Consider the following 55,783-nt stretch of genomic DNA (forward strand, 5'->3'; position numbering starts at 1 on the left):
GAGGAAGATCAGCGACCAGAAGTGGATGATCGACAGGCGGTAGGAATAGACCGGCCGCCCGGCCTGCTTGGGCACGAAGTAGTACATCATCGCCAGGAAGCCGGCGGTGAGGAAGAACCCGACCGCGTTGTGGCCATACCACCACTGGGTCAGCGCATCCTGCACCCCGGCAAAGGCCGAGTAGCTCTTGCCGCCCAGCAGACTCACCGGCATCGCCAGATTGTTGACCACGTGCAGCATCGCGATGGTCACGATGAAGGCGAGGTAGAACCAGTTCGCCACATAGATGTGGGGTTCATGGCGGCGCAGCAGCGTGCCGACGAACACGGCGAGGTAGCACAGCCACACCACCGTCAGCCACAGATCGACATACCATTCCGGCTCGGCATATTCCTTGCCCTGGCTGATGCCGAGGAGGTAGCCGGTCGCCGCCAGCACGATGAACAGCTGGTAGCCCCAGAACACGAAGCGGGCCATGCCGGGGAAGGCCAGCGTGGTGCGGCAGGTGCGCTGCACGACGTAGAAACTCGTCGCCAGCAGCGCATTGCCGCCAAAGGCGAAGATGACGGCAGAAGTGTGCAGCGGGCGTACCCGGCCGAAGTTGAGATAGGGTTCGAAATTGAGCTGCGGGAAGGCGAGCTGGGCGGCGATGAATACGCCCGCCAGCAACCCTGCCAGCCCCCAGAACATCGTCGCGATCACGCCCCAGCGGATCACGTCATCGTCATAGCGCGAAGGGCCGGGAGGCATCTTGAAGATGCCCTGGGCCTTGGCCATCGGATCATAGCTGGTGGCCGTGACCGCGATCAGGATCACCGCGACCAGCGCCACGATCCCCATGTGAATGGCAAAACCGCTATCGGGCGTAAGCGCGATAGCAGCAATCGCTGCGAGCAGGACGAGCGCCCATACCCCCAGCCGCTTAACGACTGATTCCATGTTGATTTATCCCTTCCGTCGGCCCGGCTTATACCGGAACCCCGCAGTGCTTGTGTTTGACCGAAATCAAATTTGATGCGTTTTTGCCAAATCCTCAGTGGGGTGGCGCGATTGCCGCCCGGCGAGCCGGGCGAGTGCTGTCACATCGGACAGGCAGACTTTGGAACGACCCTCGGTTGCAACGAGGCCGGCCTCGCGCAGTTCAGTCAGCTGGCGGCTGACCGTCTCGATCGTAAGACCCAGACTGTCGCCGATATCGCGGCGGCTCATCGGCAAGGAAAAGGCGCAGGCGCCTGCTGTGCAGTCCGCCAAGCGTTCCGCCATGGATACGAGGAAGTCAGCGATCCGCGCCCCGGCGGATTTGTGCCCCATCTGCATCATGCGGGTGCGGCTGCGGTGCAGGGCTTGCAGGGAGCGTGTCAGCACGGACCGCAGCACCGCGGGATCGCCCTGGGCCACATCGAGGAAGCGGTCGGCAGGGAAGATCACCAGATCGCTGTCCGTCAGCGCTGCCAGCCGCAAATCGCCCCAGGATTCCTGCGCGCTCTGGCGGAGCACCGAAACGAGATCGCCCGCAAAGTGGAACGCCAGCACCTGCCCGCCCGGCGATCCTGCCACAGCTGGCGCAACCAGTTTGACCGCGCCAGTGGCAATCCACACCAGCCGGTCGTTGTTTGGATCGGGCCAGAGCTGGGCCCCGCGCGCCAGATGCGTCGCCTCACCCAGCGCGCAGAGCCGATCTGCGGTGACCGCGTCGCCCGTTCCCGCAGGCAGCGCAGCGCGGAATGCCGCCAGATAATGCGTAAGCCCGAGGTCGGGCGGTGAGGGGCTGATCGTCGCCATGATGGTGCGGCAATGGCGCACAACAAAGCAAAGGTCTTTGATCCGGATCAATGAGGGCCATGCGGTTCAGGTTCTATCCGGCCCCCACAGGCAGCAAACAACCTGGGCCACGGAGGGTGGCCACTGCTGCCGATGAGGACGCGTAAAATGAAGACTCTTCTTATGCTTGCCAATATTGCTTTGGGCGGCGCAGCGGCAATGTTGGCCGCGACGCCTGCAATGGCGCAGGATGATGACCGCGCTGGCGACATCCAGGTCAAGCTGCTCGCCACGGCGGTTCTGCCCGATGGCAAGATCACGGACATCAACGTCAACGTGCCCGGCCTGCCGGCGAGTTTGCAGACCAAGGCCAACGACAATGTGACGCCGACTATCGCGATCGAATACTTCGTGACCAATAACATCTCGATCGAGACAATCGCGGGCATGACCCAGCACGATGTCGATGCCACCGCCGGGCTTCCCGCCGGGGCCGAGCTGGTCTCGAACGCCAAGCTGATCCCGGCGACTGTGACGGCGAAGTACCACTTCGATCTGGGCGGGGTGAAGCCCTATGTGGGCGCTGGTCCGGCCTACTTTCTGTGGGTCGCCGATGATCCGGGCGCGGCAACCTTGCCGCTGGGCGTGACGGAGACCAACCTGTCGAACGAGCTCGGCCTCGCGCTGCAAGCGGGCTTCGATCTGCCGGTCAATGACAAGGGTCTGGGCATCAGCGTCGATGTGAAACGCTACTTCATCGACACCACCGCGCGCTGGTTCGTCGGCAACACGCTGGCGATCGAGACCGAGCACAAGCTCGATCCGTGGGTGATCAGCGCGGGGCTGTCCTACCGCTTCTGAGAACCTCGCGATCAAGACGAACCCCGCTGGCCGTTAGCGGCTGGCGGGGTTTCGTTTGGGCTTTGCCTTGATTGATCCGTTGCGAACAACCCAATCTGGCAATGTTTCACGTGAAACATTACCAGATTGGTAAATTCAATGCGGGCTAGAAATTGTAGCGGGTGGAGATCATCACCCGTCGCAGGTCGCCCGTTCGGCCATCCTCAAGCGTGCGTTCCGCGTAGAGCAGCTCGATCCCGACATCGAGCGGGTCGACCGGGTTCCAGATCAGGTTGGCGAATCCGTTCCAGCTTTCGTCTGTCACCTGCCGGGTCGTCAGCATCACCGGATTGTCCGCCTTGAAATAGGCCCCCGCGACGCTCGACCGCAGGCGGCCACCCCAATGGTGCTGGTAGGCGGCAAAGCCCGACCAGGTGAAGATCGGATCGAGCTTTCCGGCCGCATCCAGCGCCGCATCATTGACGATATTGAGCCCGATATAGCGCCCCAGCCCATCCCCCGCGGTCGCCATGAAGCGGATGTCGTCCTTCTCGCCCACCTTGATCTTGCCTGACAGGCTGAGGCCGTAAGCCATCGCGCTATCCGTGCCGGTGCCGAAATCATCGTCGGAAATCCGCAAGGTGCGCACAATCCCCGCCGCCGTCAGTGAACCCCACGGGCGGTTCAGATTGTAGCGGGCAACCACATCGGGAATCGTGTCGTCCCCCGCCATGATCCGCGCGCCGGTGGGGGTGGTGACGGTAGTTTCGGGCTGTTCCAGCGCAATCTGCCAGCCGTTCTTGCTGTAGCGGATCATCGGCTGGCGATCGAACACGGTGCCCGGCGTCACCCCGATGAAATCGAGACTGTCGGGCAGGGCAGCGATGTTCTGGAAGGTCGACCAGGCTTGGCCGAACAGCCAGTTGTCATAGGTGATGAAGGCCTGCCGCAGGCGCGGGACATAGGAGTTGGTGGTGCGTTCGTCCCCGCCATCGGTGACGTTGAAATCGAGCTCGATATGCGAATTGAGCGTATGCGCCGCGCCGACATCGGTCGCGGTCTTGAGGATAAAGCGCGTCTGGCGGGCGCTGTAATCGGTGTCATAGCCTGACGCTGTGCCGCCGACCGGGATCAGCGCCGGAATAAGGAAATCGCGCCCGATCGAATTGTCCGGCATCTGCCCGCCACTGGTGCGCTGCACCAGCGTATCGAGCTTCACATAGCCCGCATAGGCGACCGTGGTCTTGCCGACGCGGAAGCCTTTGTCCTCCTGCCCCTTGGGCACGGCGATCTGCTGGGCGAGTTCGGCCTGGCGGTCCTTCAGATCGCGGGTCGCGGCGAGCAGGGCGGCGCTCTGTTCGCGGATCTCCGCCTCTTCGACCTGGTGGGTTGTCGCTTCGGCATCCAGCCGCGCAATCAGGCCTTCGACCAGCCGCTCCAGCCGGTCGAGCCGCGCCTCTGTGCTCTGCTCCTGCGCCAGCACCGGCGCGGCGGTCAGCACGCTCGCTGTCAGCAGCACCGCCCGCAGGCTGCGGACCGCCATCGCATGAACCATTCGGACTCTCCCATCCCTTTTCGATCCCATGTCAGAATGGGCTGATCGGAAGGGCGCTGACAGCTAGCGGATGGTCGTAAGACCTTTGTCTCATGGGGCGGGACGTGTAGCCTGATGTAAAAGCAGGCGCAGATGAGGGAGAGTCGAGATGATCCACGCCGTTGAGCGGCCCCAGGCCCACACGCCGACCCATTGCACCGCTGAGCAATATGCCGAGATGTACCGCGCGTCGGTGGAAACGCCGGACGCGTTCTGGCTGGAACAGGCGCAGCGGCTGGATTGGGTCAAGGCGCCGACCAGGGGCGGGGAGTGGCCTTACGATCCGGTAGAGATTTCATGGTTTGCCGATGGGCAGCTCAACCTGTGCCACAATGCGGTGGACCGTCATCTGCCGCAGCACGCTGACCGCACGGCGCTGATCTTTGAACCGGATGATCCGGCCTCACCCGGCCGCAGCCTCACCTATGGCGAGCTCCACACCGAAGTGGTGCGGATGGCCAATGCGCTGAAAAAGCTGGGCGTGACACGCGGCGACCGGGTGACGCTCTACCTGCCGATGATCCTCGAAGGGGTGGTCGCGATGCTCGCCTGCGCAAGGCTGGGCGCGGTGCATTCGGTGGTGTTCGGTGGCTTCTCGCCCGAGGCGCTGGCGGGCCGGATCGAGGATTGCGGCAGCCGCTTCGTCATCACTGCCGATGAAGGCCTGCGCGGCGGCAAGCACGTGCCGCTGAAGGCGAACGTCGATGCGGCGCTGGCGCTCACCGCGCACGCCACGCCGGTCGATGGCGTGCTGGTGATCCGCCATACGGGCGGCGCAATCGACATGCAGGACGGCCGCGACCACTGGCTCGAAGACCTCGCCAGCGACGCGGATTGCCCCTGCGCGGTGATGGGGGCGGAAGACCCGCTGTTCATCCTCTACACCAGCGGTTCGACCGGCAAGCCCAAGGGCGTGCTCCACACCACCGGCGGGTACGGCGTGTGGACGGCAACGACCTTCCATTACATTTTCGACTATCAACCCGGCGAGGTGTTCTGGTGCACCGCCGATATCGGCTGGGTGACGGGTCATAGCTATGTGGTCTACGGGCCGTTGTTCAATGGTGCCACGGCCGTTGTGTTCGAAGGCGTGCCCAATTACCCCGATCACGGGCGCTTCTGGGACGTGGTCGACAAGCACGGCGTCAACATCATCTACACCGCCCCCACCGCGATCCGTGCGCTGATGCGCGAGGGTGACGCGCACGTCACCACCCGCTCGCGCGCCTCCCTGCGGTTGCTCGGCTCTGTCGGCGAACCGATCAATCCCGAGGCGTGGCGCTGGTATTTCGACGTGGTGGGCGAGGGTCGCTGCCCGATCATCGACACCTGGTGGCAGACCGAAACCGGCGGCTGCATGATCACCACGCTCCCCGGCGCACACGACATGAAACCGGGGAGTGCGGGCCTCCCGTTCTTCGGCATCCGCCCTGAGCTGGTCGACAGCGAGGGAGGCGTGCTGAACGGCGCGGCCGAGGGCAACCTGTGCATCACCCACTCATGGCCCGGTCAGGCGCGCACGATCTATGGCGATCATGAACGCTTCGGGCAGACCTATTTCAGCACCTACAAGGGCAAGTACTTCACCGGCGACGGGTGCAAGCGCGACGCGGACGGCTACTACTGGATCACCGGCCGGGTCGACGACGTGATCAACGTCTCGGGCCACCGCATGGGCACCGCCGAGGTCGAGAGCGCGCTGGTGCTCCACCCCAAGGTGGCCGAGGCTGCGGTGGTCGGATATCCGCATGATATCAAGGGGCAGGGCATCTATTGCTACGTCACCCTCAATGTCGGCGAGGAAGGCAGTGACGCGCTGCTGGCCGAGCTGAAAGCCCACGTCCGCAAGGAAATCGGGCCAATTGCGACGCCCGATATCATCCACTTTACCGATGGCCTGCCCAAGACCCGCTCCGGCAAGATCATGCGCCGCATCCTGCGCAAGATCGCCGAGAACGACTTTGGCGCTTTGGGTGATACCTCAACGCTCGCCGATCCCAGCCTCGTCGAGCGGTTGATCGAAGGGCGGCAGAACGGCTGAGGCGATGACCGCAAGGATCATCATTGCCGATGACCACCCGCTGTTCCGCAGCGCGCTGGCCCATGCGGTCAGCAAGGTGTGGCCCGAAGCGGCGATCATCGAGGCGAGCACCGCTGCCGAGGCGCGCGCTGCGCTGGCGGACGGTGCGGCGGAGGCCCTGTTGCTCGATCTCCACATGGCCGATTCCACCGGCCTGTCGGTGCTGATGGACCTCAGACAGGATTACCCCGCGCTGCCCATCGTGATCGTTTCGGCCTCCGAGGAACCGCGGGTCGCTGCGGCGGCGGCGCAACTGGGGGCAGCGGGGTTCATTCCCAAATCTTCCAGCCTTGATGCGATGCGCGAAGGGCTGTCAGCGGTGCGGGACGGGGACGGGTGGTTTCCCGAGGCGCACGCTGGAGCGGACGACGAACTTGCCCGCATTGCCAGCCTGACGCCCGCTCAGCGCCGTATCCTCGCCGCGATCCGGCAAGGCCTGCTCAACAAGCAGATCGCCTATGAACTCGCCATCAGCGAGGCAACCGTGAAGGCGCACATTACCGCGATCCTGCGCAAGCTCGGGGTGAACAGCCGAACGCAGGCGGTGCTGCTCGCCGCCAAGTTGGACGTCGATCAGCCGGTAGCGGATTCCGCGAGGGCCTGAACCTTTGTCTCGCGGCCCTGTGCCAGCGCCGTCGCGATCAGCGCGCGCAAGGCAGCAGGCGGCGCGGGTTTGAGCAAGCGGTTCGCCCCCATCCGCGCGGCGGCGGCTTCGGTTTCCTCGGAGCTTTCCGCCGTCAACAGGATTGCAGGCGGGCGCTGGCCCCAGACTTCGCACAGCATCGCATAGGTGGCATCGCCGCGCTCGTTCTCGTCGAGGCGGTAGTCCATGATCGCAATGTCGGGTGCCTGCGGCATGGCGGCCGCAGCCTGCGCGCCGTTGCCAGCGCAGGTCACGATCAGGCCCCACTTGCCGAGAAGGGCTGCCGTCGCGGCCAGCACGGCGGGATCATTGTCGACCACCAGCACCCGGCCTTCGCCGAGGCCTGCACTGGTGCGGACAGGAGCCGGGCGGGGCGCGGATGCCGCCTCGCGCCGCAGTACCGGCAAGGCCAACGCAAAGCGGCTCCCGCGGCCCAACGATGACGTTGTCTCAACCTCGACCCCCAGAAGCCGCGCTGCCCGCCGGACGATGGCGAGGCCCAAACCCAGCCCCTCACGGTCAGTCGAAGCGCCGCGTTCGAACTCGCCGAAGATCCGCTCAATGTCATCAGGCGCGATGCCGCGCCCGGTGTCGTGGATGCAGATCAGCACCTCCGGCCCGCGCCGCCGCACCCCGATCAGGACGCCGCCCTTGGCGGTATAGCGCACCGCGTTGCTCATCAGGTTGCGCAGCACCGCTGTCAGCAACGCCCTGTCAGCCATGACCCAGGCATCGGTCCGAACCCGCCGCAGCCTGAGCCCCTTGGCCTGTGCTTGCAGCAGGAATTCGCGCGCCACATCCTCGAACAACTGGTCGAGCGCAATGGGCTCTGGCGCTGGCACCACGCCGCCGCTGTCGAGCTTGGAAATCTCCAGCAGCACCCGGATCAGCCGATCCGCCGAGACAATCGAGCCATCCAGATCGGCCACCAGCCGTTCCAGCGCCGGGCGGCCCTGTACCTCCTCGCCGAGCGCCGAGGCGAACAGGCGCGCAGCGTTGAGCGGCTGGATCAGATCGTGGCTGGCGGCGGCGAGGAAACGGGTCTTGGACTTCGTGGCCTGCGCCAAGGCCTCGTTCGCAGCGCTGAGCTGGCGGGTGCGGACCGCGACCTTGTCCTCCAGCGCCTGTTCGGCCAGCCGGTCAGCGGTGATGTCGGTATAGGAGGTGGTGTAGCCGCCGCCGGGTGTGGGCGCGCCAACGATCCTGAGCACGCGGCCATCGTGCTGCACCCGCTCGATCCGGTGCTCGGTCCCGGCGCGCATATAAGCAAGGCGACGCTCAACCTGCTCGGCGATGGCGGCGTCGGACAGCGCGCCGCGCGTCAGGTTGAAGCGGATCAGATCGGCAATCGGCGTGCCGACGCTCACCAGCCCATCAGGCAGGTCGAAAATCTGCTGATAGCGGGTGTTCCACGCCACCAGCCTCATGTCGCCGTCCACCAGCGCGATGCCTTGGTCGATGGACTCGATTGCGGTCTGGAGCAGGTCGGCGGAGAAGGAGAGGCGGCGGCTCGTCTCGTCGAACATGGCGACCACTTCAGGGAGCGGGATGGGATCGCCGCCCGCCCATGACCCCACGAGCATCCGCGCGGATGACGTGCCGATCACGCCCGAAATCACCCGCTCGGCCAGTTCCAGCACACCTGCGCCCGCCGGGTCGCCATTGCGCAGGTGGAGCGGGGCGAGGGCGGCATCGGCGCGCTCACGCCCGACGAACTGGGCGAGCAGTGCGCGCACATCGCCGACGCGTTTGGCCGTGGCATGGCGCGGCGGTTCTCCGGGCATCGGCATCCCCACGAACGCCGCGGCCTGCGCCTGATCGAGCAGCGACGGCCGCACCAGCGCCGAGACCAGCCAGTAGAGCGCGGTATTGACCCCAAGGCTCAGGATCACGCCGGACACCAACGGATCGGGGTGGATGCTGAGGAAGGGCGCAGTGCCGCTGGCCGCGGGCACGATCAGCAGCACCAGCCAGAGAGCGAAGCCGCTTGCAAGGCCGGTCAGCATTCCCGCCCGGTTGCCGTGCTGGCTCAGCATCCCCAGCACCAGACCCGGCGCGAATTGCGCCGCCGCCGCAAAGGCGAGGGTGCCGAGGCCTGCCAGGTCGGTGATCCCGGCGAACCCGCGATAGAACACGTAAGCCGCCGCCAGCAGCGCCGCGATCACCATGCGGCGGATCAGCAGCAGCCTCCCCGGCACGCGGCTGCGGTCACCCCGCCCAGCCAGTGCGCGGCGCAGCAGCAGGGGGGCGATCAGGTCATTGGTGATCATGATCGACAGCGCCACGCTCGCCACCACGATCATGCCGGTCGCTGCCGAAAACCCGCCGATGAACACCAGCACGGCGAGCAGCGGCGTCCCGCTCGCCAGTGGCAGGGCGAGCACGATGGTGTCGGGATCGGTGCCTGCGGGCAGCACCGCCTGTCCTGCCAGCACGATTGGCACGATCACAGCCGCAGTGAGCGCGAGATAGGCCGGGAACACCCAGCGCATCGACCGGCTGGCGCGTTCGCCCGGCGCTTCGATGAAGCTCATGTGGAACTGGCGCGGCAGGCACAGGGCTGCGGCAGCGGCGATCAGCGTCAGCACCACAAAGCGTGCATCAATCGGGTCGGGGGCGAACAGGGCCGGGGTGGCAGGGATCGCTGGCCCGTCGCCGGTCACCAGCCACCACACACCCAGCGCGCCCACCACAAGGAGGGCGGCGAGCTTCACCAGCGCCTCCACCGCAATCGTCAGCACCAGTCCCGCATTCTCGCCCGCCCGGTCCGCGCGGCGTGATCCAAACAGGATCGCGAACAGCCCCATCAGGGCGGCAACGATCAGCACCAGCTCGTCCGCCGCGACTTGCGTGCGCAGCTCCGGGTCGAGCACCAGCAGCGTCGTGCCGACCGAGTCCAGCTGGAGCGCCATATAGGGCAGCGTCCCGCAGGTCGCGATCACCGTCACCAACGCGGCGAGGCTGGCGCTCTTGCCGTAACGAGCGGAGAGGAAGTCGGCGATCGAGGTCGAATGCTGGGCCTTGGCCTGCGCCAGAATCCGGCGCACCAGCCCGAAGCCCAGCGTGAAGACCAGGATCGGCCCGAGATAGATCGGCAGGTAATCAAGGCCCGCCGTCGCCGCCGTCCCGACCCCGCCGAAAAACGTCCAGCTGGTGCAGTAAACCGCAAGGCTGAGGCCATAGACGCTGCCGGAATGGCGCAGCAGCGCGGGCGCTGGCGTGCGATCTCGCCATGCTGCGAGCCAGAACAATGCGCCAAGGTAGATCATGGCGGCGACCAGCGCCGCGCCCAGCATCATGTCCCGCTCCCCTCTTTCCCGACGACTAAACTACGACAAGCGCGCCGCAAAGCAAAGGGGCGGCACCCTGCGGCACCGCCCCTCCTGCGCCCCGCTGGCTGGCGGGCCTAGTCGTCGATATTGCGGCGGAAGGTTTCGGGCAGGAACAGCAGCCCGATCACCACGGTGGCCGCGCAGATCGCCACTGGATACCATAGGCCGAAGTAGATATTCCCGGTCGCCGCCACCATCGCAAAGGCGGTGGTCGGCAGGAACCCGCCGAACCAGCCATTGCCGATGTGATAGGGCAGGCTCATCGCGGTGTAGCGGATTCGGGTGGGGAACAGCTCCACCAGCAGCGCGGCAATAGGCCCGTAAACCATCGTCACCAGCAGCACGAGATAGGTGAGGATCGCGATCACCACCGGGGTGTCGATGGCGGCCGGATCGGCCTTGGCCGGATAGCCGGCCGTGGCCAGGGCCGCCTTCAATTCATCCTGATAGGCGGTAATGGCAGCCTTGCGGTCGTCGCCTGCAAGCTTGGCCGGATCGGGCGCGATGAAGGCCTGCGCGCCGATGGTGATTTGCGCGATGGTGCCCGCTTCGGCTTCGACCTTGGTGTAGCTCACCCCGCTTTTGGCGAGGAACGACTTGGCGATGTCGCAGCTCTTGGCATCGAACTTGTTCTTGCCGATGGGGTCGAACTGCACCGAGCAATCCGCATCATTGACGATGACGCTCACCGGCGCCGTCGCCTGCGCCCGGGCCAGCGCCGGATTGGCCGCTTCGGTCAGCGCGTGGAAGGCCGGGAAGAACGTCACCGCCGCCAGCGCGCAGCCGGAAAGGATGATCGGCTTGCGCCCGACCTTGTCCGACAGCCAGCCGAAGAAGATGAAGAATGGTGTCCCGATGGCGAGCGCCACGGCGATCAGAATGTTGGTCGTCGCGCCGTCCACCATCAGGACTTTTTCAAGGAAGAACAGCGCGTAGAACTGCCCCGTGTACCACACCACCGCTTGCCCCGCGACCGCGCCCAGCAGCGCGATCAGCGCCCAGCGGCCGTTTGTCCAGTTGCCGAAGGCTTCGGAAATCGGCGCCTTGGAATTGGTGCCTTCGTCCTTCATCTTCTGGAACACTGGGCTTTCCTGCAATTGCAGCCGGATCCACAGCGACACGCCGAGCAGCAGCGAGGAAATCAGGAACGGCACGCGCCAGCCCCATTCCTTGAAGGCTTCCTCGCCGATCATGGTGCGGGTGCCGATCACCACCAGCAGGGCGGCAAACAGCCCCAAGGTTGCGGTGGTCTGGATGAAGCTGGTGTAGAGCCCGCGCTTGTTGTTCGGCGCGTGCTCGGCCACGTAGGTCGCCGCCCCGCCATATTCACCGCCCAGCGCGAGGCCCTGCACCAGCCGCAGCACCACCAGCATGATCGGGGCGGCCACCCCGATGCTGGCGTAATTGGGCAGCAGGCCGACCGTGAAGGTCGCAAAGCCCATCAGGCCCATCGTCACCAGGAAGGTATATTTGCGCCCGACCATGTCGCCCAGCCGCCCGAACACCAGTGCACCGAAGGGCCGCACCGCAAAGCCCGCCGCAAAGGCCGCCAGCGCGAAGATGAAGCCGGTGGTCTCGTTTACGCCCGAGAAAAACTGCGCCGAGATGATCGTGGCCAACAGGCCATAGAGGTAGAAATCATACCATTCGAACACCGTGCCCAGCGACGAGGCGAGGATGACGCGTTTTTCCGTCCCCGTGACCTTGTGATGCTTGGGCAGGGCGTCATCATATGTCGTCGCCATTGTCCGTCTCCCGCTTGTCCGCTCGATCCCCTGACCAGCAGGCAGGCCCTGCGCCTGCATCATGCCGGTCTTGCCGAGGAATGCAAAGTCGCGCGTTACGGGCAGCAGCGATAGCTAGACCATCGTCGTAGCCGGGGAGGGGTGGCGGGCGAGGGCTTACTCGGCAGCGGCGAAGGTCAGGCGCAGCTCGGGCGTTTCCAGCACAAGCTGGCGACCATCGAGCGTGGTGGTGTAGCGCTGGGCCTGTTCCAATGCGCCCGCCAGATCATTGCCGAAGCTGGGGGCGGGGCAGGCCATGCGAGTGCCCGCCACGGGGCCGAAGCTGATATTGCCTGCGCCGTTCGACGGCTGGCCCGCAGTCCAGGTTGACCGGCCACGGTTGCAATCGAGCTGAAGCTGCACCTCCCCGCCATCGATAAAGGCGAGGGTGTGGCGGCGCTGCAAGGTGGGGGTGAGCGAAGTGGTGCTGCCCGAGGTGTCGATCGCGGTCAGCTGCCATTCGGTCCCGGCAAGCGGGTGGCTGTCGGGAATGGTCATGCAGCCTCCCAAGGCAAGTGTGGCAACAGTGGCGGTAATGGCGGCGCGAAAAGACATCCCTGATGCTCCCAAGTCGTGACGCCCTTTCCATAGCGCAGGATCCTGAATGCAGCCAATCCGGGGCGCAAAGCAGGCACGAAAAAGCCGCCGGAGCGCTGGGCTCCGACGGCTTTTCGTAACTCAGGCCGAAGCGCTTACGCTTCGCGGGTGCCCGACAGCGGCATCGCGCCGAAGGCGCCCGCATTGACCGATCCGGTCAGCGTGTCGCCGTCGATGGTCGCTTCGCAATCGAGCGTCATCGGCATCGGCACGACCATGTTCATCTTCCACGAGATGGTGTTGCCGCTGACAGTGCCGCCCGCAATGTCCATCGAGCCGAGGCTGCCCACCAGCGAGCCGCTGAAGGTGTCGCCATCGGGAACCACGGTGAGGGTGCCGGTCTGGTCGCCCATCGGGCTCTTGACGACGGTCTTGTAGGTACCTGCAACAGACATATTCAACTCCTCCGGTGAACGTGCGGACCTTGGGCGACCCGGCACTTGTGGTCTCGTTATTTACACTGATGTCAGCGCGCTTCAACCGCTTTCCGGCTGAAGCGCGCTGCCGTCTGGCTTATTCCCCTTCCATCTCGCGCTGCTCGATCGGCAGGCCGAGCGGTTCGAGCTGTGCACGGACCACGCTGGCATCGCCGACCACCACCCAGACGAACTTGTCACCGTCAATGCTCGCGCGGGCGATGGCGTCGAGGGTTGCGGGGGTTTGCGCCGTGTAGATGCTGGCGAGGGTTTCCTGATAATTGTCCGGCCGCCCGAACAGCGCATTGCTCTGCATCGCGCCGAGCACCGCGGGCGAGGTTTCGAACCGGCCCGGCAGCGAGCCGACGTCCGAGGCGACATTGCGCTCCAGCTCTTCGGGGGTGACACCCTTGATGGTCAGGAATTCCTTGGTCTCACGCAGCATTTCAGCGAGCGAATCCCCGGTGCGATCCGCTTGGACCCCGCCCGAGATCGAATAGACCACTGCGTTCTCACGTGCCTGCGCGCCGCCGCGCACGCCATAGCTCCAGCCCTTGGTCTCCCGCAGGTTCATGTTCAGACGCGCGAGGAAATCGCCGCCGAGCGACTTGTTGGCGCTGCCAAAGGCGACAAATGCCGGATCGCCCGCATCGAGCGGCGTGATCTGCGCGCCGTAGATGAAGCTCTGCGGCGAATTGGGCCGGTTGACGAGGATGATGCGGTTGCCGTTGGCGCCCATTTTGGCGTCGAACCGCTTGGTGCCCTTGGGCGTGGCAGGCGGCGTCCAGTCACCGAAAGCGGCATTGAGCGCGGTCACGATCTCAGCCAGCGGCTTGTCGGAAATCACGAAAACCTCGCCATTATCCGGGCGAATCCAGGCGTCCTTGTGGGCGATCAGGTCATCGCGGGTGATGCTGCTGACGCTCGCCACCGTCGGCACACGGCCATAGGGGCTGTCGGCGCCGAACAGCTCCGGCGTCAGCGTCAGCTGAGCGATGCCCTGCGGCGACTTCATCGTCTGGCGAAGACCGGTGATGGTCTGATTGCGCACCCGCTCAAGGTCTTCAGGATTGAAGGCCGGTTCGCGCATGATCTGACGCATCAGATCCAGGCTGGGCGCGAGGTTGGCCGTGAGCGCCGAGAGCGTGAAGGTTGACCGGTCATCGCCCCCGCCAACCGAAACAGTCGCGCCGAGCCGCTCACCCGCCTCGGCGATCTGCTGCGCTGTCAGGTTCTTCGTGCCTTCGTCGAACAGCGAGAGGGTCAGTCCGTCGAGCCCGGTTTTGCCCACCGGATCGGCCGCGCCGCCCGCGTTGAAGGCCATCGACACATAGGTCGCCGGCACAGCCGTGCGGCGGGCATAGGTGACCTTCATCCCGTTTGTCAGGGTCGCACGCTCAATATCGGGGAAGTCGAGCTGGGCGATGGTGTCAATCGCGGGCTTGGGCCGCTCCACCGAGACGCTGATCGTTTCGGCAGCGCGGTCCCGCTCGGATGCGTTTGCCCCTTCGGCGGCGACCGATGCGGCCTCCTCATAAGTCGCATCGCGTGCGCCGGGCTCCAGCACCACGGTCATCGCCGGGCGGGTCATCCAGTTGCCAAGTGCCGCCTTGACGTCAGCCGGGGTGAGCTTGGCGAGCGCTTCAAACTCGCGCGCATAGAACTGCGGATCGCCCGCCAGAACTTCGCCTTCGGCCAGGGTCTGCGCCTTGCCGCTGAAGCCGCCGACCTGCTCCAGCCCGCGGATCGTGCGGGCGAGATTGCTGGTCACTGCGCGGCGCACTTCGTCTTCGGTCGGGCCTTCCGCGATCAGCTTGGCGACCACTTCGTCCATCCGCTTTTCCAGCACGGCAAGATCGACGCCCGCCTTGGCGGTCGCTTCGACCTGGAGGATGCCGATACGGTGGAAGGCGGAATTGCCGGCCGAGACGCTGACGGCGAGCTGTTCGTCGCGCACCAGCACATTGTCGAGGCGGCTGGAGGCAAGGCCGCCGAGGATCGAGGCGCCCACGTCAAGCGCGATGCGATCCTTGCCGGTGATCCCTTCGACCGGCCAGTAGCGGGTGACGCTGGTCGCGGCGACCTGATCCTTGAAGGTCTTGCGCACAGCTTCCTTGAGGGTCGGCACATCCGCCTGCGCCGGGTCATTGACCGGGCCGCGCGCGATGGTGCCGAAATACTTCTCGACCAGCGGCTTGGCTTCGGCAGCGGAAATGTCGCCCGCGATCACCAGCGTGGCGTTATTGGGGCCGTAATTCTCGGTGAACCATGCCTTCACATCTTCCATCGAGGCGGAATCGAGGTCGGCCATCGAACCGATTGCTTCGTGCTGATAGGGGTGGCCATCGGGGAACAAGGTCTTGAGCACGTCGTAGAACACGAGACCGCCCGGCTCATTATCGCCCTGACGCTTTTCGTTCTGCACGACGCCGCGCTGGTTATCGAGCTTGCCCTGCGTCACTGCGCCGAGCAGATAACCCATGCGGTCGCTTTCCAGCCACAGTGCGCGTTCCAGTGCGGGGCGGGGGACGGTCTGGAAGTAGTTGGTACGATCAAACCACGTCGTCCCGTTGTAATCGGTCGCGCCCATTTCCGCGAGGTACTTGAAGTAGTCATCCGGCGCGTTTTCCGAGCCGTTGAACATCAGGTGCTCAAACAGGTGGGCAAAGCCGGTCTTGCCTTCCGGCTCGTCCTTGGAGCCGACATTGTACCACACCGTCACGTTGACGATCGGGGCCTTGCGGTCTTCGTGCACCAGCACGGTGAGGCCATTGGCCAGCTCGAACTGCTGATAGGGGATCGTCACCTGGCTCACGAGCGCAGGCAAGTCGGCGGTCGCTTGCGGGGCGGCGCTGGCGGCGGGCGCGGTCTGGGCGAGCGCAGGGGCGAACGGCACGGCAAGCGCAAGGGCGAGCGCCGAAAGACTGGCGGCGGCGAAACGGTGGGTCATGGAAGAAAGCTCCGGTGAAACATCATGCGAGAGGAAAGCGCCAGTCAGCGCGCGTTGGTGACAGTGGTTGCCACGGCGCGCCGATTGCTGGCTTTCGCCAGCAAATCATCGCGCCAAAAGTGGACAGGCTTCAGCTTATGATCGACGAACAGCTGCATCTGGTCGGTGTAATGCGCGCTGGCAGGCCGGGTGGTGGCCGCGCCGAAGGGCTGGATCGAGCGTGAGCTAACCCGCTGACCGGGTTGCCATTCGATCCACATGATGAAGCTGTCCCCATGCTTGAGGCTGAGACGACCATCCTCGGCCACGTCCCAGGTGGTCGAAGCCCGCAGGGTGTCCGATCCGCCGTCGAGCGGCAGGTCCAGCTCGCCCTGTCGCAGCCGCAGCAGATCGCCCATCGGCGGATCGAGCCGGCCGAAATGGGTGGTGAGATGGTCTGCGGCGGCTTGCAGTTTCTCGGCCACGTCAGGGAAGGGCTTGTTGTTGTAATCGGCCGCCATAAAGTCGCGGATGATCAGCAGCGCGATGGCATCGGCAGCGCCCTTGTTGTCGGCGGTGAAATCCCAGCCGAGCAGCAAATCGCGGGCCTCAGCCAGTTGGCCCTCTGCCTTCAGCCCCTCCAGCGTGTCGAACAAGCGGTCGACATAGCCAAGGCGCTCATAGCCGGTATCATATTTGATCCGCTCCAGCGCCGCACGGTCGAGCACGCTTGCTTCCGACAGAAGCTTGTAGGCGCGCCATGAGCGGTTGGTCTGCTTGAGTTCGATACCCATCAGCGGCGCAAACGCTTGGGGATCAAGATCGCTCCCGGCTCCGGCCGCGGTGAAAGGGGTGTTGTTCGAATTGTAGAGCCACCCGCTGGCCGGGTTCACGATCCGGGGCAGGCTCGCGTAATCGACCGACCCTTCCCAGATCAGGTCTGAGCGGTTGCCCGGCAGGACATTGCGCCAGTCGGCCTTCACGCCTTCGGGTCGGCGGGGGATTGCGGCGTTATAGACATAGGCAATGGTGCCCGCCTCGTCGGCATAGATGAAATTGGTCGAGGGGATCGCGAGACGCGACAGCTGCGCTTCCCACTCGGCGAAATTGGTCGCCTTGTTGATGCGGTAATAGGCGTCGAGCTGGCCGAGCTGCCCAATCCCGCCATAGCGGATGGCGAAAGCGCCCTTGGCGTTCTTGATCACCGGGCCATGCACTGACCGCAGCACTTCCTTGCGGATCGGCAGCACCACGGGGCCAATCTTGACCGGCAGCGTCACCCACTTGCTCTCCAGATCACGCCATGCGCCGTCGAGCTTGTAGCGGGTGCCGGTCTCGTCGAGCTCCAGTTGGTAGACGTCGATCATGTCGGGCGTGTTGACCGTGTTGGTCCACCCCAGATGCTCGTTATGCCCGAGGAAGGGGAAGGGCGAGCCGGGGAAGTTCGCGCCGGCAAAATGCCAGCCTTCGCCGCTTTCGACCACGAGTTCGTACCACGCAACCCCGCCGCGCAGGGGCTGGTGCGAGTTCGAGATCAGGGTGGTCGGCCCGCCCGATTTCCTGGGCGCGACGGCAAAGGCGTTGGAGCCGAGGTGTTCGGCATCCTCGCCAAGCGGCAGCACCATCCGGCGCGCCTGATCGGTGGCAGGCGCTGTGGGCGCGGGTTCGGCGGGCTCGGCACCGGGCAGCGGCGGGCGCGGGAAGCCGGGGATATCGGGGCCATGCTCGCGGCGCAGATCCTCGCCTGCGACCAGCGGACCGATCACGCCGTCCAGCCCGAAGAAGAACGGCTGGCGCAGCGCGAAACCGGCAGCGACATCCATGCCGTTGACGGGGAACAGGTTGGCCAGCTTGACCTCGCCCGAATGCTCGGCGGCATATTGGTTGAGGCCTGCGGCATAGGCTTCGAACAGCGCGCGCGTATCGGCGGGCAGCTTGGGATATTCGCGCTCCGCGGTGCCGCGCGCGTCGATCAGGTGATAGACGTAATCGATCTGCGCGCCTTCCTCGCCCGCGATCGCGCCATAACGCCCCCGCGCCATCGCGACGACATCTTGCAGGGTGAAGAAATCGTCTTCGGCATGAGCGATGGCGACCCCGTAAGCCGTGTCGGCATCGGTCTTGCCGTAGATATGGGGCACGCCGAATTCGTCGCGAATGATCTCGGCCCGATAGGTGCGCCCGGGCGCGGGGTTGGCAGCGCTCGCGAAAAACGGCTCCCACGTGGCCAGCGCCACTACCGCCAGCAACAACACACCCACCAGCGCAAATGCGCCGCGCTTGACCCAGATCATGTCCGATTTTTCTCCCAAACCGTAGGAAAGCTCCATCGCGCGGGGCAGGGAAGAGGTCAAGGCAGGCGTCCTCTTGCCATAGGCAGGGAATGAACCCACCTAGTCCAGTAACACACCTGTGTGCGTGATTTTTGCCCCGGGGACTTGTGTGGCCAATGTGCAACACTATCTCGAGGTGGTAACCTTTGGAGGGGTTAGACGACATGAATCTCGAAAAGTTCACCGATCGGGCCAAGGGCTTCCTGCAAGCCGCGCAAACCGTCGCCATCCGCATGAACCACCAGCGCATCACCCCGCTGCACATTGCCAAGGCCTTGCTGGAGGATAGCGAAGGCATGGCCGCCGGGCTGATCCAGCGCGCGGGCGGGCAGGCGCCGCTGGCCGTCACCGCGATCGATGTGGGTCTTTCGAAGGTTCCGGCCGTGACCGGCAGCGGCGCGCAGGCGACGCCGGGGCTGGATAATGATGCCGTGCGGGTCCTCGATCAGGCCGAGCAGCTCGCTGACAAGGCCGGCGACAGCTACGTCACAGTCGAGCGGATGTTGACCGCGCTCGCCCTGTCGCCAGGTGCCGCAGGGGAGGGCTTGAAGGCCGCAGGCGTCACGCCGCAAGGCCTCAACACCGCCATCGAGCAGCTGCGCGGCGGCAAGCGCGCGGACAGCGCGAGCGCCGAGAACACCTATGACGCGATGCAGAAATTCGCCCGCGACCTGACGCAGGCGGCGCGTGACGGGAAGCTTGATCCGGTGATCGGCCGTGACGAGGAAATCCGCCGCACGATCCAGATTCTCGCCCGTCGCACCAAGAACAACCCGGCCCTGATCGGCGAACCCGGCACCGGCAAGACCGCGATTGCCGAAGGCCTCGCGCTGCGCATCGCCAATGGCGACGTGCCCGACAGCTTGAAGGGCCGCACCCTGATGAGCCTCGACATGGGCGCGCTGATCGCTGGCGCGAAGTACCGCGGCGAGTTTGAGGAGCGGCTGAAGTCCGTGCTCGACGAGGTGAAGAACGCCGATGGCCAGATCATCCTGTTCATCGATGAGATGCACACCCTGATCGGCGCTGGCGCGTCGGAAGGCTCGATGGATGCCTCGAACCTGCTGAAGCCCGCCCTGTCGCGCGGCGAACTTCACTGCATCGGTGCGACCACGCTCGACGAGTACCAGAAGTATGTCGAGAAAGACCCTGCGCTTCAGCGGCGGTTCCAGCCGGTGTTCATCGCCGAGCCGACCGTGGAGGACACGATCTCGATCCTGCGCGGGATCAAGGACAAGTACGAACTGCACCACGGCGTGCGCATCACTGACGGGGCGATTGTTGCGGCGGCGAAGCTGTCCGACCGCTACATCCAGAACCGCTTCCTCCCCGACAAGGCCATCGACCTGATGGACGAGGCGGCGAGCCGCATCCGCATGGAGGTGGAGTCCAAGCCCGAGGAGATCGAGGCGCTCGACCGGCGGATCATCCAGCTGAAGATCGAGGAATCGGCGCTCCAGAAGGAAACCGATCAGAATTCCAAGGACCGCCTCGTCGCGCTGCGCGAGGAACTGGCGAACCTTGAGCAGCAGTCGGCCGAACTCACCACGCGCTGGCAGAACGAGCGCGACAAGATCGAAGCCGAAGGCAAGATCAAGGAGCAGCTCGATCACGCCCGGCTTGAGCTGGAACAAGCCCAGCGTGAAGGCGACTTGGCCAAGGCAGGCGAGCTGTCCTACGGCACGATCCCCGCGCTCGAAAAGCAGCTGGCCGAAGCGCAAGGGCAGGCCGCCAATGCGATGCTGCGCGAGGAGGTGACCGAGGAGGACATCGCCGGTGTCGTCAGCCGCTGGACCGGCGTGCCGGTCGACAAGATGATGGCGGGCGAGCGCGAAAAGCTGCTGGCGATGGAGAGCATCCTCGGCAAGCGGGTGATCGGGCAGTCACAGGCGATCGCTGCTGTCTCCAAGGCGGTGCGCCGTGCGCGGGCGGGCCTGCAAGATCCCGGCCGCCCGCTCGGCAGCTTCCTGTTCCTCGGCCCCACGGGCGTCGGCAAGACCGAACTGACCAAGGCGCTCGCCGGGTTCCTGTTCGACGATGACAGCGCGATGGTGCGGATCGACATGAGCGAGTTCATGGAGAAGCACGCCGTCGCCCGCCTGATCGGCGCGCCTCCGGGCTATGTCGGTTACGAGGAAGGCGGGGTGCTGACCGAAGCCGTGCGCCGCCGCCCCTATCAGGTGGTGCTGTTCGACGAGGTCGAGAAAGCGCATTCCGATGTCTTCAACGTGCTGCTGCAAGTGCTCGACGATGGCCGCCTGACCGACGGGCAGGGCCGCGTGGTCGACTTTGCCAACACCCTGATCATCCTTACGTCGAACCTCGGTAGCCAATATCTCGCCAACCTGCCCGACGGCGCGGAGCCCGCGACGGTCGAGAAGGATGTGATGGACGTGGTGCGCGGGCATTTCCGGCCCGAGTTCCTCAACCGTCTTGATGAGATCATCCTGTTCCACCGTCTTGCGCAGGAACACATGGCGCCGATCGTCGAGATTCAGGTGGGCCGGGTGCAGAAGCTGCTCGCCGATCGCAAGATCACGCTCGACCTGACTGATGCCGCGCTGCGCTGGCTCGGGCGGGTGGGGTATGATCCGGTCTACGGCGCTCGGCCGCTGAAGCGTGCAGTCCAGCGCTACCTGCAAGACCCGCTCGCCGAGATGCTGCTCGAAGGAAAATTGCCCGATGGCGCGACGCTGGTGATCGATGAAGGGGATGGTCAACTCAGCATGACGATTCGCTGATCTGACGTCGAAAAATCCACTTTCGAGGATTTCAGGCCAATTCCGGCGACACGCAAGATTGTAAGCATGCTTCGTTCGATTTGATAAGCAAGGCGGTTTGTTGCGTGCAAGCCTGCCAAGCTTTTAATATTCGCAAAGCCACAATCGAACAATGTTGCGGCGGTTTCGCTGAGCGCCCCCTGAATGTGGGATTAACGCAACACCGCCCGGAAAAGTTCGGGGCGGCGAGCGGGCGCTTTGACATCATTCCTACGCCATTGCACAAAACGGTCACTGCGGGGACTGAATTGGACAACCTTTGAAGCGCAATCCCACCACATGGGGCAATTATGTGGTGGGAGCGCCGGGTTGTTGTGACGTCTCCGGTTCGGGCAACTGGAGTGATCATGAAGAAATTTCACAGCAATTCGATCAAGGCTCTGGCCTTTTCCGCATCAGCCATCGCGTTTGTGATCGCCGGCCCTGCTTATGCGCAGGCTGCCGATGAGCAGCCGGCCGAAGAAGAGGAGCAGGTCGATGTCACTGCGGGTGAAGCGGCCCAAGCAGAAGACAAGACCGGCAACATCACCGTCACCGGCTCGCGCATCGTTCGCGACACGTACACCTCGATTTCGCCGCTGCAGGTGCTCACCACCGAAAATCAGCAGGCGGTCGGTGCGTTCGACCCGTCACAGATCCTCCAGCGCTCGGAAGCGGCCGCCGGTCAGCAGATCGACGCGACCTTCAACGGCTTCGTGCTCAACAATGGCCCGGGTTCGCAAACGCTGAACCTGCGCGGCCTTGGTGCTGACCGTACCCTGATCCTCGTCAACGGCCGCCGTCTCGCGCCTGCTGGCGTGGAAGGCGCGCCGTCCAACCCGTCGATCAACCTGATCCCGGCTTCGCTTGTCGACCGTTACGACATTCTCACGGACGGTGCATCGTCGGTATATGGTTCGGACGCGGTCGCGGGCGTGGTGAACGTCATTCTGCGCAAGGACTTCGACGGACTGGAAATCCAGGCCAACGGCAACATCAACCCGCAGGGCGCGGGGGAAGACTACACGGTTTCCGCCGCGTGGGGCTTCAACACCGACCGAGCCGTGTTTGGTGTCGGTCTGGAATACCAGAAGCGCGATCTTGTGCGCTTCGGCGACCGTGACTTCCTCACGGGTTGCGACGCACACCGTGAAATCGATCAGGACGGCAACATTCGCACGCTCGGCATTCGTGACAGCGCGCTCGTTCGCCGCAACTCGGGTGGTCGGATCACCGTTCGCGACAGCGATTGTAAGGTCGGTTCGCTGTCGGGCCGTATCTTCATTGACGCGACCCGTGTGGGCTCGGTTTACTACAAGCCGGGCGCCGGTAACGTGATCGCCGACTTCTCGGAAAACACCGGCCTTGGTAACCGCGAAGTCGACTTCAATGGTGACGGCATCCGTGATGTCGACTTCCAGGATTACAACAACAACTCGAACAACAACCCCGAGACGCTCGATACGACCTTCATCTCGGGGCAGGAGCTGTTCAACGGCTTCGCCTATGGTGAATACACCTTCGAAGGCGAGGCCAACATTACGCCGTTCTTCGAAGCGCAGTTCACCCGTGCGGAAATTTCGGCCCCGAACCAGTTCCAGGCGCAGATTTTCCCGTTCGTGCCTGACCTTAACCCGTTCAACCCGTGCAACATCGACACCAACCCGAACGGCCAAGACTGCCGCGCGGCGGACAACGCCTTCCAGCGCCGTCTCAACCCGGCGGTGTTCAATGGTGCGACTCGTCCGCTTTCGACCGGCTTCTCGCTGCCCGTTTCGCCGATCATCTCGATCCGTGGGGACCGCAACAACAACGAAGTTACGCAGGAGCAATACCGCGGTGTGATCGGTGTGCGCGGTGACCTGCCCTTCATCGGTTCGAGCTGGAGCTTTGAAGTCGCCGGTACCTACTCGCGGTCGGTCGGCGTCTCGACCCGCAACGGTATTCGCGAAGACCGCCTCGCCCTTGCGCTCGGTCTTGACCCCACCGCCGACTATGACGGCGATGGCATCAGCGATAACAACGGCGACGGCGTTGCTGACGACTACAATGACGCAATTTCCATCTTCGGCGCCTTCGGCGATCCGCAGTGGATCGGCGTCTGCAACACGGCTGGCCTCGCCAACCCCGGTCAAGCCGCTTCCGACCTCACGGAAGGCTGTGTCCCGGTGAACCTGTTCGCCCCCAGCCTGCTCAACACCTTCGTCGGTGATTTTGCCACGGAGGCCGAGCGGAATTACCTGTTCGATCAGCGTCGCTTCGACACGACCTATGAACAAACCATGCTCTCGGCCTACGTGACCGGCGACCTGTTCGAACTGCCTGCGGGCCCGGTCGGCGTGGTGCTCGGCGGCGAATGGCGCGAGGACAAGATCCAGTCGGATCCGAATGTCGCCGCCGCCAACGGTCTGTACTTCGCCTTCTTCGCCGATAGCGGTGCGGCCGGCTCCAAGTGGATCCGCGAACTCTACGGCGAAATCGAAGCGCCGCTGATGGCTGGCGAAACTCTGGTCGAGGAACTGACGGTCAAAGCGGCCGGCCGTCTCACTGACGAAGAGTTTTATGGCACCAACGGCACCTTCTCGGTGGGTGCAGGCTGGCGTCCGGTGTCGCCGCTGTTGATCAAGTTCAACTACGGCACGTCGTTCCGTGCACCGAACCTGCGTGAGAACTTCCTACTGGCACAGTCGGGCTTCTTGACGCTGTTCGATCCCTGCGCGGTTCCTGCAGCGGCATTCGACCCGGCGCTGGGCTATGTTGCGGGCAACGAAACCCGTGAACCGCAGGTGCTGGCAAACTGCCGCCGTGAAGGACGTGATCCGACCCGCGTCGGTATCGATTCGCAGGGCTTGAACACCCAGTCGAACTCGGGCGTCGAAGTCACCTCGGGTGGTTCGCTTGACATTGATCCGGAAACCTCGCGCTCGATCACGACCGGTTTCGCGTTCGAAGAAGACTGGGCGAGCGGGTTCGAATTCTCGTTCAACTTCAACTACTACGACATCAAGTTGAAGCAGTCGATCATCGAGCCGAGTGCGCAGTTCATCATCAACGATTGCTACAATCGCGACGATAACACGCGCAGTCCGTTCTGCGACCGGATCAGCGCCTCGACGGTTGAACGGCGTCTCGTTTCGGACGTGTTCTCGGGCTTCCTCAACCTCGATCAGGAGTCGGTGCGCGGGATCGATTTGAACGCGAACTTCGGCTATCCGGTGACAATCGGTGAGCAGGAGATCGACCTGTCGCTCAACCTGACCGCCAACCACCTCATCGAACGTTCGAGCACGTTCACCAACGACAATGGTGACATCGACACAGAAGACTTCGCCGGTGAATTCGGCTTCCCGAGCTGGATCGGCCGTGCGACCTTCAACATCGGCTTGGATGATTTCACCTTCACCTGGCAGACCCGCTACATCGGGTCGGTGGCGCAGGATCCGATTGGTGTGGACCCGTTCTCGGATGCCTTTAGCTTTGGCGAGAACAACACGCCTACGCCGGGCGTCTTCGGTGACACCTGCCTCGGCGGTGGGTCGCGCACCGGGACGACGCCGAACAACGTGGTTCCGGGTGACGGCATCCTGTGCCGTGACGTTGGCTTCACGGGCGAATACTTCGAGCATGCCGCGTCCATTCGTTGGGACAACGGCGATCTGCGCATCATCGCCGGTGTGACCAACCTGTTTGACCGCGATCCGCCGCTGGTGGACGGCAGCGAAGTGCTGTCGATCGCCAACGCTGCGATCGGTAACGGCTACAACCTCGACGGCCGCGAATTCTTCGCTCAGCTGCTGTATCGCTTCTGATCGACGAATGACTTGAATGACTACGAAAATGCGGCCTCTCGGCACTTGTCGAGAGGTCGCATTTTTCGTTTAATGGCAGGCGTTCATCCGGCGTTGTCCCTTGGCGTCCGAAAGTTTGCCTCACCTGTTCGGTTCAACAATCTGTCCCCGAGAAAGAACTGATTATGAAACTCGTCAAAGCCACGCTCGCCGCCGCCCTGATCGGCGTTACCGCTGTTGGTCTTGTTACCGCCATGCCTTCGCCGACGCAGGCGCAAGGCGCGATACCGATCGATGTCTGGGCGCTGCGCGATGTCGTCAACGCCGTACAGATTTCGCCGGACGGCAAGCACCTGCTTGTTCACAAGGTCGAAGGTCGCGAAACCGACTATATCCTCGAAATCTATCGCACCGATGATCTGTCGAAGCCGCTGCGCCGCCTGAACGCCGATCCGATGGAAATCATTGCGGCACAGTGGGTCAGCAATGATGTCATTTTCGGCACCGCGTGGCAGGTCAATCGCAAAACGGTGAAGGGCCCTGAAGAAGATGTCCGCGATTACAAGACCTACTCCTACAGTCTTGAATCCAATAAGTTCACCAGTGTCGATGGTAACTTCGGCATCGTCAGCCTGCTACCTAAAGAACCCGACCACGTTCTGGTCAGCACCGGAGCCACGGTTGGTGATGGCACCGGGGTCGATCCCTTGGCCGCCTTCCGCCCGCGCTCTTATTACAGGTTCAACCTGAAGACCGGCGCGCGCGAGCTGGTACTGCGGGGTGGGGGCAAGTTCCCGGTGGTTGACCGCTGGGACAGCGATGGCAACCCCCGCTTCACGCAGGTGCAGGATCGTGAATCCGGAACCGTGGCATCCTATTATCGCTTGCCGGGTGACAGCGAGTGGAAGAAGTTTCAGGAATTCGATCTGAACGATCCCAAGAACCTTTACCGCATTCTTGGCGGATTCCAGGGGATTGCTGGCTTTGACCCGGACAACCCGAACATCGGTTACCTAATCGATAATCAAGACGGGGAAGATAAGGCGGCGCTTTACGAATTCGACTTCACCACCGGCAAGGTCGGCAAGAAGCTATTTCAGGCTGAAGATGCCGACGTGATGGATATCCAGCTCCACTCGATCCCGGGTAACGACAAACTGGTGGCCGCCCGATATTCGGGCCGGATCCTGGAACGCCACTGGTTTGATGAAGAGGAAAAGGCTCTTCACGAGGCTTTGGAAAAGCAGATCCCGCACGCCTACCAAATCAACATTTCCAGCCGTTCGATTGACGGCAAATCGATGATTGTCAGCAACCGCGGCCCTCACGATCCGGGTTCATTCTGGTTGGTCAAGGATGGCAAGCTGGCCAAGTTGGGGAGCCGCAATCCGCTCATTAATCCTGACCAATTGGCGGATGTTGAGTATATTCGTTACAAGGCGCGCGATGGCAGAGTAATCCCGGCTTATGTCACCAAGCCCAAGGGCACCGGGCCCTTCCCACTGATCGTTTTGCCCCACGGCGGCCCGCAGGTGAACGAAATTATCACCTATGACGAGTGGGGCCAGCTGCTCGCCAATGCCGGTTACATGGTGCTTCAGCCGCAGTACCGCATGTCTGTCGGCTGGGGGCAGGACCACTTCGATGCGGCCTATGGCGAACATGGCGGCAAGATGCAGGACGACAAGGACGACGGCGCGCTTTACCTTGTCCAACAGGGCTTGGTCGATCCCAACCGGATGGCGATGTTTGGCTGGTCTTATGGCGGCTATGCCGCGCTCGTTGCGGCCAGTCGCGATCCGCAGATTTACCAGTGCGTGATTGCCGGGGCGGCCGTGGCCGACGCTGAAAAACAGTATTTCGGGCGCCGCGATCCCGATCTCAAAGCGCTGGATGAATGGTCAAGACGCCGCGGCACTATCGGGATCAACCCGATCAACGAAGTCAGCAAGGTCAATATCCCGGTGCTGATGGTCCACGGTGAGGACGACCGCCGCGTGCTGTATTATCATCTCGTCGACTACAAGAAGAAGTTCGAGGCTGCTGGCAAAACCGGTGAATTTATCACCCTCGAAGGCGCCGACCACTTCTACAACACGCTGATGTATACCCACCAGCAGCAGTTTTACACTAAAATGCTCGATTATCTCGCCAATGACTGCGGTCCTGGCGGCTTGTAAGGGACGCGCGAAACTTAAAGCGCAGGGGGCCCGGGCAGCAATGTCCGGGCCCTTTGCTATTGCGAGGCCGCCGGACGGTTGACTGCCATCACATGACGCGGCGGCCCTTGACCCCGATCTGCCCGTTTATGCGGATGAAGTAATAGCCGAGTGATGCCTTCTTGAAGACCACCTTGTCGCCCGGCATGATCGGGTCGATCTTGCGGGGCGGGCTGTTGATTTCCCAGACCGCACCCTCGGCAGTGGTGAAGCGCCACGTGCGGGGGCCGGTCTGGCGACCGCTGGCAATTGTCGTCTCGAACAGGTCCGAAAGCGCAGCCTCCTCTTTGGGTTCGGCCTTCAGCATGTCGATCTCGGGCACGGTGAGGCCAAACAATTGCCGCCGTGTCTTGCGCACCTCCTCCCGATCCACGAGGCGGACTTCGCCCGATTCCACCGCGCCAAGCAGCGCGCCGACCTTGTCGTCATAGCAGACCGCGCGATCAGACGCGTTCGCGATACTGCGGCAGCCGCGTAGACCGTCGAGCAGGGCGGCAGCCCCCTGGACACCGGGAACCTGTGCAACCACCGCCACGCCGCCCGCCAACAGCAGGGCGAAAGCCGCGCCGCCGCGCACAAGCCGGCGGTTCGCACCCCGACGTTTCTCTGACTTGCCGATCATGCGCGAATCTCCTTAGCGACCTTGTGCAGTCCAAGGCACAGCAATGACATCTCTAATCTGCAAACTATTGCAGGTACGATACACTGAACATCCACAGTAATGTAAAGAGACTGTAGCCGTTCTGCCACAGTCTGCAAGCAACTGTGGCTGGCTGGCATCCGGCCAATTGCAGGCGGGAACGCGATTGTCTTAAGCGCCTATCACTACCACGCGGGCACCTCGTCCGCGTGCAAATAGGGGACCTGCAAAATGCAACGCTTCCAAAAGGCATCACTGCTCGCCGGGACAATCATGGCTGGCGCCATGTTCGCAACACCGGCCTACGCTCAGACCGAGACTGTTTCGGACTCGGCTGAAGAAACAACCGAATCCACCGCCATCACCGTCATCGGTTCGCGCATCAAGCGCGCCGACCTCGAGTCGACCAACCCGGTCGCCGTGGTTTCGTCTGAAGAATTCCGCCTGACCGGCGCCGTCAACGTTGAGCAGGTGCTCAACACCCTGCCGCAGGTGCTTCCCGGCGTTACCGGCTTCTCGAACAACCCGGGCAACGGTAACGTCACCCTGAACCTGCGCAACCTCGGCGCCACCCGCACCCTGGTGCTGGTTAACGGCCGCCGCTGGATGCTGTCTGACACCAGCCAGCTGGTTGACGCCAACACCATTCCGCAGTTCCTGCTCAGCAACGTCGAAGTTCTGACCGGCGGCGCCTCGGCCATTTACGGTACCGACGCTGTGTCGGGTGTTGTGAACTTCAACCTGCGTGAAGTTGAAGGTCTTGAGCTGAACGGCACCTACTCGCTGACCGGCGAGGGTGACGGCGCACGTTACCAGTTCAATGCCGCAATCGGTTCGGCGTTCGACGATGGCCGCGGTGCGGTGACCCTGTACAGCTCGTACAGCCGTCGTGACCCGATCTTCCAGGGCGCGCGCGAGTTCTCGCGTCGTGCCGCTGCTGACGGCTGTATCGCACCCGGCAGCGCCGACGCGCAGGGGATCGGTCGTCCGTTCACCGGCGGCATTGCGGCTGCTGGCTGCGCCACCCGCGGTGGTGAGCTTGGCTACCTGCCCGGCGGTTCGCCGACCGGCCCGATCGCAACCATCGTGGCACCGGGTGGCACCTTCATCTTCAACCCCACCGGTGGCGGCACGCGCACGTTCCAGGATCCGGCGGATCTCTATAACTTCGCGCCCGACAACTACCTCCAGCTCGGCCAGGAACGCTACCTCGGTGGTGCCTATGGTCGTTACGAGTTCACGGACGGGATCGAAGCTTACGCCGAAGTCAGCTTCGTTCGTAACGAAGTCCCGACCCAGCTCGCGCCGACCCCGGCCGGTGTCAGCGCTCCGCTGTTCGTGAACAGCCCGTTCTTCAACGACCAGACTCGTGCTGTTCTCAACACGAACCCGGCCAACGCAGCGCTTGGCCCCAACTATCGCGACACGCAGGTGAGCTTCCGCTTCAACCAGCTGTCGGGCCGTATCTCGAACTTCGACCGTGACGCCTTCCGCGTCCTCGGCGGTGTTCGCGGCGACATCACCGACAGCCTGCGTTTCGACGCCTACTACAACTACGCACGCACCACGAACACCGTGCTTCAGCGCGGTAACATCTCGCGCAGCCGTTACATCAACGCGCTGACGGTTGAGTTCGTACCGGGCAGCACCACCGAACTGCGTTGCCAGAGCGCAGCTGCTCGCAGCGCCGGATGTCTTCCGATCAACCCCTTCGGTCTCGGCCTCGCGACCCAAGGTGCGATTGACTACATCTCGGTCAACGCCACCAACGTGACCACTTCGGAGTTGATCAACGGCGTTGCATCGGTCAACGGCGAGCTGTTCAGCCTCGGCCTTGGCGGTGAAGATGTGGCGTTCGCGGCTGGTGTTGAATACCGCAAGGTTCGCGCCGAGTTCATCCCTGACGAATTCCTGTCGTCGGGTGACGTGCTGGGCTTCAACGCCGGTCAGCCGACCGCCGGTTCGTACGATGTGCGTGAAGTCTTCGGCGAATTGCGCATTCCGGTGCTGGAAGACACCATCATCCATCGCCTCGAACTCAACGGCGCGTTCCGTTACTCGGACTACTCGCTCCCGGCCATCGGCGGTACCTTCACCTACAACCTCGGTGGGGACTTCGCGCCGATCGAAGGTCTGCGTTTCCGCGGCACCTACGCTCGTGCGGTGCGCGCGCCGAACACGCAGGATCTGTTCGGCGGTGCGTCGACCGGCTTCCCCGGTGCGATCGACCCCTGCTCGGATCGTGGCCCGGTGGCTCAGCAGACCGCTGAACTGCGTGCCTTCTGCATCCAGTCGGGCGTGCCCGCAGCGAACGTGTTCCAGCGTAGCGTCCAGCCGGCCGCGCAGATTCAGGCGAACTTCGGTGGTAACCCGAACGTGCTTGAGGAAACCTCGGACACCTGGACTGTTGGTGCGGTCATCCAGCCGACCTTCATTCCGCGTCTGAACGTGACTGTCGACTACTTCAACATCGTGATTGACGGCACGATTGGCGTTCTTGGTGGCGGTTTCGCCAACTCGATCGACTTCTGCTTCAACACCATCCGCAACCCCGCCGATCAGCTTTGCCAGCCGTTCTTCGGAACCCGTAACCCGGTCAACGGGGCGCTGGGTGAAACCGCCGGCGGTCGCAACCCGCTGATCGGTTCGGCCAACGTCGGTCGTCTGGAAACCTCGGGTATCGACTTCCAGGTCGATTACTCGGTTCCGCTGTTCGGTGGCGATCTGTCGTTCTTCTACCTCGGCACCTGGCTCGACAAGCTGCGCAACACGCCGCTGCTTCTCGTCCCGGAGCGCGTGAACATCAACGAAGGTACCTTCGGTGCACCGGAGTATCGTCACAATGTTCGCGTGAGCTACTCGGGCGGCCCGCTCACCGCGTCGGTGCGCTGGCGCCATGAGGGCAGCACGCAGGACGGCCGGATCAAGAACACCTTCTCGGGCACCACCCGTACCGGTCTTGATCCTTCGCTGATCCCGACCCCGACCATCGATGCGTACAACTATATCGACCTCGCTCTGAGCGCCGATATCAGCGAAACGCTTCAGCTGAACGCGGGCGTGAACAACCTGTTCGACAAGCAGCCGCCGATCCTCGGCACTGCGCAGGAACAGGCCAACACCCTGCCGAGCTTCTTCGATGTGCTCGGCCGCGACTTCTTCGTGGGTGTGAACTTCCGCTTCTGATCCCGGTCAGAACAGACACATAAAGAGGGGCGGCGGATCACACGATCCGCCGCCCCTTCTTTTTGCCCGAACCCCGGTGCGTCAGACAGCGGCGCTGACGTCGAACGCCACGGTCATGCGCGTGCCTTGGGTGATCGGGCGGGTGCCGTGGTAGAGCGTACTGGGAAACAGCACGAGCGTACCGGGTTGCGGGCGGACCGTGTGCAGGCTGCCGAGACCTTCGGCGAGGCCTGGCGGCGGATTGCCCAGTTCAAGCCACCCGGGCTGGCCGTCGGCGGCCACTTCGTCCGGCACCAGCCAGTAACTGGCCGAGGACAATAGCCCGCGCGGGTGGATATGGGCCGCGTGGTGACCCTGACCGTCGAGCCGGATCGACCAGCTGCCGACAATCGTCCACGGATCATCCCTGTGCGCGAGCAGGGGGTGGCGGGGATCGGCGGGTGGCAGACCGGCGCGATACTCGGCCATCGCCTCGTGAAGGGCCGCTTCGAGCCGTGCGAGTTCCGGTTCGGCGCGCGCAAACAGCGCGCCCTTGGTCTGGCTACCGCGTTTGACCGACTGCCCGATCGGCATGGCCGAATGGCGGTGGAGCGCGGTCAGGAGCGCGGTCAGTTCTGCGCGCTCGCCTTCGTCCAGCGAGAGCGGCAATTGCCGGACCAGCCCTGGCTGGCCGTGAAGCCATTCGTGCCGCGCGTCCCCGCTGAGCCGCCAGCACAGGTCCGTGAGCGCCCAGGCGACCACATCGCCGGGCCGGGCGGCGCGCACCTTGGCCAGTTCAGCCTCCGCCCGCGCGATTTCGCCCAGTCGCAGCCAGTTGCGCCCCCGCGCGGTCGACCATTCGGGCGTCGCCATCCCGGAGAAACAATCGAGCACGCCCTGCGCCTCGTCCGCCGCTCCCGCTTCGCCAAGCGCCACCGCCTGAGTCAGCGCAAGATCGGCGTTTTCGGGCCAGGTGGCGCGCGCACGAGCAAGGATGGCAGCGCTATCCGCAGGCCGGTCGACCCCTTCGAGCGTCTCGGACCAGGCAAGCCATACCTCCGGTCCCGCGCCCTGCTGCGCTGCGACGTGCGCGAAGTGATCGGCAAAGTTCGCATGCTCTCCCGCCGCCCAGCGCAGCTCGGCATGCAGCTTCAGCGCCGCGGTCCAGCCCGGCATGTGGGTGATGAGCGTCGTCGTGCACTCCAACGCCTCATCCATCCTGCCGGCAACTGCGAGTGCTTGTGCGTAGTCAAACAGCAGGTTGGGATCGCCGCGGTTGAGGGTCAAGGCCGTCTCAAGTAGGGGGATCGCATTGGGGGCGCTGCGTTCAAGTGCGAGCCGCGCACGACTGTGGGCGGTCTTGGCCCCGCTTGGATCGAGCGCCACCGCGCGCGCAATGCTGGCTTCGGCCTCCCGGTAACGCATAGCCTGTCGCTCGCTATCGGCACGCACGCGCCAATAGCCCGGATTTTGCGCCGCTACCGCTTCGAGCGGAGCAAGCAGGGCGGCGGCGCGGGCGGGCTGCTCCATGCGGCCAAGCGTGATGGCCGCGTTGATCCCGGCCTCGACCAGATCGGGCGCGAGCGAAAGCGCGCGTTCGAACAGCGCCAAAGCGCGATCCAGCCGCCCCGCTTTGAAGTGAAAATTGCCCGCACTGTTGGCGAGCCGTGCGTCGTGGGGAAAGTCCGCCAGTCCGCGCGCGTACAGGGCGTCCGCCTCGGCATCGCGGCCCTGCGCGGCGAGCTGGCTCGCCGCCATGGCAACGCTTTGCGCGCTTCCCGTCATTGTGCGCCTCTCACGGTCACCGGCTGCGCAGCCACCCTGTCACAGCCATTCGTCCGATGGGCGCGAACGGCGGGACGTAGCTGACCAGATGCGATTGCGGCACGCGAAACAGGTTTAGCGCATTGAAGCGGGGGCGGAAACCTTCGATCACGTCGCCTTCGTCATTCAGGAACAGCAGGTAGCCGCCCCAGTCCGGATGCCAATCGTCGCGCGCGAGGTTCAGCACGTAGGCAACCTCCCACCCTTCGGCGACATGACTGTCGGTGTGGCGGCCAAGATAGTGGCCCGGCGCGAACAGGGTCGCCTGACCATCGGCCTTGACCAGCTGTTCGACGCCGGTGACCTTGCGAACCAGATCCAGAAAATCGGGGGTGTTGAGGTGTTCGAGCAGGATCTCGTGCGCGCCGCCCGGATCCCAGCCTTCGCGGATCGATTCGAGGATCGGATAATGCGCGAAGCGGAAGCCATATTCGCCGCGGGCCGAATGCTGTTCGGCATTTTGCATGGCGTGGCGGAGCGTCTGCTGGCCTTCGGGTGTGCGGCTGTGGGCACCGCGGATGCTGGTGGGCTTTTCGGTCCCGGCGCCAATCGCAATGCCCCAATCCGTACCCCGCGCCAGCACCATCTGGAGTTCGCTGGCGCTTTCCGGGGTCAGCACGTCGCGCAGCTGGACCCGTCCTGTCGCTGCGAAGCGGGCGGCGTAGGCAGGTAGGTCGAGCGCCGGATTGAGTTCGAAAAGGGTCTTCATGTTGTCCTGACTACATCATCAAGCCCGGCTCACCGCACGCGCCGTCCCTTGACGCCCTTCTGGCCATCGATCCGCAGGAAATAGCTGCTGAAGGCGCCGCTCTTGATCTCAAGCGACCTGCCGACCTTGGGCCGCATCAGGCCGGCCGGCATTTCGTCGATCTGCCATTCCGCGCCTTCCGCCGTGGTGATGACGAAGCGGCCGTTCACGTTGCGAACCGCCGCAATGGTGGTGTTGAGCGTGGCGAATTCCTCGGCCTGCTCAGGGTCGTCCTTGTCGCTCTTGCCGCCGAAGATGCCGAGATCGGGAAGGGTGAAGCCAAACAGCTTGCGCCGGGCCTCGCGCACATCCTCACGGTCGACGACCCGCACTTCGCCGTCGCTGCTAGCGGCGACCATGGCTGACACGGCGGTGTCATAGCACGCGAGGCGCTGGGCCGGGTCGGTCTTGGACTGGCACTCGCGCAGCGCGGTGACATAGCTGCTCTCGTCCGCGGCGACCTTGTCTTGAGCGGCGAGCGGCGCGGCGGCACCTGCGGCAATCGCAAGCGCCGCGCAGGCAGCAGCGGCAGCACGGATAGGGGTCATGGTGGTCTCTCCCAGCAAGGGCCGTTCAAGCCCTGTCATTCGCGGCCCTGATTACCCCTGCAAGCGGCCCAAGGCAAACCGTCAGACCTCGTAGCCCATTCTCTCCGCCCAAGGCGCAAGGATCGGCATCACCGGCTCGAGTTGATCGGCATAGCGCCGCCACCGCCCACTCGCGCGGGTGTAAAGCTTCTCGCCGATCTGGGCGTAGCTGGCGGTCTTCACCCGGCCACGTTCTTTCGCGGTTTCCTCATGAGCGAGCAGACGGTCGTTCCAGTCGAGCCCGAGCCAGGACACCAGCGGCTGCAATTCGCCGCGCGAGTCCTCGACCAGCCGCTCGTATCGTACGGCATGGGCGGCAATTGGGAACAGATCGTTCGCCCGGTGCCAGGCGCGGAACACCGCGTCATAGGTGCGTGCGGCTTCCTCAAGATCGGTGAAGCTGCGCATTGCGAAATTGAGCGTGAAATTGGCCATGAAGCAGCTCAGCACCACGTCAGCCGGGTGACGCTCGGCGAGGATGAAGCGGGCGTTCGGGAACATCCGGTGGATTTGCACCGCGCGGGCCATGTTGAGCGGGTGCTTGTCGACTAGCCAGCGCTGGCCGTCCCATCCGTGGCCCACAGCACTGGCGAAGTAGGCCTCACGGAGCTGTCCGCATTGCTGGGGGTTGAGCGCGGCGAGGTCGAAGTCTCCCAACATCCGCAGGATTTCCGCCATCATCGGGCGTTCTTCCAGCACGTGCAGGTCGGGCAGGCCCATCAGCATCGTGTCGAGCAGCGTCGTGCCCGAACGGGGGAAGCCAACAAGAAACACCGGATCGCGCCGCGCCGGATCACCCGCAAGCGGTGGAGCCCAGCGCGCGGCCCATTCCGGCGTCCATCGGACCAGATCAGCCTCGACACTCTCGCGGTATGTCGGCCCGTGACGGGGCGGCGCTTCGGCGATGGCGGCCGCGTTCATGGTCTCGAACGCGGCAAAGGCGCGGGGGACATCGCCGAGCCGCTCGGCGATGTTGCCGATCAGTGCCGCGCGCCGCATCGGGTGGATCGTGGCGGGGATCGCCTCTGCGTGCCGTGCCGCATCCTCGAACCGTCCCTCGCGCTGGGCGAGCCAGGCGTGCAGGAAAGCAACCTCTGGCGGGCAGGCCGCCGGGTCGAGGCTGGCGAGGAAGGCTGCCAGCGCCTCGGTGCGGTTGGTCGCTTCGTAAAGCCGGCCGAGTTCCAGCTGCGCCTCGCCAAAGTCGGGCCATCGCTGCACCGCCGCTTCCAGCACGGTGATTGCTTCGTCGAGCAGTTCGTTATGCGCCAGCGCCATGCCGAGCTCGGTCTGTGCGGCACGACTGTCCGGCGCGACTGCAACCGCATCGCGCGCCACCTTGAGGCGCGGTTCGCCGAGGTCCGCCTGCCGCAGCACATCGGCGAGGTTGAGGTACATTCCCACCTCGTCCGGCTGATAGGTGATCGCGTGTTCGAAGGCATTGATCGCCTGATCGAAATGGCCGGCAGCGGCGTGGATATTGCCGAGATTGTTCCAGCTGGCCGCATCCGCCGGCTCACCCTGAAGCACGCGGCCATAGGCCTGCACGGCCAGCGCCATCTCACCGCGCTGCTGGCGCACCCAGGCCTCGATCCGGGCGAGGGCGGGCAGGTCTGACCCCTGCGCCAGCACCAGCGCCTCGTCCTCGCGGCCCGCCGCGAGCAGCGCGCGTGCCAGATCGCCGCGAATTTCGATGTCATCGGGCCGCAGCCGCGCGAGCGTATCGAGATGCGTTACCGCGCGCGGCGCATCACCCAGTTCGAGCGCGGCGAGGCCCGCAATCGCGAGGAAGGGCGCACCCGCCTCGGTCGCCGCAGCATGGCCCTCTGCCAATGCCAGTGCGCCAGCGGCATCACCCGCTTGGCGCAGGCGGATCGCCTCGGTCAGAGCCGGGGGGAGCGCCGCGGTGGGGGTGGCCTGATACATGTCGCGTCAATCCTGTAGAGCATTGGCCTGTCGGGGACGGGCAATATCGAAGGCGACGGTCAGTCGCTCGCCTTGCGGGAAGGGGCGCGTACCATGCCACATGGTGGATGGGAACAGCACCAGACGCCCCGGTTTGGGTTCAATCACTTGGAGCGGCGCGAGGCCGGGCACAAGGTCACGCGCCTCGCCGAGCGAGAGCCAGCCGGCGTGATCATTCGTCCCCTCTTGCCCGCCAGCGCCCATCGTTTCGGGCAGCGCGAGGTACAGCGCCGAACTGAACCAGCCCTGCGGATGGACGTGATCGGTGTGGAACCCGGCGTTCTCCAGCCTGACCGACCACGATCCGGCGATCCGCACCGGAGCGCGGGTTGCGGGAAGGGTAGGGTGCCCGGCTTCGGGTGAGGGCAGTTGGGCGATATGCTGCGCGACGATGGCGAGCAGCCGCGCCTTGAGATCGCGGATCGGCGGCTCGATGCGCAGCAGGAGGTTGCCGTCGGTCTGCGTTCCGCCGCGCACCGACTGGTCGAGCGGGGCCGCCTTGGCATGATGCAACCCGCGCAGATGCGCGGCCAGGGCGGCGAGTTCTTCGGGCGTGAAGCCGATGTCATAGACCCCGACCAGTCGCGGATCGCTCTCAAGCCACTGCGCGCGGGCGTCGCCGGTCATGCGCCACGCCAGCGACAGATAGGGCCACAGCGCCAGGGCCCCGGGTTGGCTGACGCGGGGTTCAAGCAGCGCGGCCGCAGGGCCGGGCTGGTTGCGGCGGATCAGGTGGCGGGCGTGCATCCACGCCTCGTTCGGGTCCGCCGGCAGACCGGCGGCGGCAAAATGCGGATCAGCCGCGTCGGGCTGGCCGCTTTCCGACGCGATATGGCCGGTCATCAGGCTGAGCCAGCGTTGCGGTCCCAGCACCGCCTGCGCTTGTGAGGCAGCTGCGGCCGCGCGCGGGAGATCGCGGGCTTGCAGGGCGAGTGAGATGGCGAGGTGGTGCAGTTCGGGCGCGCGCGGATGGCGGGCCAGCGCCGCACCGAGGCTGGCGAGCGGGTCTTCGCCCATCTGCCCGCGCAAACCGGCAAGGCTGCGATGCCCGTCGAGCCACAGGGGGTTGGCGGACAGGACGCCGGACAGGAGCGCGATGCCGTCCTCTGCCCGTCCCTCGGCCAGCAGGGCGGCGGCATGGCCTAGCAGGATTCCCCCGTCCTTTGGCGCGAGCGGGGCGGCGGCGGCGAACAGGTCGGCGGCGGGCAGCCCGGCTTCGAGCGCGGTGCGCGCGTGCGAATGGGCGATCAAACCGTCCCGGGGGGCGAGGGTGGCTGCGGCACGGAACGCTTCGTAGGCGGCGAGACTCTCCCCGCAGGCGCGGGCGGTGAGGCCGAGCAATTGCTGGGCCTGCGCATTGTCCGGGTGGCGCGCGGCGAGCTTGCGCGCGTGGGGCAGGAGCAGTTCGGGAAAATCCGCGTTGATGAGGGCAAGGCCTGCACCCAGCGCGGCAGCAGGGTCGGCCTGCGGGAATTGCGCAATCCGGGCGAGGGCTTCGGCGTGCTGCAAAGTGACTGGTTCCCTGAAACGAAAATGGCGGGCCTTTCGGCCCGCCATCTCGTGTCTAACGGTTCGGACGCTTAGAAATCAAGCGTCACGCCCGCGAACAGGTAACGACCCAGCGCATCATACTGCTGCGCATAGACGTTGCCGTTGCACGAACCCGCCGGGCAAGCCTGCGAGCCGGTCGTCGGCGGTGCCTTGTCGAGCACGTTGTTCGCACCGAGGACGAAGTTGAAGTTGTCCCCTGCAGCGAAGGTGAAGGTCAGGTCGAAGTAGTTGACGGCGTCGAAGCCGGCAGCACCCGGACGGGCCACACCACCCGGAGCCGGACCAGTGCCGCTCGGGTTGTTGAGGTTGGTGTTCGGATCGACAGCGTCAAGCGAGACGCCATCGAAGTAACGCCAACGGACCGAGGCACCGAAGCCGTTGCGGAAGTTGAAGCCGAGACGGGCCTGGTGGCGCCACTCGGGGTTCGGCTGACCGCAAACGTTACCGTACAGACCCACGCAATCGAAGGTCTGGTCGAGACCCGGAATGCTGACCCCCGTGTCGGTCACCAGCTCATCGAGGTAGGTGCCGAGGAAGTTGAAGGTCAGGGTGCCGAGATCGCCGATTTCGGTGCTGTAGTTGACCTGGGCGTCGATACCCGAAGTCGAGAAGCCACCGATGTTCTGCGTGACGTTGGTCGTGAAACCAGCCGCCGAGCGCCACAGCGAGCCCGAGGGATCGCGGTTGATGAGGCCGCAGAAGAACGGATCAGCTGTCGACGTACAAGCCGCCAGGATGGTGTCCGAACCGATGCCGCCGATCGCCTGCGAAATGTCGATGTTGAAGTAATCGACGCTGGCGGTGAAGCCAGGCAGGAAGGTCGGGGTCAGCACCACGCCGCCGGTGTAGGTATCGGCGACTTCAGGGTTGAGGCTGAGGTTACCACCAACGAAGCCGTTGTACTGGTCAGCCGGGTTCGGAGCGACGAACTGGCCAACGCTCAGGCCCTGGGCCAGACAGCCGGTGTTTGCGGCCGTGATGACGAAGCCAGCACAGGGATCCGACGAGCCGTCAAGCGCGACGAGGTTCGGAGCGAACAGATCCTGCACCGTCGGCGCACGGACCGCACGGTTGTAACCACCGCGGATGCGGATGTCGCGGGTCGGAGCGAACTCACCTTCGATCTTGTAGGTGTCGGTGTTCACGCCGGTGCTGTAATCCGAATAACGGTAACCGCCGGTGATGGTGAAGTCATACACCCAGCTGTCCTGCGCGATCGGGATACGGACTTCGGTGAAGAATTCCTTCACGTCGAAGCTGCCGCTGACCGGAAGGGTCGCCGCGCCCTGACCGGCAAGGTCGCCGGTGCTGAACGCCGAGTCCGAGCTGAACTGGAGGCTTTCCTTGCGGTATTCCGCACCGAACACGACATCCACGCCCTGGTCGGACCAGGGAGTCTTGAGGCCGTATTCACCCAGCGAACCCGACAGGAACGCGTTGGCGACCTGCTGGCTCACGACGCCGCGCGAGAAGCCCGGAGTGGCGAGGTACTGGACCGATGCCTGCGACGGAGCAACAGTGCCCGGCGAGAAGATGTCCCACGGCACGCAGTTCGGATCCGAACCGTCGAGCGTCGAACGGCAGACGGGGGTACCGCCGGGGCCGGTCACGACATCGAGGGCACGGCCGAGACGCGTGACCGAGAAATCGTTCAGGTAGGTCTGGGCGTAGTTGTTACGGCCATACTGGTAGAACGCATCATACGACCAAGCCGGCGACAGTTCACCCTTCACACCGATGACGGCGCGATAGCTGACGTGCTGCAGGTCGTCCTGACGACCGCCACCTTCGACGTTGCGACGCAGGATCTGCGCGAAGGCACGGTTGTAGGTGGTGCCGGTCAGCGGATCGATGAAGTTGAACGGCGTGGTCGGCAGCAGGGGTTCACCCAGGCCGCGAGCGACACGGGCAGCGTTTTCGGCTGCGACGTTACCGGTCACGGTGAAGGCATCACCCGGCAGCGGGCTGACGAGCAGGTTGCCAGCGTTGCAGAAGCTGGTGCGCTGACCAGCCGAGAGCAGCGGGTTGTCGCAGTTGATCGACAGGGTGTTACCGAAGTTACCCGACGGAGCGATCTGGGCGACCGTACGGTCGTCCATGAACATGAACTCCATGTACGGCTTGATCGCGCTCGAGATTTCGTAATCGGCGAACACACCGGCGGTGTAGCGTTCGTCGGGACGCTGGAAGTAGTTCAGCGGACCGAAGTTGTACGGCGTGAAGCCGGGGAGCAGGGTGCGGTTCGGGCCGAACTGCGCGGTGCTCGAAGTGAAATCAGCGCCGGTGCCGGTGTTGAAGAACACGGTGCCGGTGGCCGAGGTGGCCGAGCCGCCGCAGTTGTACGCGCGACCAAGGGTCGTCGTGGCAGCGGCAGTATTCGCCGAGAGCGAGCAAGCCGAGTAATCGCGACGAGCCTGAAGCACCGGATCGATCTTGCGGTAGCCGGCATAGGCGGTGACGCGGCCGCGGCCATCGTCGAAGCTGCTGCCGAAGGCAACGGTACCATCGAAGGTGCCGCCATCGGTGACCATGCCAGTCGGGTAGCCGAAGCCACGCGCATCATTCGCGCCGCGAATGTCGTTCGAGGAACGGTTGTTGTGGTTGTAAACGCCGTAGTTGAGGTTGACCTTGAAGCCTTCAAAGTCGGTGTCGAGCACGAAGTTCACAACGCCCGCGACAGCGTCAGCACCGTACACCGACGAAGCACCGCCGGTCAGCACATCGACGCGCTCAATCAGAGCGGCGGGGATGAAGTTGATGTCGGCAGCCGAAGTGCTGGGCGTGCCCGGCGCCATGCGGCGGCCGTTGATCAGAACCAGCGTACGCTCCGGCCCGAGACCGCGAAGGTCGAGGGTGGCGATACCGCTTGCGCCGTTGGCGATGTTACCGCCCTGAGCAGCGAACACCTGCGGCAGCGAGTTGATGAGGTCTTCCACGCGGGTCGTACCGGTGAGGGCGAATTCCTCGGCGGTCACGACGGTGACGGGGCTGGCCGATTCCAGGTTCGGCGAACGCAGACGGGTGCCGGTGACGACAATGCCTTGGCCCGGCTCTTCAGCCTCTGCGGTGCTGTTCGTGGTAACGTCGGCATCCTGCGCATAGGCAGGAGCGGCGACTGTCAGGGCGATGACGGCAGTTGCCGCACCAGCCTTGAGAAGCGCGTGCTTCTTCATGGTGGTCTTCCTCCTCTAGGTTTGACCAAGTCAATTGACACTTCAAACGTCAAGGGCGCACGACAAAATGGAGCCGGGGCCCTCTCCGACCTGCCGAATGCTCCATGCCTTTGCGCAGTGCAAACGCAATTCGCCCGGACCCGCCCGCTTGCCCGCCGCGTGTTACGCATCTGCAACAGTTGGAAGTTAAGCGATCACGCGAGGGAGACCGGCATTCTGTCACTTTTGCCCGCTTGATTTGCGCGGGGGCCTTCAATAGGCGCATTGTGGTAAGCGAGTGGCGAAGCGAAACTGATTAAGCGCCGCGCGCCCGGCCCCTTCGCGGGGGCCTGCCAAAGGAGAGAGACATGACCACAGCCTATATTGTCGAAGCCGTCCGCACCGCCGGTGGACGCCGCGGCGGGCGTTTGGCCGGGGTGCACCCGGTTGACCTGCTGGCAAAATCATTGGACGCGATCGTTGAGCGCAGCGGGATTGATCCGGCCGCCATCGATGACGTCGTCACCGGGTGCGTGTCTCAGGCGGGCGAACAGGCGATGCAGGTCGGCCGCATGGGTGTGCTCGCCTCGAAGCTGCTCCCGCAATCGACCCCGGCGGTGACAATTGACCGCCAGTGCGGTTCCTCACAGCAGGCGATCCAGTTTGCCGCGCAGGCGGTGATGAGCGGAACGCAGGACGTGGTGATCGCGAGCGGCGTCGAAAGCATGACCCGCGTGCCGATGGGCTCCAACGTCACGCTGCACATGAAGGAAGGCCTCTACAGCAAGGCCGCGGGCCTTGAGGAAAAGTTCCCCGGCATCAACTTCAGCCAGTTCGTCGGCGCCGAGATGATCGTCAAGAAGCATGGCTTCACCAAGGACGATCTCGACCGGTTTGCCTTCAGCAGCCACCAGAAGGCCATCGCCGCGACAAAGGCTGGCGCGTTCGAGCGTGAGATCGTCGTCATCGAGGTCGAGACCGCTGAAGGCACCCAGTTCCACGCCATCGACGAAGGCATCCGCTTCGACGCGACGCTGGAAGGCATCGCGGGCGTGAAGCTGATCAGCCCCGATGGTGCGCTGACGGCAGCATCGGCGAGCCAGATTTGCGACGGTTCCTCGGCAGTGCTGGTGGTGTCCGAAGCGGCGCTGAAGGCGCATGGCCTCACCCCGCTGGCCCGCATCCACAACCTGACCGTGACGGCGGGCGATCCGGTGATCATGCTCGAAGAACCGCTGTTCGCGACCGACAAGGCGCTCCAGCGCGCCGGCCTGACCATTGACGACATCGACCTGTTCGAAGTCAACGAGGCCTTCGCCAGCGTCCCGCTCGCCTGGCTGAAGCACACCGGCGCCGATCCGGCCAAGCTCAACGTCAACGGCGGCGCGATTGCGCTGGGCCACCCGCTGGGTGCGAGCGGCACCAAGCTGATGGCGACGCTGGTTCACGCCCTGCGCGCGCAGGGCAAGAAGTACGGCCTCCAGACGATGTGCGAAGGCGGCGGCGTCGCCAACGTCACGATCATCGAGGCGCTTTGACTTTTTTGTGAGTCCCCGCGACGGCGGGGACCTCGTGCCAATCCGACTGACGCCCCCGCTTGCGCGGGGGCGCGCAACAAGAGGAATGTGAGAATGGAAGTTTCAGCCAACACCCCCGCCGTCGTCACCGGCGGCGCCTCGGGCCTCGGTGCCGCCACCGCCCGTGCGCTGGCCGCCAAGGGCGCGAAGGTCGCGATCTTCGACATGAACGAGGAAAAGGGCGAAGCCCTCGCTGCCGAAATCGGCGGCGTGTTCTGCAAGGTCAATGTGACCAGCGATGAAGACGTGGATGCCGGTTTCGCCAAGGCCCGCGCCGCCCATGGTCAGGAGCGTATCCTCGTCAACTGCGCCGGGATCGGCAACGCGATCAAGACCGCCAGCCGCTCCAAGGAAGATGGCTCGATCAAGCACTTCCCCATCAGCGCGTTCGATTTTGTCATTCAGGTGAACCTGATCGGCACCTTCCGCTGCATCGCCAAGTCGGCCGCCGGCATGATGACGCTCGATCCGCTCGACGAATTCGGTGAGCGCGGCGCGATCGTCAACACCGCCTCCGTGGCGGGCGAGGACGGCCAGATCGGCCAGGCCGCGTACTCGGCGTCGAAGGCTGGCGTAATCGGCATGACTCTGCCCATCGCGCGTGACCTCATGAACGAAGGTATCCGCGTCAACACCATCCTGCCGGGCATCTTCGACACCCCGCTGCTCGCCGCCGCGCCGCAGAACGTGCGCGATGCGCTGGCCGCATCGGTGCCGTTCCCCAAGCGCCTCGGCATGCCGGTGGAATATGCCAAGCTCGCCATGACCATGATCGAAACCGGCTATTTCAACGGCGAAGACGTGCGCCTCGACGGCGCGATCCGCATGGCGCCGCGCTGATCCGGTGTGAGTCCCCGCGCAGGCGGGGACCTCGGGTGTCGTTGTGCCAAGCCTGACGAGGCCCCCCGCCTGCGCGCGGGTGCACTGTGAAAGGAAAGCCCTCGCTTTTGCGGGGGTTTTCTTTTGTCCGCAGCGTGGCATCACAGGCAGCATATCAGGAGAGGGATTTCGCATGACCGAGTACACCCAGATCATCGTCAGCAAGGCCGATGGCATCGCCACCATTACCCTCAACCGCCCGGAGAAGATGAACGCCTACACCCGCACGATGGGTGAGGAGATTATCGCCGCGATGGATGATATCGACGCGGATGATGCGGTGCGGGCGGTGATCTTCACTGGCAGCGGCGAACGGGCGTTCTGTGCTGGCGCTGACCTCACGCCTGAAGGCGGGGGGCAGGTGTTTTCCGATCCGACGCAGGTCGACGACCTGTCCGATGCCCGCGTGCGCGATGGTGGGGGATTGCTGACGCTCAGGCTGTTTGAATCCAAGAAGCCGCTGATCTCCGCCTGCAACGGCGTTGCGGTGGGCGTGGGGGCGACGATGCAGCTCGCGATGGACATCCGCCTTGCCAGCAGCACGGCGCGTTACGGTTTCGTGTTCGCGCGGCGCGGGATCGTCCCCGAAGCCGCGTCGAGCTGGTTCCTGCCGCGGCTTGTCGGCATCGCGCAGGCGCTGGAGTGGTGCTACACTGGCCGCATCTTTGATGCCGAGGAAGCCAAGTCGGGCGGTCTCGTGCGATCCATCCACGCACCCGCCGATCTGCTGCCTGCCGCCCAAGCGCTCGCCCGCGAGATTGCCGACAACACCTCTTCGATTTCGGTGGCCATGACGCGGGCGATGATGTGGCGGCTGTCCAGCGCCGATCACCCGATGGAAGCGCACAAGATCGATAGCCGCGCGATCTATCGCCTCAGCCGCGGCGGTGACGCCAAGGAGGGGATCGCCAGCTTCCTTGAAAAGCGCGCACCCAGCTATCCCGGCAAGGTCAGCGCCGACATGCCTGATTTCTACCCGTGGTGGGATGCGCGCCCCTATGAATGATGAGGCCGGCGAGGGGGCCGGCAATCTGGCCGGATTCCTGCCGTACCAGCTTTCGGTCGCGTCAAACGCGGTCAGCAGCCTGATTGCCGAGCGGTATCGCAAGCGCTTCGGGCTGAAGATCCCCGAATGGCGGGTGATGGCGGTGCTAGGCGATGCGGGCCAGATGACCCAGCGCGCCCTGACCGCCGCGACCGTGATGGACAAGGTTGCGGTCAACCGCGCGGTCAAGGTGCTGGAAGAGCGCGGGCTGATCGCGCGCGTGCCCAATCCCGAGGATGGCCGCTCGCACCTCTTGGCGCTGACGGGTGAGGGGCGGGCGATCCATGCCGAAGTGATGCCACTCGCCCGCGCGACCGAGCGTGAGCTGCTGGCCGATCTGGCGCCGGGCGAGGAGGAGGCGCTGCGCCGCCTGCTTGCGGGCCTGCGCGCGCGCGCCATGCGACTTGCGCGCCATACGGGTGAAGGGCCGGAGCAGGGATAATCCCACTCCGGCCCTTCGGGGTTGGCTCGTTTGTCTCGTTGCTATTTGATCAGGTTGTCCGAGATCGAACAGGCTGCCGGTCCGAGAATAACCACGAACAGCGTCGGCAGAATGAACACGATCAGCGGTACGGTCATGATCGCAGGCAGTCGCGCGGCCTTTTCCTCGGCGCGCATCATGCGCTCGTTGCGGAATTCGGCCGATAGCACGCGCAGCGCGGACGCGAGCGGGGTGCCGTAGCGTTCGGTCTGGATCATGGTGGTCACCACGCCCTTCACCGCATCCAGATTGACGCGGTAGGCGAAGTTGTTGAACGCCATCTTGCGCTCGTTGAGGAAGCTCAACTCGATCGCGGTCAGGGCAAATTCGTCCCCCAATTCGGGATAGGCGCGGCCCAGTTCCTTGGCGACGCGGTTGAAGGCGGCGTCGACGGTCAGACCGGCCTCGGCGCAGATCACCAGCAAGTCGAGCGCATCAGGCAGGCCCTTCTGGATTTCCTTGGTGCGCTTGTCGGCCTTGTTCTTGAGGAAGATTTCGGGGCCCTTGTAAGCCATGAACACGCTGCCGCCAAACACAGCGAGGCGCTTCATCGGGCCCCACTCGGGCCAGAAGTCGACCCAATAGATCAGCAAGCCCATCACCAGGCCAATGATGATCGGCAGAATGGCGCGCGCGACGATGATCAGCACCGCCCATTCCTTGTTGCGATAACCGGCGTGCGCCATCTTCTGCTGGATCGCCTGGATCTGGCTTTCCTGCAACACGTTGAGACGGCCGAGGCTGTCCTTCATCTTGTCGGTCGTGTCGGTGCGGCGCACGAGGCTGGTGCGCTTCTTCGAGGACGAGGTGACAATCCCTGCCTTCAGCTGTTCGCGCCGCGCCTCAAGCGCCTTAACCCGCTTGGCCATCGGGTCACGGATCGTGAGCGCGGCATAGATCGCCAGCATCACGGCAAAGGCGGCAAGGCCAGCGAGCAGCGTACCGACGAGGATGACGTCGAAGCCAAGCAGGGTCGGACCAGTGGGTTGGTTGATCATGATGTTTTCCGCCCCGCCATCAGATTTCGAAATTGACCATTTTGGCCATCATCATCACGCCGACGCCCATCCACACCCCGGCACCCAGGCCGGTCGCGATCAGTCGATCATCGGTGAAGAAGGTGCCCATGTAGCCCGGGTTGATCATGAAAATCGCGCCGAACACGAGGAACGGCAGCGAGCCGACGATATAGGCCGAAGCCTTGGATTCCGAGCTCATCGCACGGATCTTGAGCTTCATCTGCGCGCGCTGGCGCAGCACGTTGGCGAGGTTCGACAGGGTTTCGGCCAGGTTGCCCCCCGTCTCGCGCTGGATCGCAAGCGTGATGGTGAAAAAGTTGAATTCCGCAATGCCCAGCTTGTCGGCGGTATCCTGGAGGGCGTCCTCCATGGTCTTGCCGACCTTCATGCGGTCGATCACGGTCTTGAATTCATAGCCAACCGGGCCAGGCACCTCGGTCGAGACGATGCCGAGCGTCTCGGCCACCGGCAGGCCGGAGCGCAGGCCGCGGACCAGAAGTTCGATCCCGTCCGGGAATTTGGTGATGAAGGCGTTGGTGCGCTTGTTGATGAGGTGACCGACCACCATGTGCGGAAGGCCCGCGCCAATCAGCAGGCCGATCCCAAGCGACAGCATCGGCGCGCGGCTGAGCACGAACATCACCACCGCGATCCCGAGCGCGAGGCCGAGCGAACCATAGATATATTGCGATACGGTCCAGTCCTTGCCGGTGCGGTTCAGGCGCATGGCCAACGCTTCGGTGCGCGAGCCCGAGCCTGCGACACGATAGGCCTTGGGCTTGCGGGCAGCGACAGCGCGCTTGAACTGCGCATCAACCTTCGCATCGACGCTTTCCGAGTGGCGGTAGCGCAGCGCCTGCATCCGGCGCTTCTGGGATTTGGCCGCGCCCGAACCGGCGATCATCGCGTAGCCCATGACCAGCACGGAGAAGATCACCAGCGTGATGAGCAGGGTTTGGATAATGGCCATGTCTAAGCTTCCTGCCTGGTTCCGCCGGGCTGCGGCGGCGCAAATCCTGTGTCACTGCGCCGGCGGCGGGGCACCTGAGCGCCCCGCGCCGTGTGCGCAGATTTCGGTCAGTCGGCCTTGGTGAGGTCGACCTTGGGCTTCTTGGCGAGCATTGCCTTGAAATCGAAGTTGCCGAGCAGCGACTTCTTTTCCCCGCCGGTCGCAAGGGTGTCTTCCGTGCTCACGCCCATCACGCGCTCGGCGATTTGCCGGATCGCGGCGGTCGCCTTGCTGGACCGGTTGGCATCGACGAAAACCTGACCCAGCTTGGCTGCGTTCGAGGCCGCCTTGATGTCGTAAGGCACCACAAAATCGACCTTGCGTTCGATCGAAGCCTCGAAATCGGCCTTGCTGATCTCGGCGAGAGCGGTCTGCACCTTGTTGGCGACGATCATCGGATGCGCATGGCTCGCATTGGCCTTGAGCCACGAAAGAATGCGGATCGTGTCGCGCGCGGATGCCAGCGTCAGCTCGCAGGTCAGCACCACCAGGTTCACGTCAGCCAGAAGCTGCGGGAAGTTGATGAGCATGTTGCGCGGCAGATCGATCACCGTCATTTCGAACGCCTGGCGGAATTCATCCTCCAGTTGCACAAAGGCTGAACCATCGGTCATCAGCGGCTGATTGATCGGCGCTTCGGCGGACAGGATCGACAAGTTGTCACCGGCGCGCACCATCGCGCGTTCAATGAAGAGGGGGTCGATGCGGCTCGGGTTTTCGATCGCGTCGGTCAGGCCCCGGCCCGGCTCCAGATCCAGCGCCAGCGCACCAGTGCCGAAGTGGACGTCGAGGTCGAGCAGGGCGGTCGCCGCCTTGTGCTGTTCGGCGAACAGCCACGCCAGCGATGTCGCCAGCGTCGAAGCACCCACGCCGCCGCGCGTCCCGACCACGGCGGTCGAGATGTGACGCTTGGCCGCATCGGCATCGCCCGCCTTGGGCGACATGAACACGGCGAGCGCCTGATTGAGCGCATCATGCACCTGCTGCGCCGACAACGGCTTGAGCAAGTAATCGTGGATGCCGCTGGAGAGCAGGTCACGGTAGAGGCGCACGTCGTTGACTTGGCCGATGGCGATCACCACCGTGCCCGGCTCGCAGACTTCGGCGAGCGCGTTGATGTCGTTGAGCGGGTCACCGCTTTCCGACAGGTCGACCACGAGGATCGCCGGGCTGGCGCTGACCGAGAGCGATTGCACCGCATTGCGCAGGCCGCCCTTGTTGCACTTTTCCGGCTGCCAGCCGAGTTCGATGACCACCGGACGCAGCACATCAAGCGCGCTGTCATCGCAGATATAGGCCGCGAAGGGATCACGATTGCCGGGCAAGCCCGATTTCCAGGGAGCATTCATGGCTTAGTTACCTCCTCCGCCGCTGGCCGTGCCTGCGTCCTTCAGACCCGCCTTGCCGGTCGGTTCCATTTCACGATAGGTCGAGATCGCCTTGTTCGAGGTGGCGATCACGGTTTCGCCGTCACTCTTCTTGCCTTCGAGCAGGTCCTGTGGATCGGCGACCATGGCGGCCAGGTTGCTGTTGATCGCGCAGCCGTAGTTGGGGCTGAGACCGTTGGAGTAGTTCATGTCCGACTTCGCCGACCAATCCGGGCAACCCGGCACGGCGGCGGTGGTGCGGGTGATGACCACGCGGGCCTGACCCGGCTGGACAAAGCCTGCCGTGACCGGTGCGGTTTCGCTGAGCATCAGACCAAAGCGCGCCGCCAGATCGCGGATCGCATTGGTGACAGCCGGGTTCTGGCTCGGATTCTCGATCGCGATGCGATCCCCGTAGCGCAGGTCCATCGTCTCGAACCAGCCATTGAGGCGCTGCTGTTCCGAGATCGGCAGGCCAGACGTGGTGGTGGTGACGTCGAGCGTCATGTTGGTGCGTTCCACCACCGGCACCTTGGTGCTGTAGAGCGTGGTGTTGGTGGGCATCCCGCCGCAGCCGGCAAGGCCGAGGCCCAGCGTCAGCGCAAACGCGAGATTGGCCACATGATATTGGGGGCGCTTGGTGGGTCGTGCAATCGGCATCGTGGTCACCTTTCTCACGTTAGAGGCTGAAGCCCGGGGTCGCGGAGCTGGCTTCGCGTTCCTCACGGCGGTTCTTCTTGTCGGCGCGGCGCGGCTTTTCCGGCTGCGTCGGGACGATTGCGGCCGGATCGGCTGCGCTCACCTTGGGCTGCGGTGCATCCTGGCCACCGGCAACCGGGCCGGGGCGCTGTTCGCCCGAGACACCCGCGTTGTTCTGGTAACCGAGGAACTGCTCCATCTCGTTGGCGGAACGGAAGCCATCCGTCGGCAGCTTGATGTCCGCGGCGTTGACCGGCTTGACCAGATAGGGGGTGACGATGATCACCAACTCGGTCTCGCCCTTGCGGAACTGGCGGCTGCGGAACAGGTTGCCGAGGATCGGCACGTCGCCCAGGCCCGGCGCCTTTTCCAGCTGGTTCTGCGAGTTGGCGCTCATCAGGCCAGCGATCATGAAGCTCTGGCCCGAGCCCAGTTCGACCGTGGTTTCGGTCCGGCGGGTGGTGATCGCGGGAACCTGGAAGCCGTTGAGCGTGATCGCGCCCTGGGTCGAGAGTTCCGACACTTCCGGACGCACGCGCATCGAGATCCGGCCGTTCGACAGCACGGTCGGGGTGTAGGCGAGGCTCACGCCGAACTGGCGGAACTGCACCGTCACCTGGCCGAGGCCCTGTGCGATCGGGATCGGGAACTCACCACCCGCAAGGAAGGTGGCGGTTTCGCCGGAAAGCGCGGTCAGGTTCGGTTCGGTGATGGTGGTCACCAGACCCAGCCGCTCGGTCAGGTCGAGCGCGCCGAGCATGTTGAGCCCGAACAGCTTGCCGAGACCGGCAAGCGACGTGCCGCCCTGTGTGTCGACCGACGGGCCGACGAGTTCAGTGCCGTCCGGCAGCCTGATCGAGGTCTGCGCTGCGCCATTGCCGACGCCGAGCGGGCCACCAAAGTTGAATTCTTCACCGCCGATCGCCCGGCCGTTGCCCACGCCGAAGCGGAAGCCGCTGGTGGCGTCGGCCATCTGAAGGTTGCCGCCGATTTCGCGGACAAGGCTGCGGCTGACTTCAGCGAACTTCACGTGCAGGTTGACCTGCAGCGGAGTCGCGGTCTTCAGGCGGCTGATGACATTGGCGTCTTCGCCGAGGAAGGCGGTGACGAGGCGTTCGGCCTCGGCCGCATCTTCCGGTGCGCCCACGGTGCCGGTCAGCAGCACGGTGTTGGCACCCATGGTCGACACGCTGACCTTCGCGTCGGGCATCGCCATCGCCAGCATCTGGTCGATGCTGCCGATGTTCGATCCGACCCGGATGTTGGCCGAGAAGATCACATCGCCGCGTTCGTTGCTGGCGTAGATCGTGGTTTCACCGCCCGCCTTGCCGAAGACGTAAAGCTGACGCTGCGACTTCACCTGGACATCGGCGACCGCATCATTGGCGACAAACACGTCGGCCATGTTGCCCGGCACCGTCACCAGCTCGCCCTTGCCGATCGACAGGACGATTTCCTGCGCCGGGCTGACAACCTGCTGCGCGGTGGCAGTGGCCGCCGGCATGGCTGCCATTGGCACTGCGGCAATCGCAGCCACCAGCAGCTTGATCTTGAAATTGCGTGTCATGGGTTGCCCCCCTTCGGGTTTGCCACGGGTTGCCTGGAAAGCAGGCAAGCGATGGGTCATGGTCTTCAACATGGTCCTGATGCCTCTCAGTTGATCACGGTCGCACCGGCGGCGGGCAGTCTTTGCCCGGCGCGGCGCACACCGCTCGACTGACTGGAGAGGATCGCGGTGCCATTGGCCTTGGCGCTCACCGCGGTTTCTTCGGTTTCCTTGCCGCGGGTCACGCGGACGCTGGGGCCGCGATAGACCGGTGCAGCGTTGCCATCCGAGCCACCCGAACGGGCCGGAGCCGGAGCAGCGGCGGGTGCCGACTGCTGCTGGCCTTGCGGCTGGTTCTTGGGCGGCACGGTCGAACGCTGGAAGCGCGAGACATCGCCGCCGGTGACATAGGTCGTGCCCTTATCGAGCGGACGACCCATCGCGGCCTTGAGCATCTTTTCTTCCTGTTCGGGCGTCGCATTGGCCGGCAGCTGGACATCGCCAGAGGCGACAGCGCGCTCAAGTTCGGCCGGGCTATCGGCGAGCGAGCGCAGCACCAGGCTGATCGTGCCGATGGTCTGGGCGACCGCGACCTTTTCCGCGATCTTCGGCGTCACTTCGAGCGTGACGGTGCGGAATTCGCTCACCACGGTCTTGCCGTTTTCGTCGGTGGTCTTTTCAACCGTCTGGTCGGTCGCCAGCACGCGCAGATTGCGCAGCACGGTTTCCGCGGTGTTGAGGGTACATTCGGTGCAATCGCCCGAAACCTGCTGGGTCAGCACGAGGTCGACCCGGTCGCCGGCAAAGACGAAGCCTGCCACCCCGGTCGTCGCGGACACCGGAACGGTGACAGCGCGCATGCCCGGCCCGAGCGCCGCAGCGAGGAAGCCGCGATCGCCCGGCGCGACGAGCGAGCCCTGGGTGACCGGCTCACCGGCGGTGATCGGATAGCGCACCACAGTGCCCAGCAGCTTGTTCATGTCGGCTTCGCCGTCGATGAAGTAAGCATCCTGCACCAGTTCCTTGGGCCAGGGCTGGAAGCCCAGAGCGTCGGCGGTGATGATGGTGCCCGCAGTCAGCGCCCGCTTGGCAACAAGCACGCGCGGCCCGGTGGGCACGGCGGCTTCGGCATTGGGGGCAGCGCCTCCGGTGAACATGCTGCGTGCAGCAATCGCCGTCCCGATCGCGATGATCAGCGCTCCGAGCAGCAGAACCAGTTTCTTCCTATCCATGGCTCAAATAGCCCCCTCGTAAATGCCCTAGGTTTGGTTAGCGGGCGGGTATGGTTGCGATACGTAAGTCTTGACTGGTTAAAATCGGGTTCACGCCGCCTGAGCGGCGATTGCGCCGCCCGGCAGGTAGTTGACCGCCAGCACCCACAACCCGCCAAATGCGATGGCCACGCCGTAGGGAATCTTGAGCTTGTCGCGTTCGCGGCGGATGGTGTGCCAGCCGACCATCACGATCGTCAGTGCGCCGCCTGCCAGTGCCATCACCAGCAGCAACTGCATGAAATTGAACGGGGTGATCCACAGCGCCAGCACCGTCAGCAGCTTCACATCGCCGCCGCCCATCATGCGGAGCGCGAACATCCCCGCAAAGACGGCAAAGGCGGCGAGCGCCACGCCCAACTGGATCGCGACATCGGGCCACAGCGACAACCCGCTCGCCCACCAGAACACCGGCGCGCCGAGCGCGATGGCGGCATTCAGCCAATTATCGATCTGGCGGCGCCTCATATCCGTGAACGCGGCAAAGACCAGCGCAATTGCCAAGGCGATCAGCAGACCGTAGGAAATGGAATTCATCGACTTCGTGCCCCCGACGCGAGCCCTCGCGAGATGCGTGGGCCGTCCTTCAATGGGACACTGCTACAGGTTATGACTTACCAAATAGTAACCACGACAAACGGCATGCGACCTGACCCTGCGGGAGCGAAGCCATGATCGATCGCCGGGCAATCCCGCCCCACGCGCAGGAAAGCACGTGGGCAGCCGCAGACGGTCATGCCGTGCGCCGGATCGACTGGCCCGGCGGTGCTGTGCCGCGCGGCTCGATCCTGTTTCTTCCGGGGCGCGCCGATTTCTACGAAAAATACCTCGAGACGCTGGATGAATGGCACCGCGCCGGGTGGCGGGTGACTGCGTCAGACTGGCGCGGGCAGGCGGCATCGGGGCGGCTCGGCAAGGATGCGGTCACGGGCCATATCGAGGATTTCAGCATCTGGGTTGATGATCTGGCACACTTGTGGGAGCGCTGGGTCGCCGAAACGCCGGGGCCGCATGTGCTCGCGGCCCATTCGATGGGCGGCCATATCGTGCTGCGCGCGCTGGCGGCTGGGCGGGTCAAGCCGGACGCCGTGGTGCTGAGCGCGCCGATGACCGGCATGAACGGCCCGCCGTTGCCGCTTCCCATGCTCCACCGGGTGGCGCAGACCATGTGCCGGATCGGCGATCCGCTGCGCCAGGCGTGGAAATGGAGCGAAAAGCCGGGCGAGCTTCCCGCCGCCCGCTCGCATCTGCTCACCCATGATCCGGTGCGCTACGCCGATGAGCAATGGTGGCGTGACCACCGCCCGCAGCTGGTCATGGGGCCAGCGAGCTGGCGCTGGGTCGAGCGGGCCTATGCCTCCTGGCGGGTGCTGGACGCTCCCGGCGCGCTGGAAGCGGTGGACGTGCCCGTGCTGATTATCTCCACCGCGTCCGACAAGCTGGTCAGCCACGCCGCCAACCTCAAGGCTGCCAAGCGGTTGCCCAAGGGCGAGATGATGGCCTTGGGCGCCGAGGCTCATCACGAAGTGCTGCGCGAAGAAGACGCCGTGCGGGATCCCATCATGGCGAGAATCGCCGACTTCCTCGACCGGACGGCGCCACCTGCATGATCTACGATATCGCCATCATCGGGGCCGGCATGGCAGGCGCGAGCCTGGCAGCGGAACTTGCGCCCCACGCCACCGTGCTGCTGCTCGAAGCGGAGGATGCGCCGGGGTATCATGCCACGGGACGCTCGGCCGCGTTCTGGGAGGAATGCTACGGCGGCCCGGGCGTGGTGCCGCTGACGCTGGCCTCGGGTACCTATCTTGGCGAGCACGGATTCCTGACCCCGCGCGGCGCGCTCTATATCGGGCGCGGGGAAGACCGCGCGAAGATGGAGGATCATGTCGCAACCTTCGCCGGAACCGGCGTCACCATTGAGCGACTGAGTCCCGCCGAACTGGCGGACAAGGTGCCGCATATCCGCCCGGACTGGACCGAAGCGCTGCACCAGCCCGCCTGCGCTGACATCGATGTGGCGGGGCTGCACCAGCATTATCTCGGCGCGTGCCGTCGGCTTGGCGTGGAGATCGCCTGCCGGGCGCAGGTCGCGGGCCTTGTGCGCGAGGGCGGCGCTTGGACCATGACCTCCCAGCGCGGGGAGACGTGGCGTGCGGCCACCATCGTCAATGCCGCAGGCGCGTGGGCGGACAGCATCGCGCGTCTCGCTGGCGTTCGCCCCATCGGCATTGCGCCCTTCCGCCGCACCGTCGCCGTCCTGCGCGTTGCGCCGCAAGCCCCTGCCGATTTGCCGCTGGTGCTCGACATCAATGGCGGCTTCTATTTCAAGCCGGACGCCGGACGCCTGTGGCTCAGCCCGCATGACGAAATCCCGAGCGAACCCTGCGATGCCGCGCCCGAGGAACTTGACGTCGCCATCGCCATTGACCGTTTCCAGCAGGTCACCGACTGGCGGATCGAAGCGGTCGAGCGGCGCTGGGCGGGCCTGCGCAGCTTCGCGCCTGACCGGCTGCCGGTCTATGGCTTTGACGCCAATGCCGAGGGTTTCTTCTGGTTCGCAGGCCAAGGCGGCTTCGGCATCCAGACCGCGCCTGCCGCCGCTCGGCTGGGGGCGCAGTTGCTGCTGGGACATGGGGCCGACGCCATGACCGCGGCCATTGATCCGGCCATGTATGCCCCGGCACGATGGTCAGCGCAGGCCGAGGCGTTAAGCGTCTAGCCAAGCCGCTGGCCTTCTGGCATTTCCCTAATCTCGATTAACCACAAGGGAGGGAAAGCCGATGGCGCACACGTTTGAAATCTACAAGGATAACGCCGGCGAGTTCCGGGTGCGGTTCAAATACAACTCGGAAGTGATGTTCTCGACCCAGGGCTATTCGAGCAAGGCGAGCGCGCAGAACGCGATCGATTCGATCAAGAAGAACGGCCCCGGCGCCGAGGTTGAAGACAACAGCTAAAATTATTCCTCGTCATTGCGAGGCGCTGAAGGCGACGAAGCAATCCATGAGCTGACGGTTATGTCGGCAGCGCAGTTCGTCCATGGATTGCTTCGCTCCGCTTGCAATGACGAAGGAGGATGCTGGCGCTATCCCCCAGCGACCCGCGCTGCCTCGGCGCTCGCCAGCGCGTCGACCCGGTCATTTTCAGGGTGGCCATTGTGGCCCTTGACCCAGTGCCAGGTCACCTTGTGCGGGCGGGCGGCTTCGATCAGATCGTGCCACAGATCGGCATTGCGCACCGGTTTCTTGCTGGCATTGACCCAGCCATTGCGCTGCCAGCCGTGGATCCACTTGCTCATCCCGTCGAGCACATATTTGCTGTCGGAATAGAGGTCGACTTTGCACGGCTCGATCAGCGCATTCAGCCCCTTGATCGCCGCCATCAGCTCCATGCGGTTGTTGGTCGTGTCCCGCTCTCCGCCGGACAGTTCCTTTTCATGCGGGCCCATCCGCAGCAGAGCGCCCCAGCCGCCCGGGCCGGGATTGCCCTTGCAGGCGCCGTCGGTGAAGATTTCGACATGTTTCATGCCAGTCCCCTATGGCGGCAGAGGGCGATCACGCAAGCAGGCCGTCGCCCGCCTGGTCGTAGAACTGCCAGCGGCGCGCGAATTGCATCGGGTCCTTGCGGGTGACCAGCGCGTCGTCCGGGGTGTCGAGCCAGTCTTCGGCGCGGCTGGCGACGAAACGCAGGCACGCGCCCTTGGCGACGTCAGCAAACCGCGCGCGTTCCGCTGGTTCGAGCGGGCGGACGCTCTGATAGCCCTGCACCAGCGCCGCGCCGCAATCGGGGCGGTATGCGTTGGCCGCATCGAAGCACCACGCGGCATGGGTGACAGCAAGGTCGAGCACCATGGGCCCGGTGCAGGCGAAGTAGAAATCGATGAGGCCCGTCACTCGGTCGCCCAGCATCAGGACATTGTCGGGGAACAGGTCGGTATGGGTCTGCGACTGCGGCAGCGCCGACAGGTCGAGCGCGGCGGCGGTGCGGGCGTGATCGAGCATCGCGGGCAGGGCAGGGTCGATCGTCGCCAGCCGCTCCGCCCCGCACGCCTCCAGAATCGCGGCGATCGCGGCAAAGTCCATCGCATTGGCGCGGGTGCGGGGGAAATCCTCAGCCGCCAGATGCAGCCGCGCCAGCACTTCGCCCACGGCGCGCGCCTGCGTCGGCGTGGGGCGGGTGGGGG

39 protein-coding genes (1 of these 39 cut by a window edge) are annotated in these 55,783 nt (G+C 64.6%); 14 read left to right on the top strand and 25 right to left on the bottom strand.

Annotation, left to right across the window (positions count from 1 at the left end; genetic code table 11):
* A protein-coding gene (gene ccoN, locus GVM20_RS01125) for a cytochrome-c oxidase, cbb3-type subunit I (protein WP_166545458.1) crosses the window boundary here: on the bottom strand, nucleotides 1-939 show its 5' portion. Its footprint begins 717 nt before the window's first position; the window shows 939 of its 1,656 coding nt (coding positions 1-939); it begins with the start codon at nucleotides 937-939; its stop codon lies off the left edge, out of view.
* A gap of 66 nt (nucleotides 940-1,005) precedes the next feature.
* A complete protein-coding gene (locus GVM20_RS01130) occupies nucleotides 1,006-1,782 on the bottom strand; it encodes a helix-turn-helix domain-containing protein (RefSeq protein WP_166545459.1) in 777 nt (258 codons plus the stop codon).
* Nucleotides 1,783-1,929: 147 nt separating this feature from the next.
* Between GVM20_RS01130 and GVM20_RS01135 the strand changes: the two genes are divergently transcribed.
* Entirely contained in the window at nucleotides 1,930-2,622 is a 693-nt protein-coding gene (locus GVM20_RS01135; protein ID WP_166545460.1) for an OmpW/AlkL family protein, read from the top strand.
* Nucleotides 2,623-2,767: 145 nt separating this feature from the next.
* Here the strand turns inward: GVM20_RS01135 and GVM20_RS01140 are convergent, their stop codons facing one another.
* The gene (locus GVM20_RS01140; protein ID WP_166545461.1) at nucleotides 2,768-4,144 is read right to left on the bottom strand and encodes a DcaP family trimeric outer membrane transporter; all 1,377 of its coding nucleotides are present in this window, start codon (nucleotides 4,142-4,144) and stop codon (nucleotides 2,768-2,770) included.
* A 160-nt stretch (nucleotides 4,145-4,304) separates the two neighbouring features.
* Here GVM20_RS01140 and acs point away from each other — a divergent pair, with 160 nt between their 5' ends.
* Both acs and GVM20_RS01150 read left to right on the top strand, forming a co-directional pair.
* Nucleotides 4,305-6,236, top strand: a complete 1,932-nt coding sequence (gene acs, locus GVM20_RS01145; protein ID WP_166545462.1) for an acetate--CoA ligase — start codon at nucleotides 4,305-4,307, stop codon at nucleotides 6,234-6,236.
* A 4-nt stretch (nucleotides 6,237-6,240) separates the two neighbouring features.
* Nucleotides 6,241-6,879, top strand: coding sequence for a LuxR family transcriptional regulator (locus GVM20_RS01150; RefSeq protein ID WP_166545463.1), 639 nt, complete (start codon nucleotides 6,241-6,243; stop codon nucleotides 6,877-6,879).
* On the opposite strand, the gene GVM20_RS01155 is transcribed toward GVM20_RS01150, so the two are convergent.
* From GVM20_RS01155 to GVM20_RS01180, 6 genes are all read right to left on the bottom strand, one after another.
* Nucleotides 6,849-10,217 carry a PAS-domain containing protein gene (locus tag GVM20_RS01155; protein WP_166545464.1) on the bottom strand — a complete coding sequence of 1,123 codons (3,369 nt, stop codon included), beginning with the start codon at nucleotides 10,215-10,217 and terminating at the stop codon, nucleotides 6,849-6,851. The genes GVM20_RS01150 and GVM20_RS01155 overlap by 31 nt on opposite strands.
* Nucleotides 10,218-10,324: 107 nt before the next feature.
* Nucleotides 10,325-11,995, bottom strand: a complete 1,671-nt coding sequence (locus tag GVM20_RS01160) for an MFS transporter (protein WP_166545465.1) — start codon at nucleotides 11,993-11,995, stop codon at nucleotides 10,325-10,327.
* 156 nt (nucleotides 11,996-12,151) lie between these two features.
* Nucleotides 12,152-12,532 (bottom strand): META domain-containing protein, encoded by a 381-nt coding sequence (locus tag GVM20_RS01165; protein ID WP_166545466.1) that lies wholly within the window; start codon nucleotides 12,530-12,532, stop codon nucleotides 12,152-12,154.
* A 194-nt stretch (nucleotides 12,533-12,726) separates the two neighbouring features.
* Nucleotides 12,727-13,026, bottom strand: coding sequence for a lipocalin/fatty acid-binding family protein (locus tag GVM20_RS01170; protein ID WP_166545467.1), 300 nt, complete (start codon nucleotides 13,024-13,026; stop codon nucleotides 12,727-12,729).
* A gap of 118 nt (nucleotides 13,027-13,144) precedes the next feature.
* Nucleotides 13,145-15,997: a M16 family metallopeptidase gene (locus GVM20_RS01175; protein WP_166545468.1), complete on the bottom strand. Its 2,853-nt coding sequence runs from the start codon at nucleotides 15,995-15,997 to the stop codon at nucleotides 13,145-13,147.
* Between the two features lie 44 nt (nucleotides 15,998-16,041).
* The gene (locus GVM20_RS01180) at nucleotides 16,042-18,270 is read right to left on the bottom strand and encodes an acylase (RefSeq protein ID WP_166545517.1); all 2,229 of its coding nucleotides are present in this window, start codon (nucleotides 18,268-18,270) and stop codon (nucleotides 16,042-16,044) included.
* Nucleotides 18,271-18,473: 203 nt separating this feature from the next.
* Between GVM20_RS01180 and clpB the strand changes: the two genes are divergently transcribed.
* From clpB to GVM20_RS01195, 3 genes are all read left to right on the top strand, one after another.
* The gene (gene clpB / locus GVM20_RS01185) at nucleotides 18,474-21,050 is read left to right on the top strand and encodes an ATP-dependent chaperone ClpB (RefSeq protein ID WP_166545469.1); all 2,577 of its coding nucleotides are present in this window, start codon (nucleotides 18,474-18,476) and stop codon (nucleotides 21,048-21,050) included.
* A gap of 386 nt (nucleotides 21,051-21,436) precedes the next feature.
* The gene (locus GVM20_RS01190; RefSeq protein WP_166545470.1) at nucleotides 21,437-24,877 is read left to right on the top strand and encodes a TonB-dependent receptor domain-containing protein; all 3,441 of its coding nucleotides are present in this window, start codon (nucleotides 21,437-21,439) and stop codon (nucleotides 24,875-24,877) included.
* Nucleotides 24,878-25,041: 164 nt separating this feature from the next.
* Entirely contained in the window at nucleotides 25,042-27,036 is a 1,995-nt protein-coding gene (locus GVM20_RS01195; RefSeq protein ID WP_166545471.1) for an alpha/beta hydrolase family protein, read from the top strand.
* Nucleotides 27,037-27,124: 88 nt separating this feature from the next.
* Here GVM20_RS01195 and GVM20_RS01200 read toward each other — a convergent pair whose 3' ends face one another.
* Nucleotides 27,125-27,697 carry a hypothetical protein gene (locus GVM20_RS01200; protein WP_166545472.1) on the bottom strand — a complete coding sequence of 191 codons (573 nt, stop codon included), beginning with the start codon at nucleotides 27,695-27,697 and terminating at the stop codon, nucleotides 27,125-27,127.
* Nucleotides 27,698-27,946: 249 nt separating this feature from the next.
* Between GVM20_RS01200 and GVM20_RS01205 the strand changes: the two genes are divergently transcribed.
* On the top strand, nucleotides 27,947-30,901 hold the full coding sequence (locus tag GVM20_RS01205; protein WP_166545473.1) for a TonB-dependent receptor domain-containing protein: 2,955 nt from the start codon (nucleotides 27,947-27,949) through the stop codon (nucleotides 30,899-30,901).
* Nucleotides 30,902-30,982: 81 nt separating this feature from the next.
* Here the strand turns inward: GVM20_RS01205 and GVM20_RS01210 are convergent, their stop codons facing one another.
* From GVM20_RS01210 to GVM20_RS01235, 6 genes are all read right to left on the bottom strand, one after another.
* A complete protein-coding gene (locus GVM20_RS01210; protein WP_166545474.1) occupies nucleotides 30,983-32,665 on the bottom strand; it encodes a tetratricopeptide repeat protein in 1,683 nt (560 codons plus the stop codon).
* 16 nt (nucleotides 32,666-32,681) lie between these two features.
* Nucleotides 32,682-33,413: a 2OG-Fe(II) oxygenase gene (locus GVM20_RS01215; RefSeq protein ID WP_166545475.1), complete on the bottom strand. Its 732-nt coding sequence runs from the start codon at nucleotides 33,411-33,413 to the stop codon at nucleotides 32,682-32,684.
* Between the two features lie 29 nt (nucleotides 33,414-33,442).
* Nucleotides 33,443-34,039 (bottom strand): hypothetical protein, encoded by a 597-nt coding sequence (locus GVM20_RS01220; RefSeq protein WP_234031779.1) that lies wholly within the window; start codon nucleotides 34,037-34,039, stop codon nucleotides 33,443-33,445.
* A 42-nt stretch (nucleotides 34,040-34,081) separates the two neighbouring features.
* Nucleotides 34,082-35,962: a tetratricopeptide repeat-containing sulfotransferase family protein gene (locus GVM20_RS01225; protein ID WP_166545476.1), complete on the bottom strand. Its 1,881-nt coding sequence runs from the start codon at nucleotides 35,960-35,962 to the stop codon at nucleotides 34,082-34,084.
* Nucleotides 35,963-35,968: 6 nt separating this feature from the next.
* The gene (locus GVM20_RS01230) at nucleotides 35,969-37,510 is read right to left on the bottom strand and encodes a putative 2OG-Fe(II) oxygenase (RefSeq protein WP_166545477.1); all 1,542 of its coding nucleotides are present in this window, start codon (nucleotides 37,508-37,510) and stop codon (nucleotides 35,969-35,971) included.
* A gap of 71 nt (nucleotides 37,511-37,581) precedes the next feature.
* A complete protein-coding gene (locus tag GVM20_RS01235) occupies nucleotides 37,582-40,725 on the bottom strand; it encodes a TonB-dependent receptor domain-containing protein (protein ID WP_166545478.1) in 3,144 nt (1,047 codons plus the stop codon).
* 347 nt (nucleotides 40,726-41,072) lie between these two features.
* Here GVM20_RS01235 and GVM20_RS01240 point away from each other — a divergent pair, with 347 nt between their 5' ends.
* The 4 genes from GVM20_RS01240 to GVM20_RS01255 all read left to right on the top strand — a co-directional run bounded on the left by GVM20_RS01240 (nucleotide 41,073) and on the right by GVM20_RS01255 (nucleotide 44,647).
* The gene (locus tag GVM20_RS01240) at nucleotides 41,073-42,242 is read left to right on the top strand and encodes an acetyl-CoA C-acetyltransferase (protein WP_166545479.1); all 1,170 of its coding nucleotides are present in this window, start codon (nucleotides 41,073-41,075) and stop codon (nucleotides 42,240-42,242) included.
* 93 nt (nucleotides 42,243-42,335) lie between these two features.
* Entirely contained in the window at nucleotides 42,336-43,121 is a 786-nt protein-coding gene (locus GVM20_RS01245) for an SDR family NAD(P)-dependent oxidoreductase (RefSeq protein WP_166545480.1), read from the top strand.
* Between the two features lie 172 nt (nucleotides 43,122-43,293).
* Nucleotides 43,294-44,166 (top strand): crotonase/enoyl-CoA hydratase family protein, encoded by an 873-nt coding sequence (locus GVM20_RS01250; protein WP_166545481.1) that lies wholly within the window; start codon nucleotides 43,294-43,296, stop codon nucleotides 44,164-44,166.
* A complete protein-coding gene (locus GVM20_RS01255; protein WP_166545482.1) occupies nucleotides 44,159-44,647 on the top strand; it encodes a MarR family winged helix-turn-helix transcriptional regulator in 489 nt (162 codons plus the stop codon). Before GVM20_RS01250 ends, GVM20_RS01255 begins: the two co-directional genes overlap by 8 nt.
* Nucleotides 44,648-44,688: 41 nt before the next feature.
* Here the strand turns inward: GVM20_RS01255 and GVM20_RS01260 are convergent, their stop codons facing one another.
* The 7 genes from GVM20_RS01260 to GVM20_RS01290 form a co-directional block, all read right to left on the bottom strand.
* Complete coding sequence (locus tag GVM20_RS01260) at nucleotides 44,689-45,684, bottom strand: type II secretion system F family protein (protein ID WP_166545483.1); 996 nt, start codon at nucleotides 45,682-45,684, stop codon at nucleotides 44,689-44,691.
* Nucleotides 45,685-45,703: 19 nt separating this feature from the next.
* Nucleotides 45,704-46,675, bottom strand: a complete 972-nt coding sequence (locus GVM20_RS01265; RefSeq protein ID WP_166545484.1) for a type II secretion system F family protein — start codon at nucleotides 46,673-46,675, stop codon at nucleotides 45,704-45,706.
* A 107-nt stretch (nucleotides 46,676-46,782) separates the two neighbouring features.
* Nucleotides 46,783-48,063: a pilus assembly protein CpaE gene (locus tag GVM20_RS01270; protein ID WP_166545485.1), complete on the bottom strand. Its 1,281-nt coding sequence runs from the start codon at nucleotides 48,061-48,063 to the stop codon at nucleotides 46,783-46,785.
* 3 nt (nucleotides 48,064-48,066) lie between these two features.
* Nucleotides 48,067-48,741 carry a CpaD family pilus assembly protein gene (locus GVM20_RS01275; RefSeq protein WP_166545486.1) on the bottom strand — a complete coding sequence of 225 codons (675 nt, stop codon included), beginning with the start codon at nucleotides 48,739-48,741 and terminating at the stop codon, nucleotides 48,067-48,069.
* Between the two features lie 19 nt (nucleotides 48,742-48,760).
* Nucleotides 48,761-50,347, bottom strand: coding sequence for a type II and III secretion system protein family protein (locus GVM20_RS01280; protein ID WP_166545487.1), 1,587 nt, complete (start codon nucleotides 50,345-50,347; stop codon nucleotides 48,761-48,763).
* Between the two features lie 86 nt (nucleotides 50,348-50,433).
* Entirely contained in the window at nucleotides 50,434-51,558 is a 1,125-nt protein-coding gene (gene cpaB, locus GVM20_RS01285) for a Flp pilus assembly protein CpaB (protein WP_166545488.1), read from the bottom strand.
* Between the two features lie 90 nt (nucleotides 51,559-51,648).
* Nucleotides 51,649-52,134 (bottom strand): A24 family peptidase, encoded by a 486-nt coding sequence (locus GVM20_RS01290; RefSeq protein WP_166545489.1) that lies wholly within the window; start codon nucleotides 52,132-52,134, stop codon nucleotides 51,649-51,651.
* Between the two features lie 134 nt (nucleotides 52,135-52,268).
* Between GVM20_RS01290 and GVM20_RS01295 the strand changes: the two genes are divergently transcribed.
* From GVM20_RS01295 to GVM20_RS01305, 3 genes are all read left to right on the top strand, one after another.
* Nucleotides 52,269-53,207 (top strand): alpha/beta hydrolase, encoded by a 939-nt coding sequence (locus GVM20_RS01295; protein WP_166545490.1) that lies wholly within the window; start codon nucleotides 52,269-52,271, stop codon nucleotides 53,205-53,207.
* Entirely contained in the window at nucleotides 53,204-54,319 is a 1,116-nt protein-coding gene (locus tag GVM20_RS01300; RefSeq protein ID WP_166545491.1) for an NAD(P)/FAD-dependent oxidoreductase, read from the top strand. The genes GVM20_RS01295 and GVM20_RS01300 overlap by 4 nt, the downstream gene beginning before the upstream one ends.
* Before the next feature lie 61 nt (nucleotides 54,320-54,380).
* Nucleotides 54,381-54,557 carry a YegP family protein gene (locus GVM20_RS01305; protein WP_101791703.1) on the top strand — a complete coding sequence of 59 codons (177 nt, stop codon included), beginning with the start codon at nucleotides 54,381-54,383 and terminating at the stop codon, nucleotides 54,555-54,557.
* Nucleotides 54,558-54,685: 128 nt separating this feature from the next.
* Here GVM20_RS01305 and rnhA read toward each other — a convergent pair whose 3' ends face one another.
* Together rnhA and GVM20_RS01315 are read right to left on the bottom strand one after the other, a co-directional pair.
* Nucleotides 54,686-55,126: a ribonuclease HI gene (gene rnhA, locus GVM20_RS01310; protein ID WP_166545492.1), complete on the bottom strand. Its 441-nt coding sequence runs from the start codon at nucleotides 55,124-55,126 to the stop codon at nucleotides 54,686-54,688.
* A 28-nt stretch (nucleotides 55,127-55,154) separates the two neighbouring features.
* Nucleotides 55,155-55,783 (bottom strand): phosphotransferase (locus GVM20_RS01315; protein WP_166545493.1); only part of this gene is annotated, 629 nt, incomplete at its 5' end.

Origin of the sequence: Porphyrobacter sp. SLTP (assembly GCF_009905735.1) — a bacterium.
GTDB lineage: Bacteria > Pseudomonadota > Alphaproteobacteria > Sphingomonadales > Sphingomonadaceae > Erythrobacter.

What these genes read in the sequence shown, in the direction of transcription:
- GVM20_RS01290 (WP_166545489.1), bottom strand. Translation starts at nt 52,134, where the DNA reads ATGAATTCCATTTCCTACGGTCTGCTGATCGCCTTGGCAATTGCGCTG.
- GVM20_RS01240 (WP_166545479.1), top strand. Translation starts at nt 41,073, where the DNA reads ATGACCACAGCCTATATTGTCGAAGCCGTCCGCACCGCCGGTGGACGC.
- GVM20_RS01300 (WP_166545491.1), top strand. Translation starts at nt 53,204, where the DNA reads ATGATCTACGATATCGCCATCATCGGGGCCGGCATGGCAGGCGCGAGC.
- GVM20_RS01140 (WP_166545461.1), bottom strand. Translation starts at nt 4,144, where the DNA reads ATGGCGGTCCGCAGCCTGCGGGCGGTGCTGCTGACAGCGAGCGTGCTG.
- acs (WP_166545462.1), top strand. Translation starts at nt 4,305, where the DNA reads ATGATCCACGCCGTTGAGCGGCCCCAGGCCCACACGCCGACCCATTGC.
- GVM20_RS01180 (WP_166545517.1), bottom strand. Translation starts at nt 18,270, where the DNA reads ATGATCTGGGTCAAGCGCGGCGCATTTGCGCTGGTGGGTGTGTTGTTG.
- GVM20_RS01160 (WP_166545465.1), bottom strand. Translation starts at nt 11,995, where the DNA reads ATGGCGACGACATATGATGACGCCCTGCCCAAGCATCACAAGGTCACG.
- GVM20_RS01165 (WP_166545466.1), bottom strand. Translation starts at nt 12,532, where the DNA reads ATGACCATTCCCGACAGCCACCCGCTTGCCGGGACCGAATGGCAGCTG.
- GVM20_RS01265 (WP_166545484.1), bottom strand. Translation starts at nt 46,675, where the DNA reads ATGGCCATTATCCAAACCCTGCTCATCACGCTGGTGATCTTCTCCGTG.
- GVM20_RS01235 (WP_166545478.1), bottom strand. Translation starts at nt 40,725, where the DNA reads ATGAAGAAGCACGCGCTTCTCAAGGCTGGTGCGGCAACTGCCGTCATC.
- GVM20_RS01175 (WP_166545468.1), bottom strand. Translation starts at nt 15,997, where the DNA reads ATGACCCACCGTTTCGCCGCCGCCAGTCTTTCGGCGCTCGCCCTTGCG.
- GVM20_RS01170 (WP_166545467.1), bottom strand. Translation starts at nt 13,026, where the DNA reads ATGTCTGTTGCAGGTACCTACAAGACCGTCGTCAAGAGCCCGATGGGC.
- GVM20_RS01130 (WP_166545459.1), bottom strand. Translation starts at nt 1,782, where the DNA reads ATGGCGACGATCAGCCCCTCACCGCCCGACCTCGGGCTTACGCATTAT.
- GVM20_RS01220 (WP_234031779.1), bottom strand. Translation starts at nt 34,039, where the DNA reads ATGACAGGGCTTGAACGGCCCTTGCTGGGAGAGACCACCATGACCCCT.
- GVM20_RS01190 (WP_166545470.1), top strand. Translation starts at nt 21,437, where the DNA reads ATGAAGAAATTTCACAGCAATTCGATCAAGGCTCTGGCCTTTTCCGCA.
- GVM20_RS01135 (WP_166545460.1), top strand. Translation starts at nt 1,930, where the DNA reads ATGAAGACTCTTCTTATGCTTGCCAATATTGCTTTGGGCGGCGCAGCG.
- GVM20_RS01280 (WP_166545487.1), bottom strand. Translation starts at nt 50,347, where the DNA reads ATGACACGCAATTTCAAGATCAAGCTGCTGGTGGCTGCGATTGCCGCA.
- GVM20_RS01250 (WP_166545481.1), top strand. Translation starts at nt 43,294, where the DNA reads ATGACCGAGTACACCCAGATCATCGTCAGCAAGGCCGATGGCATCGCC.
- GVM20_RS01215 (WP_166545475.1), bottom strand. Translation starts at nt 33,413, where the DNA reads ATGAAGACCCTTTTCGAACTCAATCCGGCGCTCGACCTACCTGCCTAC.
- GVM20_RS01150 (WP_166545463.1), top strand. Translation starts at nt 6,241, where the DNA reads ATGACCGCAAGGATCATCATTGCCGATGACCACCCGCTGTTCCGCAGC.
- GVM20_RS01200 (WP_166545472.1), bottom strand. Translation starts at nt 27,697, where the DNA reads ATGATCGGCAAGTCAGAGAAACGTCGGGGTGCGAACCGCCGGCTTGTG.
- rnhA (WP_166545492.1), bottom strand. Translation starts at nt 55,126, where the DNA reads ATGAAACATGTCGAAATCTTCACCGACGGCGCCTGCAAGGGCAATCCC.
- clpB (WP_166545469.1), top strand. Translation starts at nt 18,474, where the DNA reads ATGAATCTCGAAAAGTTCACCGATCGGGCCAAGGGCTTCCTGCAAGCC.
- GVM20_RS01255 (WP_166545482.1), top strand. Translation starts at nt 44,159, where the DNA reads ATGAATGATGAGGCCGGCGAGGGGGCCGGCAATCTGGCCGGATTCCTG.
- GVM20_RS01245 (WP_166545480.1), top strand. Translation starts at nt 42,336, where the DNA reads ATGGAAGTTTCAGCCAACACCCCCGCCGTCGTCACCGGCGGCGCCTCG.
- GVM20_RS01155 (WP_166545464.1), bottom strand. Translation starts at nt 10,217, where the DNA reads ATGATGCTGGGCGCGGCGCTGGTCGCCGCCATGATCTACCTTGGCGCA.
- GVM20_RS01195 (WP_166545471.1), top strand. Translation starts at nt 25,042, where the DNA reads ATGAAACTCGTCAAAGCCACGCTCGCCGCCGCCCTGATCGGCGTTACC.
- GVM20_RS01205 (WP_166545473.1), top strand. Translation starts at nt 27,947, where the DNA reads ATGCAACGCTTCCAAAAGGCATCACTGCTCGCCGGGACAATCATGGCT.
- GVM20_RS01295 (WP_166545490.1), top strand. Translation starts at nt 52,269, where the DNA reads ATGATCGATCGCCGGGCAATCCCGCCCCACGCGCAGGAAAGCACGTGG.
- cpaB (WP_166545488.1), bottom strand. Translation starts at nt 51,558, where the DNA reads ATGGATAGGAAGAAACTGGTTCTGCTGCTCGGAGCGCTGATCATCGCG.
- GVM20_RS01225 (WP_166545476.1), bottom strand. Translation starts at nt 35,962, where the DNA reads ATGTATCAGGCCACCCCCACCGCGGCGCTCCCCCCGGCTCTGACCGAG.
- GVM20_RS01305 (WP_101791703.1), top strand. Translation starts at nt 54,381, where the DNA reads ATGGCGCACACGTTTGAAATCTACAAGGATAACGCCGGCGAGTTCCGG.
- GVM20_RS01275 (WP_166545486.1), bottom strand. Translation starts at nt 48,741, where the DNA reads ATGCCGATTGCACGACCCACCAAGCGCCCCCAATATCATGTGGCCAAT.
- GVM20_RS01260 (WP_166545483.1), bottom strand. Translation starts at nt 45,684, where the DNA reads ATGATCAACCAACCCACTGGTCCGACCCTGCTTGGCTTCGACGTCATC.
- GVM20_RS01210 (WP_166545474.1), bottom strand. Translation starts at nt 32,665, where the DNA reads ATGACGGGAAGCGCGCAAAGCGTTGCCATGGCGGCGAGCCAGCTCGCC.
- GVM20_RS01270 (WP_166545485.1), bottom strand. Translation starts at nt 48,063, where the DNA reads ATGAATGCTCCCTGGAAATCGGGCTTGCCCGGCAATCGTGATCCCTTC.